Annotated in this window: 59 protein-coding genes (1 of these 59 running past the window's edge); 30 read left to right on the top strand and 29 right to left on the bottom strand. The window is 28.8% G+C overall.

Annotation, left to right across the window (positions count from 1 at the left end; genetic code table 11):
- From V3V28_RS07160 to V3V28_RS07125, 8 genes are all read right to left on the bottom strand, one after another.
- Window positions 1-282: the 5' end (the start) of an alpha-isopropylmalate synthase regulatory domain-containing protein gene (locus tag V3V28_RS07160; protein WP_331364338.1), read on the bottom strand. The gene continues 1239 nt to the left of window position 1, outside the view; the window shows 282 of its 1521 coding nt (coding positions 1-282); it begins with the start codon at window positions 280-282; its stop codon lies beyond the left edge, outside the window.
- A gap of 23 nt (window positions 283-305) precedes the next feature.
- Window positions 306-905, bottom strand: coding sequence for a 3-isopropylmalate dehydratase small subunit (leuD, locus tag V3V28_RS07155; RefSeq protein WP_331364337.1), 600 nt, complete (start codon window positions 903-905; stop codon window positions 306-308).
- Window positions 906-1019: 114 nt separating this feature from the next.
- Window positions 1020-2417 carry a 3-isopropylmalate dehydratase large subunit gene (gene leuC / locus V3V28_RS07150; protein WP_331364336.1) on the bottom strand — a complete coding sequence of 466 codons (1398 nt, stop codon included), beginning with the start codon at window positions 2415-2417 and terminating at the stop codon, window positions 1020-1022.
- Window positions 2418-2829: 412 nt separating this feature from the next.
- Complete coding sequence (guaB, locus tag V3V28_RS07145) at window positions 2830-4305, bottom strand: IMP dehydrogenase (RefSeq protein ID WP_331364335.1); 1476 nt, start codon at window positions 4303-4305, stop codon at window positions 2830-2832.
- 51 nt (window positions 4306-4356) lie between these two features.
- Window positions 4357-4866, bottom strand: a complete 510-nt coding sequence (locus V3V28_RS07140; protein ID WP_331364334.1) for a hypothetical protein — start codon at window positions 4864-4866, stop codon at window positions 4357-4359.
- A complete protein-coding gene (locus V3V28_RS07135) occupies window positions 4866-5336 on the bottom strand; it encodes an FMN-binding protein (protein ID WP_331364333.1) in 471 nt (156 codons plus the stop codon). Before V3V28_RS07135 ends, V3V28_RS07140 begins: the two co-directional genes overlap by 1 nt.
- A gap of 158 nt (window positions 5337-5494) precedes the next feature.
- On the bottom strand, window positions 5495-6682 hold the full coding sequence (locus V3V28_RS07130; protein ID WP_331364332.1) for a porin: 1188 nt from the start codon (window positions 6680-6682) through the stop codon (window positions 5495-5497).
- 144 nt (window positions 6683-6826) lie between these two features.
- Window positions 6827-8356 (bottom strand): bifunctional metallophosphatase/5'-nucleotidase, encoded by a 1530-nt coding sequence (locus V3V28_RS07125; RefSeq protein WP_331364331.1) that lies wholly within the window; start codon window positions 8354-8356, stop codon window positions 6827-6829.
- Window positions 8357-8692: 336 nt separating this feature from the next.
- On the opposite strand from V3V28_RS07125, the gene V3V28_RS07120 reads away from it, so the two are divergent.
- From V3V28_RS07120 to V3V28_RS07105, 4 genes are read left to right on the top strand one after another with little or no spacing between them, the layout of a single operon-like run.
- Window positions 8693-8899, top strand: coding sequence for a hypothetical protein (locus tag V3V28_RS07120; protein WP_331364330.1), 207 nt, complete (start codon window positions 8693-8695; stop codon window positions 8897-8899).
- A gap of 55 nt (window positions 8900-8954) precedes the next feature.
- Entirely contained in the window at window positions 8955-9656 is a 702-nt protein-coding gene (locus V3V28_RS07115; protein WP_331364329.1) for a GLPGLI family protein, read from the top strand.
- A gap of 31 nt (window positions 9657-9687) precedes the next feature.
- Entirely contained in the window at window positions 9688-10392 is a 705-nt protein-coding gene (locus V3V28_RS07110; RefSeq protein ID WP_331364328.1) for a GLPGLI family protein, read from the top strand.
- Between the two features lie 6 nt (window positions 10393-10398).
- On the top strand, window positions 10399-13026 hold the full coding sequence (locus tag V3V28_RS07105) for a TonB-dependent receptor (RefSeq protein WP_331364327.1): 2628 nt from the start codon (window positions 10399-10401) through the stop codon (window positions 13024-13026).
- 1 nt (window position 13027) lies between these two features.
- On the opposite strand, the gene V3V28_RS07100 is transcribed toward V3V28_RS07105, so the two are convergent.
- The 4 genes from V3V28_RS07100 to pheT form a co-directional block, all read right to left on the bottom strand.
- A complete protein-coding gene (locus tag V3V28_RS07100; protein ID WP_331364326.1) occupies window positions 13028-13885 on the bottom strand; it encodes a hydroxymethylglutaryl-CoA lyase in 858 nt (285 codons plus the stop codon).
- Window positions 13886-13971: 86 nt separating this feature from the next.
- Complete coding sequence (locus V3V28_RS07095) at window positions 13972-14586, bottom strand: LysE family translocator (protein WP_331364325.1); 615 nt, start codon at window positions 14584-14586, stop codon at window positions 13972-13974.
- Window positions 14587-14640: 54 nt separating this feature from the next.
- On the bottom strand, window positions 14641-15675 hold the full coding sequence (locus tag V3V28_RS07090) for a quinone-dependent dihydroorotate dehydrogenase (protein ID WP_331364324.1): 1035 nt from the start codon (window positions 15673-15675) through the stop codon (window positions 14641-14643).
- Between the two features lie 77 nt (window positions 15676-15752).
- Window positions 15753-18179 (bottom strand): phenylalanine--tRNA ligase subunit beta, encoded by a 2427-nt coding sequence (gene pheT, locus V3V28_RS07085; protein ID WP_331364323.1) that lies wholly within the window; start codon window positions 18177-18179, stop codon window positions 15753-15755.
- A gap of 121 nt (window positions 18180-18300) precedes the next feature.
- Between pheT and V3V28_RS07080 the strand changes: the two genes are divergently transcribed.
- Window positions 18301-19521, top strand: a complete 1221-nt coding sequence (locus tag V3V28_RS07080) for a TlpA disulfide reductase family protein (RefSeq protein WP_331364322.1) — start codon at window positions 18301-18303, stop codon at window positions 19519-19521.
- Window positions 19522-19582: 61 nt separating this feature from the next.
- Window positions 19583-21583: an LTA synthase family protein gene (locus tag V3V28_RS07075; protein WP_331364321.1), complete on the top strand. Its 2001-nt coding sequence runs from the start codon at window positions 19583-19585 to the stop codon at window positions 21581-21583.
- Here the strand turns inward: V3V28_RS07075 and V3V28_RS07070 are convergent.
- Genes V3V28_RS07070 through V3V28_RS07050 form a run of 5 tightly spaced genes read right to left on the bottom strand, consistent with a single transcriptional unit; the run spans window position 21572 to window position 25438 of the window.
- Window positions 21572-22132, bottom strand: coding sequence for a phosphatase PAP2 family protein (locus tag V3V28_RS07070; RefSeq protein WP_331364320.1), 561 nt, complete (start codon window positions 22130-22132; stop codon window positions 21572-21574). The two genes, V3V28_RS07075 and V3V28_RS07070, sit on opposite strands and share 12 nt — an antisense overlap.
- A gap of 1 nt (window position 22133) precedes the next feature.
- Complete coding sequence (locus V3V28_RS07065) at window positions 22134-23174, bottom strand: peptidylprolyl isomerase (protein WP_331364319.1); 1041 nt, start codon at window positions 23172-23174, stop codon at window positions 22134-22136.
- Window positions 23175-23180: 6 nt separating this feature from the next.
- Window positions 23181-23882 carry an FKBP-type peptidyl-prolyl cis-trans isomerase N-terminal domain-containing protein gene (locus V3V28_RS07060; protein WP_331364318.1) on the bottom strand — a complete coding sequence of 234 codons (702 nt, stop codon included), beginning with the start codon at window positions 23880-23882 and terminating at the stop codon, window positions 23181-23183.
- A 7-nt stretch (window positions 23883-23889) separates the two neighbouring features.
- Window positions 23890-24420 carry a gliding motility-associated peptidyl-prolyl isomerase GldI gene (gene gldI / locus V3V28_RS07055; RefSeq protein WP_331364317.1) on the bottom strand — a complete coding sequence of 177 codons (531 nt, stop codon included), beginning with the start codon at window positions 24418-24420 and terminating at the stop codon, window positions 23890-23892.
- Window positions 24410-25438, bottom strand: coding sequence for a DHH family phosphoesterase (locus tag V3V28_RS07050; protein WP_331364316.1), 1029 nt, complete (start codon window positions 25436-25438; stop codon window positions 24410-24412). The genes gldI and V3V28_RS07050 overlap by 11 nt, the downstream gene beginning before the upstream one ends.
- 111 nt (window positions 25439-25549) lie before the next feature.
- On the opposite strand from V3V28_RS07050, the gene V3V28_RS07045 reads away from it, so the two are divergent.
- On the top strand, window positions 25550-25969 hold the full coding sequence (locus tag V3V28_RS07045; RefSeq protein ID WP_331364315.1) for a nucleoside-diphosphate kinase: 420 nt from the start codon (window positions 25550-25552) through the stop codon (window positions 25967-25969).
- Window positions 25970-26175: 206 nt separating this feature from the next.
- On the opposite strand, the gene V3V28_RS07040 is transcribed toward V3V28_RS07045, so the two are convergent.
- Both V3V28_RS07040 and recF read right to left on the bottom strand, forming a co-directional pair.
- Entirely contained in the window at window positions 26176-26472 is a 297-nt protein-coding gene (locus tag V3V28_RS07040) for a DUF721 domain-containing protein (protein ID WP_331364314.1), read from the bottom strand.
- A gap of 65 nt (window positions 26473-26537) precedes the next feature.
- Entirely contained in the window at window positions 26538-27617 is a 1080-nt protein-coding gene (recF, locus tag V3V28_RS07035; RefSeq protein ID WP_331364313.1) for a DNA replication/repair protein RecF, read from the bottom strand.
- A gap of 88 nt (window positions 27618-27705) precedes the next feature.
- Here recF and V3V28_RS07030 point away from each other — a divergent pair, with 88 nt between their 5' ends.
- From V3V28_RS07030 to V3V28_RS07000, 7 genes are all read left to right on the top strand, one after another.
- Window positions 27706-28497 (top strand): tetratricopeptide repeat protein, encoded by a 792-nt coding sequence (locus V3V28_RS07030; RefSeq protein WP_331364312.1) that lies wholly within the window; start codon window positions 27706-27708, stop codon window positions 28495-28497.
- Between the two features lie 80 nt (window positions 28498-28577).
- Window positions 28578-29084, top strand: a complete 507-nt coding sequence (gene ribH / locus V3V28_RS07025) for a 6,7-dimethyl-8-ribityllumazine synthase (RefSeq protein ID WP_331364311.1) — start codon at window positions 28578-28580, stop codon at window positions 29082-29084.
- Window positions 29085-29221: 137 nt separating this feature from the next.
- Entirely contained in the window at window positions 29222-29497 is a 276-nt protein-coding gene (locus V3V28_RS07020) for a riboflavin synthase subunit beta (RefSeq protein ID WP_331364310.1), read from the top strand.
- Window positions 29497-31311, top strand: coding sequence for a DNA mismatch repair endonuclease MutL (mutL, locus tag V3V28_RS07015; RefSeq protein ID WP_331364309.1), 1815 nt, complete (start codon window positions 29497-29499; stop codon window positions 31309-31311). The genes V3V28_RS07020 and mutL overlap by 1 nt, the downstream gene beginning before the upstream one ends.
- Before the next feature lie 3 nt (window positions 31312-31314).
- Window positions 31315-32022, top strand: a complete 708-nt coding sequence (locus V3V28_RS07010) for a rhomboid family intramembrane serine protease (protein ID WP_331364308.1) — start codon at window positions 31315-31317, stop codon at window positions 32020-32022.
- The gene (locus V3V28_RS07005; protein WP_331364307.1) at window positions 32022-32870 is read left to right on the top strand and encodes a rhomboid family intramembrane serine protease; all 849 of its coding nucleotides are present in this window, start codon (window positions 32022-32024) and stop codon (window positions 32868-32870) included. Before V3V28_RS07010 ends, V3V28_RS07005 begins: the two co-directional genes overlap by 1 nt.
- A 1-nt stretch (window position 32871) precedes the next feature.
- The gene (locus tag V3V28_RS07000) at window positions 32872-33882 is read left to right on the top strand and encodes an endonuclease/exonuclease/phosphatase family protein (RefSeq protein WP_331364306.1); all 1011 of its coding nucleotides are present in this window, start codon (window positions 32872-32874) and stop codon (window positions 33880-33882) included.
- A 5-nt stretch (window positions 33883-33887) separates the two neighbouring features.
- Here V3V28_RS07000 and V3V28_RS06995 read toward each other — a convergent pair whose 3' ends face one another.
- Both V3V28_RS06995 and V3V28_RS06990 read right to left on the bottom strand, forming a co-directional pair.
- Complete coding sequence (locus V3V28_RS06995) at window positions 33888-34205, bottom strand: antibiotic biosynthesis monooxygenase family protein (protein ID WP_331364305.1); 318 nt, start codon at window positions 34203-34205, stop codon at window positions 33888-33890.
- Window positions 34202-34699, bottom strand: a complete 498-nt coding sequence (locus tag V3V28_RS06990) for a GNAT family N-acetyltransferase (RefSeq protein WP_331364304.1) — start codon at window positions 34697-34699, stop codon at window positions 34202-34204. The genes V3V28_RS06995 and V3V28_RS06990 overlap by 4 nt, the downstream gene beginning before the upstream one ends.
- 125 nt (window positions 34700-34824) lie before the next feature.
- Here V3V28_RS06990 and mtaB point away from each other — a divergent pair, with 125 nt between their 5' ends.
- Genes mtaB through V3V28_RS06970 form a run of 4 tightly spaced genes read left to right on the top strand, consistent with a single transcriptional unit; the run spans window position 34825 to window position 38535 of the window.
- On the top strand, window positions 34825-36165 hold the full coding sequence (gene mtaB, locus V3V28_RS06985; RefSeq protein ID WP_331364303.1) for a tRNA (N(6)-L-threonylcarbamoyladenosine(37)-C(2))-methylthiotransferase MtaB: 1341 nt from the start codon (window positions 34825-34827) through the stop codon (window positions 36163-36165).
- Window positions 36166-36170: 5 nt separating this feature from the next.
- Window positions 36171-36929, top strand: a complete 759-nt coding sequence (locus V3V28_RS06980; RefSeq protein WP_331364302.1) for a DUF6438 domain-containing protein — start codon at window positions 36171-36173, stop codon at window positions 36927-36929.
- On the top strand, window positions 36929-37588 hold the full coding sequence (locus tag V3V28_RS06975; protein ID WP_331364301.1) for an alpha/beta hydrolase: 660 nt from the start codon (window positions 36929-36931) through the stop codon (window positions 37586-37588). The genes V3V28_RS06980 and V3V28_RS06975 overlap by 1 nt, the downstream gene beginning before the upstream one ends.
- Window positions 37589-37632: 44 nt before the next feature.
- Window positions 37633-38535, top strand: a complete 903-nt coding sequence (locus V3V28_RS06970) for a lytic transglycosylase domain-containing protein (RefSeq protein ID WP_331364300.1) — start codon at window positions 37633-37635, stop codon at window positions 38533-38535.
- Here V3V28_RS06970 and V3V28_RS06965 read toward each other — a convergent pair.
- The 6 genes from V3V28_RS06965 to V3V28_RS06940 all read right to left on the bottom strand — a co-directional run bounded on the left by V3V28_RS06965 (window position 38516) and on the right by V3V28_RS06940 (window position 44090).
- Window positions 38516-38725 carry a YwbE family protein gene (locus V3V28_RS06965; protein ID WP_331364299.1) on the bottom strand — a complete coding sequence of 70 codons (210 nt, stop codon included), beginning with the start codon at window positions 38723-38725 and terminating at the stop codon, window positions 38516-38518. The two genes, V3V28_RS06970 and V3V28_RS06965, sit on opposite strands and share 20 nt — an antisense overlap.
- 88 nt (window positions 38726-38813) lie before the next feature.
- Window positions 38814-39005: a cold-shock protein gene (locus V3V28_RS06960; protein WP_036821181.1), complete on the bottom strand. Its 192-nt coding sequence runs from the start codon at window positions 39003-39005 to the stop codon at window positions 38814-38816.
- Window positions 39006-39123: 118 nt separating this feature from the next.
- Window positions 39124-40065 (bottom strand): NAD(P)H-dependent flavin oxidoreductase, encoded by a 942-nt coding sequence (locus V3V28_RS06955; RefSeq protein WP_331364298.1) that lies wholly within the window; start codon window positions 40063-40065, stop codon window positions 39124-39126.
- Window positions 40065-41717: a S8 family serine peptidase gene (locus tag V3V28_RS06950; RefSeq protein WP_331364297.1), complete on the bottom strand. Its 1653-nt coding sequence runs from the start codon at window positions 41715-41717 to the stop codon at window positions 40065-40067. The genes V3V28_RS06955 and V3V28_RS06950 overlap by 1 nt, the downstream gene beginning before the upstream one ends.
- A gap of 54 nt (window positions 41718-41771) precedes the next feature.
- Window positions 41772-42959, bottom strand: a complete 1188-nt coding sequence (gene mnmA, locus V3V28_RS06945; protein ID WP_331364296.1) for a tRNA 2-thiouridine(34) synthase MnmA — start codon at window positions 42957-42959, stop codon at window positions 41772-41774.
- A gap of 414 nt (window positions 42960-43373) precedes the next feature.
- Window positions 43374-44090 (bottom strand): toxin-antitoxin system YwqK family antitoxin, encoded by a 717-nt coding sequence (locus V3V28_RS06940; RefSeq protein ID WP_331364295.1) that lies wholly within the window; start codon window positions 44088-44090, stop codon window positions 43374-43376.
- Between the two features lie 79 nt (window positions 44091-44169).
- On the opposite strand from V3V28_RS06940, the gene V3V28_RS06935 reads away from it, so the two are divergent.
- The 5 genes from V3V28_RS06935 (at window position 44170) to V3V28_RS06915 (ending at window position 49269) form a co-directional block, all read left to right on the top strand.
- On the top strand, window positions 44170-44721 hold the full coding sequence (locus V3V28_RS06935) for an adenylosuccinate lyase (protein WP_331364294.1): 552 nt from the start codon (window positions 44170-44172) through the stop codon (window positions 44719-44721).
- Window positions 44722-44766: 45 nt separating this feature from the next.
- Window positions 44767-46110, top strand: coding sequence for an adenylosuccinate lyase (purB, locus tag V3V28_RS06930; protein ID WP_331364293.1), 1344 nt, complete (start codon window positions 44767-44769; stop codon window positions 46108-46110).
- 19 nt (window positions 46111-46129) lie between these two features.
- Window positions 46130-46597, top strand: a complete 468-nt coding sequence (locus V3V28_RS06925; protein ID WP_331364292.1) for a hypothetical protein — start codon at window positions 46130-46132, stop codon at window positions 46595-46597.
- Window positions 46598-46641: 44 nt separating this feature from the next.
- Window positions 46642-46920 (top strand): hypothetical protein, encoded by a 279-nt coding sequence (locus V3V28_RS06920; RefSeq protein ID WP_331364291.1) that lies wholly within the window; start codon window positions 46642-46644, stop codon window positions 46918-46920.
- A 114-nt stretch (window positions 46921-47034) separates the two neighbouring features.
- Window positions 47035-49269: a TonB-dependent receptor gene (locus tag V3V28_RS06915; RefSeq protein ID WP_331364290.1), complete on the top strand. Its 2235-nt coding sequence runs from the start codon at window positions 47035-47037 to the stop codon at window positions 49267-49269.
- A 44-nt stretch (window positions 49270-49313) separates the two neighbouring features.
- Here V3V28_RS06915 and V3V28_RS06910 read toward each other — a convergent pair whose 3' ends face one another.
- Window positions 49314-50690, bottom strand: a complete 1377-nt coding sequence (locus V3V28_RS06910; RefSeq protein ID WP_331364289.1) for an MFS transporter — start codon at window positions 50688-50690, stop codon at window positions 49314-49316.
- Between the two features lie 68 nt (window positions 50691-50758).
- Window positions 50759-51583, bottom strand: coding sequence for a M48 family metallopeptidase (locus V3V28_RS06905; RefSeq protein WP_331364288.1), 825 nt, complete (start codon window positions 51581-51583; stop codon window positions 50759-50761).
- 121 nt (window positions 51584-51704) lie between these two features.
- On the opposite strand from V3V28_RS06905, the gene V3V28_RS06900 reads away from it, so the two are divergent.
- From V3V28_RS06900 to ffh, 7 genes are all read left to right on the top strand, one after another.
- Complete coding sequence (locus tag V3V28_RS06900; RefSeq protein WP_331364287.1) at window positions 51705-52589, top strand: alpha/beta fold hydrolase; 885 nt, start codon at window positions 51705-51707, stop codon at window positions 52587-52589.
- Complete coding sequence (gene msrB, locus V3V28_RS06895; protein ID WP_331364286.1) at window positions 52577-53053, top strand: peptide-methionine (R)-S-oxide reductase MsrB; 477 nt, start codon at window positions 52577-52579, stop codon at window positions 53051-53053. The genes V3V28_RS06900 and msrB overlap by 13 nt, the downstream gene beginning before the upstream one ends.
- Before the next feature lie 51 nt (window positions 53054-53104).
- Window positions 53105-53497, top strand: coding sequence for a hypothetical protein (locus tag V3V28_RS06890; RefSeq protein WP_331364285.1), 393 nt, complete (start codon window positions 53105-53107; stop codon window positions 53495-53497).
- A 58-nt stretch (window positions 53498-53555) separates the two neighbouring features.
- On the top strand, window positions 53556-55052 hold the full coding sequence (locus V3V28_RS06885) for a YfcC family protein (protein WP_331364284.1): 1497 nt from the start codon (window positions 53556-53558) through the stop codon (window positions 55050-55052).
- A gap of 94 nt (window positions 55053-55146) precedes the next feature.
- Window positions 55147-55683: a DinB family protein gene (locus V3V28_RS06880; RefSeq protein ID WP_331364283.1), complete on the top strand. Its 537-nt coding sequence runs from the start codon at window positions 55147-55149 to the stop codon at window positions 55681-55683.
- Between the two features lie 34 nt (window positions 55684-55717).
- A complete protein-coding gene (locus tag V3V28_RS06875; RefSeq protein WP_331364282.1) occupies window positions 55718-55858 on the top strand; it encodes a hypothetical protein in 141 nt (46 codons plus the stop codon).
- Between the two features lie 368 nt (window positions 55859-56226).
- Window positions 56227-57555, top strand: coding sequence for a signal recognition particle protein (gene ffh / locus V3V28_RS06870; protein ID WP_331364281.1), 1329 nt, complete (start codon window positions 56227-56229; stop codon window positions 57553-57555).
- The last annotated feature ends 116 nt before the right edge of the window (window positions 57556-57671 follow it).

Genomic DNA, 57671 nt, shown 5'->3' with positions numbered 1-57671 from the left:
AGCATCAACCATCCAATCAATAGATTTTCCTCCATCAACAAAAGTTAACACTTCTATTTTATCTAAAAAATCATGTTCAGTAGCCCAAGAAGTTATTTTTTTAACTGCTTGTAACTCACCTTCAGAAACTCTTGCAGAAGCAATTTCTAAACGATCTACTTTTAATTCTTCTAAAAGTAATTTAGCGATTGTTAATTTTTCAGAAACTGAAAACGACACTCCTGATGTTTGTTCTCCATCACGTAGTGTCGTATCCATTATCTCAATCTTTCTACTTGCCATATTGCAATCTTAAAAAATAATTTTTAAAATGGTCTTGTTTTTGCAAAAGCAGTAATCTCGTTTTCGATGTTTTTTAAATAATCAATATCATCGAAACCGTTTAACATATTGTCTTTTTTGTAAGTATTAATTACAAAAGATTCAGACTCACCAGTGGCAACCAAAGTTACTTTCTGATTTGGTAAATCTACATTGATTTCTGTTTTTGGATCTGCTATAATTGCTGCAAATAAAGTATCTGCAAATTCAACTGAAACTTGTACAGGTAAAACTCCTACATTTAAACAGTTGTTTTTAAAAATATCTGCAAATGCTGATGAAATTACACAACGCAATCCAAAATCGTACACAGACCAAGCTGCGTGTTCTCTAGAAGAACCAGAACCAAAGTTTCTACCTCCTACTAATATTTTAGAACCTGCATAAATTTCTTTATTTAAAGGAAAATCTGCTTTTGGTGTTCCATCTTGTTCAAATCTCCAATCGCGGAAAAAATTCACATCAAAATCTACACGCTCTGTTGCTTTTAAGAAACGAGCAGGAATTATTTGATCTGTATCTATATTCTCTGTAGGTAAAGGATATGCTGTACTTGTTAGTACGTCAAATTTATCGTAAGCCATGTTTTTTTTGTATTCAGTCTGCCAGTATTCAGTTGGCAGTCATTTTAGTATATTATAATATTATTTAGTTGGCAAAAATTCAATTCTTGACTGAAAACTGCCTACTTTGGACAGTTAAGTTAATAATGTTCTAGGATCCGTTACAACTCCTTCTACTGCAGATGCTGCAGCAACTAAAGGTGATGCTAATAATGTTCTAGATCCTGGTCCTTGTCTTCCTTCGAAGTTTCTGTTTGATGTTGAAACTGATAATTTTCCTGAAGGAATTTTATCATCATTCATTGCCAAACAAGCCGAACAACCTGGTTCTCTTAAAACAAAACCTGCATCTGTAATTATTTTATCTAAACCTTCTGCTTTTATTTGATCTACCACTTTATGTGATCCTGGAACCAACCAAGCAGTAACATTAGCTGCTTTTTGTCTTCCTTTTACAATAGAACAAAATCCTCTAAAGTCTTCTATACGTCCGTTTGTACAAGAACCTAAAAACACAAAGTCAATTTCCTTACCAATCATAGAATCGCCTTCGTTAAAAGACATATATCCTAATGATTTTTTGTAAGTTTCTACTCCTCCTTCAACATTTTCTGCTAAAGGAATTGATTTTGTTACGCCCATTCCCATTCCTGGGTTTGTACCATACGTAATCATTGGTTCAATATCTGATGCTTCATAATTAAATTCTACATCAAACGCTGCTCCTTCTTCTGTATACAAAGTTTCCCAATATTTCATTGCGGTGTCCCAATCTGCTCCTTTAGGAGTTTGAGCACGACCTTTTAAATATTCGTACGTTTTATTATCTGGTGCAATCATACCTCCACGTGCTCCCATCTCAATAGATAAGTTACAAACAGTCATACGACCTTCCATTGTCATTTCTTCAAAAACATCTCCTGCATATTCAACAAAATATCCAGTTGCACCAGAAGTTGTTTGTTTTGCAATAATGTATAAAGCAACATCTTTTGGTGTTACACCTAAACCTAATGTACCGTTTACGTTAATACGCATCGTTTTAGGTTTTGGTTGCATAATACATTGTGTAGATAATACCATTTCTACTTCAGAAGTACCAATACCAAAAGCAATAGCACCAAAGGCACCATGAGTTGATGTATGAGAATCTCCACAAACAATTGTAGCTCCAGGTAACGTAATTCCGTTTTCTGGGCCAACAACGTGTACAATTCCGTTATTTACATCCCCTAAACCCCAGTGAGAAATACCATGCTTTTTTGCATTGTTTTCTAAAGCATCTAACTGATTTGCAGATAAAGGATCTGCTACAGGTAAATGTTGGTTTATTGTTGGTGTGTTGTGATCTGCTGTTGCGAATGTACGCGCAGGATATACAACACTGTTTCCTCTACTTTCTAATCCTAAAAAAGCTACAGGGCTTGTAACTTCGTGGATAAAATGACGGTCTATAAAAAACACATCTGGTCCGTCTTTAACTTGACGAACAACGTGTGAATCCCATACTTTATCAAATAATGTATTTGCCATTTTTCTATTCTTTAATTATTGAAATTAGAATCAATTACCAAAAATAAGGTTTTTATTGAGTTTTACTCAAGTAGTTGAAGCTTTATGTATTATTTTCAACTGTTAAAGAAAGTCTTATAGGTTTGATTTTCAAACTTCTAAATCGTTTTAAAATACGATGTCTATTAATTTTGTAGGATGTTGAATTTGTTTATAAGGTGACAAAAGTGCTTATAATTAAGATCTACAATAATCTAGTTATTTGTATTCTTTTAATTTGAATACTTCCTTATTTTTTTTCAATTTTATATTATCCTTAAAGTTTTGTGATTAAACTTTATTTATTATAAATAATACAGACAAAGGAATAACCAAACAAAAAAACTCAAGAAAAATTTCTTGAGTTTTTTTATATAAAATATTTTAGAAAAGATTATCTCCTACTATAATTTGGTGATTCTTTAGTAATTGCTACATCATGAGGATGACTTTCGTTAATTCCGCTTGCTGTAATTCTAACAAACTGTCCTGTTTCTTTTAACGTCTCAATATCTTTTGCTCCACAATACCCCATTCCTGCACGTAAACCACCTATAAATTGATGAATACTTTCATCTAAATCTCCTTTATAAGGAACTCTACCAACAATTCCTTCTGGAACTAATTTTTTTATATCTGCTTCAACATCTTGAAAATAACGGTCTTTAGAACCTTGTTTCATTGCTTCAACAGAACCCATTCCTCTGTAAGATTTGAATTTTCTTCCTTCGTAAATAATCGTTTCTCCAGGAGATTCTTTAGTTCCTGCTAAAAGAGAACCTAACATTACAGAATCTGCACCAGCAGCAATTGCTTTTGGAATATCACCAGTATAACGAATTCCACCATCTGCAATTACAGGAACTCCACTACCTTTAATAGCGGCAGCAACTTCTAATACTGCAGAAAATTGAGGAAAACCAACTCCGGCAACTACTCTTGTTGTACAAATAGAACCTGGTCCAATACCAACTTTTACAGCATCAGCACCTGCTTCAACTAAATATTTAGCGGCAGCACCAGTTGCAATGTTTCCTACAACAACATCCAAATTTGGAAATTTTGCTTTTACTTGTTTTAAAACAGTAACGACACCTTTTGTATGTCCGTGAGCTGTATCTATAATTACAGCATCTACACCAGAATTTACTAAAGCTTGCGCTCTTTCTACGGCATCACTTGTAACACCTAAAGCTGCTGCAACTCTTAATCTACCAAAAGTATCTTTATTTGCAATTGGTTTTTGCGTCACTTTTGTAATATCTCTAAACGTAATTAATCCTTTTAATTTGTAATTTTCATCAACAATTAAAAGTTTTTCAATTTTATAGTTTTGAAGAATTTTTTCAGCATCATTTAAAGAAGTTCCTACTGCAGCAGTTACCAAGTTTTCACTTGTCATTACATCTACAATTGGTCTTTTTCCATTATGCTCAAAACGTAAATCTCTATTAGTAACAATACCTTTTAAAGTTCCGTTTTCATCAACAATTGGTATTCCACCAATGCTATGTTCTTTCATGCTTGCTTTTGCATCTAAAACTGTAGCTTCTAAAGTAAGTGTTACTGGATCTAAAATCATACCAGACTCTGCACGTTTTACTCTTCTTACTTCTTGTGCTTGTTGTTCTATAGACATGTTTTTATGTAAAACACCAATACCACCTTCTCTAGCAATAGCAATAGCCAAAGCAGATTCTGTAACGGTATCCATTGCTGCGGAAGCAATTGGTACGTTAATAGTAATATTTCTAGTAAATTTTGTTTGAATGCTTACTTCTCTTGGAAGTACTTCTGAATAAGCTGGAATTAAAAGAACATCGTCATATGTTAATCCTTCGCCTAAAATTTTGTTGTTGTGTGCTGTCATGTTGCAATTAAGGTATAATTGCGGGCAAATTTACAACTAATTATTAACTTTTTACACTAAATATGTTTTAGATTTTTTTCTGCTTATAACCTCTTTTAAAATAATAAAAATAGAAGCTGTGTATGTTACAGTCATTAAAAAACCTGAAAACATAATTACATATTTCATCCAAAAAATATCTTTCCAAAGAAAATAAATTCCTCCAAAAGTAAAAACCAAAGAGAAAAAAGGTTCAATCATCAAAAACATTTTTAATTTTTGATTGATATTAGTTGTAGATAAAATTAATGCGACCAAAAAGAAAATGACAGAAAGTGATAATATATGACTGTGAACTGTAGTCATAATTTCACCTTCAGACTTTTTGAACATCATTTTTGTGGCATTCTCATCATTTTCATTTCCAAGATAACGTTGTTCAATTCCATTAGGGTTTGCGTCTGTAGTAGATCTAACGAAAGAAATTCCGCTATAAAAACCAATACTTAATGTACAAATAAAAGCAAGTATTAGTCCTTTTATTTCTTTTGGAAATTGCTGAATTATTCCACTAATCTGCATTACAGAACATTGTTTGTGTGAAGAATATTTAAATTTTGTAAAAAATGATTTATTGCAACTGTCATTGAGTTTGCCGAAATTGTTGCACCAGAAATTGCAATAATATCTTTTTCATATTTTAATTCATCCGAAGATTTTTTTCCAATAAATTGCTTTAACCAGCGTCTGCTTCCTATTTCGCCACCGTAATCTTCTCTATAGATTAAAACTTTAGCTTTTGCAATAATTAAATTTTTATCTAATAAAATTAAATAATCGAACTCATCGGTTTTACTTGGAGCTTTATCTACAAAAGCATAGCCCACTATTTTACTTTCTTTTTCAATTTTAAAAAGATGATTTTTTTCAATTTTATAAGCTAATTTATTTTTGATGGAATCATTAATGATAACCAATTTCAATTGAAAATCTTCAACTTCAAAAGTTTTGGTTATCTCTTTATTTACTTTCTTTTTTAGTTTATCAGGCAAGTTAAAAGACACCAATAAAAGATAAAATATAAAAATTAAAAAAGGAATAAATCGTTTTAAAATCATATTGCAAAAATAATTAGATTTAATCTAAATAAAAAGAAAAAATTGAGACAAAACTAAATTTATCTCAACTTTTAATCATTTAAAAGATAGTTTTAGAACCAAACACCTAAACCAAAGTTTAATTGTTTTACTGAAGAACTACCAATAGCTGCGTTATTTTTTATTTGATAATCTCCTTTTATAACTGCACCAGGAGCAATTTTATAACTTAAACCAAGAGTCCATTCTTGTCTATCATAACTTGCATTTTTTGTTAGTGCTCCTTCAACAGAAGCATGCGTATCAAAATTTTCAAATCTTACAAAACTTACTAGTTGCTGTTTTTTATCTTGAGGTAATAGGTTATAAGCAGCTTCTAAATAATATCCTTGTAAAGCACTTCCTAAAGCAGCACCAGTTGCAGTATTATAGTCTTCTGTGTCTGTTAAACTTCCATGAATAAATTGACCTCTAGCAGTAAAACGTTGGTATGCATAACGTGCGTCTAAACCAATCATAGAAAGACCAACATCTGCACCTGCTATATCTTCAATATCTGCAGGAGATTGCGTTCTACCAAAGTAACCAGACAAGCCTAAACGTAAACCAGGTAAACCGTAATAATCTAATTTCCCAGAGAAATTAAGGTTATTCATAGTAGATTTTGCACCTTTTTGACGTCCGCCACGTAAACCTTTACTTCCACCAATTTTTCCACCAGTAATATTTCCGTTTCCATCTGAAGTTGACGATAAAAAACCATTAAATAAATACGCTTGATAACGTAAAGAAGCTTCATTATATCTACCAGAAACTCCAACCCCTAATTCTCTCCAAGTTGTTGGTACAATTGATCCATCTATACTTGGTCTTTCTACACCGTTAAAAGTTGTTGGCTCATGATATTCGTTTACAATTCCCATAGGAACTAACATTAAACCAGCTCTTAAATTTACATTATCACTCACAGAATATTGTAAAAAAGCTTGTTCTACAAATACTTCTTTTACATGTTCGAACTCTACTTCTGTAATAAATTGAGTTCTATCATCAAACTTATATCCGAATAATAAAACCAAACGTTGTACGTCTAATTCTGCATTGTTATTATCTTTTCTATTGTATGTTAATTCTCCATAACCACCAACAGTAACACCTTTAGTGTTAATATTACCATTTAAAATACGTTGGGCAGTATTTACTTGGTTATTAGGGTTGTTTATAGAGTCTCTTTGTGAATTTTGTGCTGAAATACTTATAGTTAAAGCTACAGCAATTGCGAAAGTTAAAAACTTATTCATTTTTTTATTTAGATTAATTATAAATAGTTGATTTATTTTCGTGCAAATGTAATACTCATTTTTACATTGACAAAGATTATTTAGATTTAATTTAAATAAAAATAAGAACTTTACATTAACTCATTGAAAATCAAAAAAATAAGGCTATAAACTTTTTAGATAAGCAACAACTGCTTTACGGATATCTTCTGCTAATTCATTTTCTTTAGGCTGATAAACAGATAATACTTCTTTGTTTTTTGGAGATAAAAAAGGAATATCAAATCCTTTTAAAAGATAATCTGAAAAGGCTACAGTATATGTTTTATTAATGTCTAATGATTTACTTTTAATCAACCACTTCTCTCCTACTTTTTCAGCATTAAATCGTTGTAAATATGCTCCAGTTCCAGCAGCTAACACACCGTAGTCTAAAACTCTCTTTAATAACCTTCCTTTAATCTCAACTTTTACAACTGCACCACCATAAGGCAAAACTCTAAAAATATCTACTGCAGTAATATTGCCACTTAATTGATCATCAATTCTTATAGAGCCACCATTTACAATGGCACAATCAACTTTATCATCATACGAAAAAGACATTGCTTTTGTAATCATTTGTCCTAAATTGGTTTGTGTACTTCTAATTGGCGTATCTCTTCCGTCTAAAGGAACTTTAGCTTTAAAAATGACTTCTTCTGGTTTTGAAATAATTTCTTTAATTTTAGAAGACAATACTGTTTGCCATTTATTGACTATTTCTCCAACTATTTTATCTTCTATAATTGTAGAGTTAATTTCTTTTAATTCTGATTTTACAACAGTTTTCTTTGTCTTTTTATTATAAGAAATTCGATGAACATAGACCGTTTTTGCATTTGCATCTGCTTTAGAAATCTGAACACTACCCACAAAATCATTACTATTTGTATGTTCATGACCACCCATAATTAAAGGCAGATTTGGTATTAATTTTGCAATTCTTTTATCATTAGTAATTTTAACATGTGTTAAGCCAAAAACAACATCAACAGAATCTTTAATTGCTGTATAAGAAGCTCTTGCTTTTACAAACATATTACCGTATTCTACAAACTCTTTTGGGTTAGAAGGAATACAAACACTTATAAAACCTACTCTTATTTTAGTACCATCTTCATCAGTAAATTCTTTTATAAAAGTCTCTCCTACTGATTCTTTCTGTCCATTTCGTTCTTTATAAAAAGGAATTGCAGCTTCTTTTGTTTTTAGTTTTACATTTGCAGAAATCCAAGGAAAATTACTTTCATTTAAACGCTTTTGAAGATCTTTTTGAGAAACATCAAACTCATGATTACCAAATGCTACTAAATCGAAATTCATAGCATTCATTACTTCTACCATCTGTTTACCACGAAGTCTTTCTCCATTAACTTTTATAGTTCCTAGTAATGAAGGATTCAAAAAATCACCCGCCATAAAAAGCAGTGTATTTTTATTTTCTTCTAACAATTCTTTGTGTACCGTTTCTACTCTTGCCATTCCTCCAAATTCTCCTCCTTGTATTGGTGCAATTTCATAGACATCATTTAATTGTAAAAAGGTAAAGTCTATCTTGTTATCGTCTTTTTGGCAAGAGAAAAATAAGCAAACAAAAAACAAGTATAAATGCCTGTTATTTAAAAACTTATGAAAAATATTTGTGTAACTCATTTTTTTTTTTTTACATTTGGGTATCATCCACTAAAATTGTTTTGGGGGATGAGAAGAAAAAATTGCTTTCTTTTCATTACAATTTAGGATTATTTTTTTTAGCACCAATTTTTATTGGTGTCTAATCTAATACTTGGTTATTAATTTTTAAATATTTATTTAAGAATAAAAACTCGGTTTGTAAATTTAAATAAAACAGTATACCAATAATGTTTAACTAAATACAAATGCCAATGAAATAAAGACAAAAGACAAACCGAGGAAAGTGTTGCAAATGTAATACACCTCATAGTTTAGTACAAAATTAATTTAATTAAAATTTTAAAACTTAATATTATGAAAAAAGTAATTTTAACACTTGCATTTGTTGCAAGTATTGCAACTTTAAATGCGAATATTAATAGTTCTGAAGTGATTATAGCTAGTTGTCATGCAGAAGCGTGTCAATATTTAGCATTTGTAGAGGATATTTTTGGGGGAGAGATGTCTGAAAGTGAAGCAAATATGCATTACAATGTAGGATATGCTTCATGTATGGGATAATAATAAAAATTTAATCATTTGGGAGGTCTAAAAACCTCCCTTTAAAATAACTATTATGAAAAACAAAATTTTATTTTTAAGTTTTATCCTTTCTGCAAGTACATTATTGTATTCACAAACAGGAATCATTACATATAAAACAATAACAACTAGTAATAATAAAACTTCTAATCCTGAAATGGCAAGAAAGATATATGAAGAAATAAATAGATCCTCTTTTAGCTTATATTATAACAGTAAGAAATCCTATTTTAAAAAAGAAAAAAAAATACCAATACATTCTTTTGAATACAAAGCTGCCGCAATTTTCACTAACTATGGTAAAAAATGGCATCAATTTAATAACCCTAAAAAAACAGCTTCCTATAATACTAAAATTTTAAACAAAAATTATATAGTTAATTATAGTAATAGGATGAATAATTGGGAACTTTTAAATGAAATTAAAATTATAGATGGATATACTTGCTACAAAGCAATAAGAACATGGACAAATGATAGAAGCGGTAAAATCATGAATAATATTGCTTGGTATACACTAGATATTCCTGTTCCTTATGGGCCAATTGGAAATGGTGGATTACCTGGTTTAATTTTAAAATTAGAAGTCAAAAACAATTTTTATTATTTAGTTGATAAAATCACTTTAAACCCTAAAAAAATGAAAAAAATACCTAGCTTAAAAGAAGGTGAAAAGATAAGCGATAAAGAATCAGCAAAACTTTTGAGAGAAGCAAGAAAGGTTACGCCAGACTAATACTTTATGATCTTTAAAATAATTATATATTATGAAAATCAAAGCCTTTTTTTTATTTATTACTTTTTTTATCAACTTAAACATATCTTTTTCACAAACGGGTATAGTTACATATAAAACTGGAAGAACTAAAATAAATAAAACCTCAAGGCCTGAAATGGCAAGGAAAATAACAGAAGAAATAAATAGAATCTCACAAGTTTTATATTACAATAATAAAATGTCTTTCTTTAAAAAAGAAAAAAACATACCTATTTATCCTTTTGAAGCCAAAGCTGCTAATATATTAACTAAATCTCACCAAAAATGGTATCAATTTAACAATTCAAATAAAACAGCTGCACATAATATAGAAATTTTAAATAAAAAATATATTGTAGACAAGAGTTATAAAATGAAAGGATGGGAGTTAAATAGTGAAGTACAAATAATAGATGGTTATACTTGCTTTAAAGCTACAAGAAAACAATTTATACCAAGAGCTAATAAAGATAGAATTCTCATTGCATGGTATACCCCAGACATACCTGTACCCTATGGACCAGTTGGGAATGGTGGGTTACCTGGTTTAATTTTAAAATTAGAGATTAGTAATGGCCTTATTTATTTAGTTGACAAAATAATTTTAAACCCTAAAAAAATGAAAAAAATACCTAGTATAAAGAAGGGAAAAAAAATAAACATAAGAGAAATGGTAATACTTATGAGAGATGCTAGAAAAGTTACACCAGATTAACCATAAATGCTTAAAAAATATTTTTTTATTGTTACGTTATTATGTTTTTTCTTAAACAACTTTGCACAAGTTAAAGTTAAAGGGAAAATATTAGATACTAAAAACGCGCCTTTAAGAAGTGCAAATGTTATTGCTTTTCCAAGTGGTAAAGGTAAATTGGTATTTAGTGTTAGTAATAATAAAGGAGAATATTCTATAGAACTTTTAAAAAATATTAGTTATAATATTTCTATAAGTTTTATGGGATATATTACTAGAAAAGTAGTTTTAATTACTCCTCAAGAAGATACTATTATCAATTACACCTTACATGAAGATCCTAATAAACTAGAGGAAATAGTCATAAAATATAAAGTGCCAATAAAAATAAAAAAAGATACAACAACTTATAACGTAGATGCTTTTACAAATGGTAAAGAGCGTAAATTAAAGCAAATTTTAAAAAAATTACCAGGTGTAGAAGTAGATAGAAAAGGGAATATTACTGTAAATGGTAAAAAAGTAACGACACTTTTAGTAGATAATAAAGTGTTTTTTACCGGAGATACAAAATTAGCTGTAAATAATATTCCTGCAGATGTTATAGATAAAATAGATGTTATAGAAGATTATCATGAAAACACTTTTATGAAAGGTTTAGAAAAATCTGACAAAGTTGCAATGAACATCAACTTAAAGAAAGATAAAAAAAAGTTTGTTTTTGGTGATATAGAAACTGGTTTAGGGATTAAAGAAAGATACCTTTTTCATCCTGCAATCTTTAAATACAGTCCAAAAATAAATTATAGTTTTATAGGGGACTTAAATAACACCAATAAAAAATCTTTTTCTATAAGAGATTATATAAACTTTGAAGGAGGTTTAGATTTTAACAACTTAAAAACTGTTATACAATCTCCAATAGTAAAACTTTTAAGAAATCAAAATTTTATAAAAAGTAATCATAAGTTTGGTGGTTTTAATTTGCAATGGAGTAAAAATGAAAAAACAAATTGGAGTTCTTTTTTAATAGCACTTTCCGATAATACAGTTTCTAAAGTAGAAAAATTTAGAAACTACTTGGTAGATGATCTTACTGAAAAATTACACGAAAATGAAAAGAATAAACAAGATTTAGTTTTAGGTAGAATTCAACTTTTATATAAGCCAAATGAAAATACTAGAATTAAATACTTTACAAAATTTGAATCTACTTCTGTAAATCAATCAATAGAAAACAATAGGGATTTAGAAGGAAATCTAATTACCTTTAATGAAAACAATACTATAGAAAGTAATAAAGTAAGTTCTTACTTTAAAGCTGAAAAGAAATTTTCTGGTTATCATACATCTCAAGCAATTGTAAATCTTAATTTTAATAAAATAAATGATAATAATAACTGGGAAGCAAACACAAATATATTTCCAAATAGTATTAATGTAGATGAAACAAAACCAATTAATATATTCCAAAACACTTCTTTTAACACTTTTAGTTACAATGCAGGTCTAAAACATTTTTGGATAATTGATAATGTAAATCATTTGTATTTTAATATTGGTAATGTATATGAACAAAATAATTTTAAAAGCAATTTACTGCAAAATAATATTTTTTTTAATGGCTTTAAAAACAATTTAAATCAAAATAAGTTTACAATTTTTAGTAGTATTATGTATAAAAAATTAATTGGAAATGCTATTTTAACTACAGAATTAAAATATCAAAATTACTATAGAACTACTTCACAATTAAGTGATGGAAATTCTTATAAGTCTAATAAAATATTACCAAAAATAGAGTTAGATTGGGATATTTCTAATAGAAAAAAACTTACTTTTAAATACAATCTCACAAATTCATTTCCAAATACAAAACAATTAATATCAAATAGTATTTTTAATAATTATAATAATATTTTTATTGGAAATACGGATTTAAAAGAAACTTTTTATCATTTTTTCAGTTTAAAATATAGTAAATATAGAACATACGGCTGGAGCTTTTATCCAAGTTTATATTATAGATTAAGAAATAACCAAGTACAAAATATTTTTAATTCGACAAATATTTTTAACTTCATTAATCTAATAAATATAAATACACCAAGTAAGTCATTTTCTTCAAGTTTTAGAATTGTCTATAATTATAAATACTGGAAAGCCACCATGTTAACAGAATATAATAACTCTTCTTATGCAAGAATAATTAACAATAATGAGGTTTTATCAAAAGATAATTCCTTAACTGGAAGATTAACCTTTAGAACGATGTATGAAGAAAAACCAAATATAGATTTTTCATATATTCAAACATATAATGATAATAGTAATGCATTTTTTAATAGCCTTTCAAATATTTCTAAATTAGATTTTGTTATTGATTATGAAAAAGGAGATTGGGTTTTTAAAACCGAATATTTATATAACTTTTACAAGAATAATGTTTCAAATACACGTAATTCTTATAATGAAATTAATGCTTCTATATTTTATCAAAAAGAGAATAGTCCTTGGGGTTTTGAAATTTCTGGAACAAATATTGGGAACAACAGTTCTAAAGTAAATTCTAGTTTATCTTCTATTCTATTTTCAGAAACAAGAAGATTTGTTTTTCCTAGAACTTATGTTCTTAAGGTAATTTATAAATTATAACTTAAATAAAAACCTCTAATGCCTTATTATAAGCACTTTCAAAACTCATTGGTTTTATATTTGTGTATGCTTTTTGTTCTGTAAAATAAGATAACAGTTTTTCTGTTGGCATATTCCCTGTCAACTCATCTTTTGCCATTGGGCAACCGCCATATCCTTTTATTGCACCATCAAAACGATTACAACCCGCTTTAAAAGCAGCATTTACTTTTTCGTGCCATTTGTCTGGCGTTGTGTGTAAATGTGCGCCAAATTCTATTTGTGGATATTTAGTAATTAAATTTGAAAACAAATATTCAATAACATCTGGTGTAGAACTACCAACAGTATCGGAAAGCGATAAAATTTTTACACCCATTTTAGAGAGTTTCTCTGTCCAATTTCCAACAATATCTACATTCCAAGGATCTCCATACGGATTTCCAAATCCCATAGATAAATAAGCAACAACTTCTTTGTTTGATTTATCTGCGATGTTTAAAATGGCATCTAAAGTTTCTAAAGACTCTGCAATAGTTTTGTGTGTATTTCTCATTTGAAAATTCTCTGAAATAGAAAAAGGATAACCCAAATAATCTATTTCTTCAAATTGAGCAGCGTCATTTGCGCCTCTAACATTTGCTATAATTGCTAGTAATTTACTTTCTGTTTTAGATAAATCTAATTTTGCCAAAACGTCTGCAGTATCTCGCATTTGTGGAATTGCTTTTGGAGAAACAAAACTCCCAAAGTCAATGGTATCAAAACCAACCTTTAATAAAGAGTTGATGTACAATGCTTTTTTTTCTGTAGAAATAAAATGAGATTTTATTCCTTGCATTGCATCACGTGGGCATTCTATGATTTTGACTTTTTTCATCAAACCAAAGATACAATTTTTGAGAATTCGTTTTTGTTAATTTTATTGATAATTTTCAATGTTTTTTTGACATAAAACAAAACTTATTAAAGCAATATCAAAACTGCAATTAAAACAAACACAATTATTTGTGCCCATTTTAAAATGATACCTGCTTTTTTATTTTGTTTTATATAAACTGAAATACTTCCTGCCAATAAAGCAATTGAAGAAAATATTAAGAAAGAAGTTAATATAAATAATCCGCCTAAAACATAAAACTGAATTACAGTAGAAATGGTTTCTGAAAACAAAAACTGTGGAAAAAATGCCAAAAAGAAAATAGTAACTTTCGGGTTTAAAACATTCATCCAAAACCCAGTTTTAAATAACTGAAAAGTTGTTTTCTTTTTTACATTTTCTGTTGAAAAGATAATTTCAGCATCACTTTTGTAAACACTGTAAGCTAAATACAGTAAATAACCAGCACCTAATAATTTAATAATAAAGAAAATATTTGGATTTTCATTTATAACTGTAGAAACACCAAATGCAACCAAAGTTGTATGTATAATACAACCCGTCATTAAACCAAAAACTGTTGCTAATCCAAATTTTCTACCGTTTACAATACTTTGGGTTAATACAAAAATATTATCTGGTCCAGGAGATATTGATAATACAGAAGTTGCTAATACAAAAGAAATAAGTGTTTCTAACATTGTTGTAAAAATACTATTTTTTCTTTCTTCTAAAAATCTATTAAGAAGTATAAATTATAAGTCAGCTAAAATTGCCTTATTAATTTTTTTAATCAAACAGGGTCCTTCATAAATAAAGCCTGTATAAACTTGTACTAAATCTGCACCCGCTTTTATTTTTTCTATTGCATCTTCAGCAGAATGAATTCCACCTACTCCAATAATTGGAAAAGATTTATTAGAGTTATCTGCTAAATATTGAATTACTTTTGTACTCTGGTTTTTTACTGGTTTTCCACTAACTCCACCATTTCCAATTTCTTCTAAACGCTCTTTTGAAGCTTTTAAATTTACTCTATTTGTAGATGTATTGGAAGCTATAACGCCATCTATTTTAGTTTCTGCAACCAATTCTATAATTTCATCTAACTGAACATTATTTAAATCTGGTGCAATTTTAAGTAAAATTGGTTTCTTAATTTTGAATAAGTTATTCTGATTTTGACAAGCTGTAATTAACTCCACTAAATACTCTTTATCATTTAATTTTGCATGGCTACCAACGTTTGGGCAACTTACATTTAAAACAAAATAATCTACAAAAGGATGTAATTCTTTAAAAACCTCTAAATAATCATTTGTATAATCTTCTGGTTTTGTGTTGGTATTCTTTCCAATATTTCCACCAATAATAACTTTATGCTTATTCTTCTTTAAGTTTTTTATAGCTTCTTCAACGCCTTCATTATTAAAACCCATTCTATTAATAATTCCCTGATCATCTTTTAATCGGAATAATCTTTTTTTAGGATTACCAACTTGCCCTTTTGGAGTTACGGTTCCTATTTCTATAAAACCGAATCCGAAATTTGCAAGTTCATTATATAAAACTGCATTTTTATCAAACCCAGCAGCCAAACCAACCGGATTATTAAACTTTAAGCCAAATAAATTGCGTTCTAATTTTTTATCGTTTACTAGATACAAACTTCTAAATATAGATGCTATAAAAGGAATTTTACATAAAACTCTAATTAAAGAAAATGTAAAATAATGAACCTTTTCTGGATCGAATAAAAATAAAATAGGACGTATTATTTGTTTGTACATATATAAACTTATGTGTTAGTAATAAAAAACAACTATTAATTTAAAACTATAAAAAAAGCCCAAAAAGGGCTTTTAAATTATCTTAAAACAGCATTTAAATTCTTTTCGAATGTTTGCTGTAATTTTTGCATTATTTTATCTATTTGTTTATCTGCTAATGTTTTAGACTCATCTTGCAACAAGAAACTAACTGCATAAGATTTTTTACCTTCTGGTAAATTATCTCCTTCATATACATCAAATAAATCTACTTCTTTTAAAACTTTCTTTTCAGATTGAAATGCTAAATTGTATACTTCTTTAAATTCTGTTTTTGTATCTAATAATAAAGCTAAATCACGTTTAACCGCAGGGAATTTCTGTAATTCGGTAACTTTAATTTTCTTATTACCGCTTAACTTTAAAATGGTATCCCAATTAAAATCAGCAAATAAAACTTCTTGTTTAACCCCGAATTCTTTTAAAATTGAAGTTTTTACAACTCCGAATTCAACCAATTTAATTTTTCCTAAACCAAAACTAATTCCTTCTGAAAAAATGTCTTGTTTTGTAGGTGATGATTTTACTTTATCAATTCCTAACCTACTTAAAACAGAATTAATTATTCCTTTTGTATAGAAAAAATCTGATGGATTAGATACTGTTTTCCAACTATCTTTACTTCTATTTCCTGTTACAAAAAGCGTTAAATGTTTGTCTTCTTGGTATTTTTCGTTGTATTTATGATATGTTTTACCAAACTCATAAAACTGTAAAGAACTATTTTTTCTATTTATATTATAAGCAACAGATTCTAAACCACTAAATAATAAAGATTGACGTAAAACTTTTAAATCGTTACTTAACGGATTTAATATTTCTACATTTGCTTCTTCATTTATATTTTCTGATAAATTAGTATACGCAGGTTTCGTTAACGAATTTGCCATTGTTTCATTAAAACCTAATGAACTTAATTGGTTGGCTACAATATTTTCAATTTTTGTTTCTTTATTTGAATCAAAAGAAATTGAAGTATTTAATTTATGAGAAAATTCAATATTATTATAACCGTATACACGTAAGATTTCTTCAATAATATCTGCTTCACGCTGAACATCTGTTCTATAAGATGGAATTGTTAAACCTAAACCACCTTCAGTTTCACTATTAATTTTAATTTCTAAAGAAGCTAAAATATTTTTAATCGTTTCTCTTGGAATTTCTTGACCAATTAAACGGTTTGCATTTTCATAGGATAAGAATACTTGAAAGTCTTCAATTTTTTCTGGATAAAAATCAGAAATATCTGAAGATAACTTTCCACCAGCATATTCCTCAATTAACAAAGCAGCACGTTTTAGTGCATATTCTGTCATGTTAATATCTATTCCGCGTTCAAAACGGAAAGAAGCATCCGTATTTAAAGCATGTCTTTTTGCTGTTTTTCTAACAGAAACAGGATTAAAATAAGCGCTTTCTAAAAAGATAGAGGTTGTGTTTTCTGTTACACCAGATTTATATCCACCAAAAACGCCACCAATACAAAGTGGGTTAGAATCTGCATCGCAAATCATAATATCTTCAGCAGAAAGTATTCTTTCTACTTCATCCAACGTTTTAAACTTGGTACCTTCTTCTAAAGTTTTTACAAGAATTTTATTTCCTTTAATCTTTTGAGCATCAAAAGCATGTAAAGGTTGTCCAAGTTCATGCAAAACATAATTTGTAATATCTACAATATTATTTTTTGGTGTTAAACCAATTGATTTTAAACGGTTCTGAATCCATTCTGGAGAGTCTTTTACTTCAATATCTGTAATGGCAATTCCGCAATAGCGAGGACATAATTCTTTATCGTCTACTTCTACATCAAAACGTAAAACTCTTTCGTCTACATGAAAATCACTTACAGAAGGAGAAATTAATTCTAATTTTAAATCCTTTTGAATTAAACCCGCTTTTAAATCTCTTGCTACACCAAAATGGCTCATAGCATCTGATCTGTTTGGTGTTAAACCAATTTCAAATACTTGATCTATTTCAATATTAAAAACTTCTGCAGCCGGCTTACCAACTTCTATAGCTTCATCAAGAACCAAAATTCCATCATGACCTTTACCAAGACCTAACTCGTCTTCTGCACAAATCATTCCATGGCTTTCTTCTCCTCTAATTTTTCCTTTTTTAATTTTGAAACCTTCTCCTTTATCATCGTATAAAGTAGTACCAATAGTTGCAACAGGTACTTTTTGACCAGCAGCTACATTTGGTGCACCGCAAACAATTTGCACAGGTTCTCCATAACCTAAATCTACAGTAGTTATCTTTAACCTATCTGCGTTTGGGTGTTGTATACAAGTTAAAACTTTACCAACAACAATACCTTGCAAACTACCTTTTATAGATTCTTTAGTTTCAATTCCTTCAACTTCTAATCCTAAATCGGTTAACAATTCTCCAGTTTTGGTTGCATCCCAATCTGTTTGTAAAAATTGCTTTAGCCAATTGTATGATATTTTCATATTCTCTTTTTGAGGGTTTCCGAGTGCAAATTTACTAAAATTCTACTTTTTTTAAGCTGATTTTTAATTTAAAAAATGTAAGTTTATTCACAATGAACCAACATAATAGAAAACAAATTAAATGAAGATTTTTTTTACCTTTTTAATTTTTACAATATTACTAATCTCTTGTAAAAAAGAAAGCTATCAAAAACTAGAAAAAGGAAGTTACAGAGCTGTTTTAGAAGTACAAGACAACCAAGAATTACCTTTTATTTTTGAAGTAACTAATGAGAATGAAATTAATATTTTTAATGCTGATGAAACTATAAAAGTTGATGAAATTACTTACAAGAATGATTCTATTATAATTAAAACTCCGGTTTACGAAGGTTATATTATCGCAAAAATCACAAAAGAGGGTTTAAAAGGATCTTTTATAAAAGAAAGCGTTGATAGAATTGTACCTTTTTCTGCAACTAAAAGCAACAATCGTTTTTCTGTAAAAGAAAATGCAACAGAAAATGTTTCTGGAAATTGGGAAACTGTTTTTAGCCAAAATTCTGAAGAAGAAAGATACATTGCAAAAGGAATATTTAATCAGAACAATAATAAAGTAACAGGTACTTTTAGAACAACAACAGGAGATTACAGGTATTTAGAAGGTGTTGTAGATGGAGATTCTTTAAAACTATCTACTTTTGATGGAGCACATGCTTTCTTATTCTCCGCAAAAATAACTAATTCAATAATAAACGGGTTTTTCTATTCTGGTAATCATTGGAAAGAACCTTTTGTTGCAAAATTGAATAATACGTACGAATTACCCAACGAAGAAAATTTAACTTATTTAAAAGAAGATTTTTCTAAATTTGATTTCTCTTTTCCAGATCAAACTGGCAACATTATCTCTTTCAGCGACAAACGTTTTCAAAATAAAGTTGTTTTAGTACAAATTATGGGAACTTGGTGCCCAAACTGTTTAGATGAAAGTAAATATTACGTGAATTATTTGCAAGAAAACCCAAATAAAGACATTGAAATTGTTGCATTGGCATTCGAAATTGCAAAAACTAAAGAAATTGCTTTCAGTAGAATAAAACGTTTAAAGGATAGGATAGAAATTAAGTACTCAGTTTTACTAGCAGATTTTGGAAACATTGCTGATAAAAAAATTGCTCAAAAGAAGTTACCAATGCTAAACCATATTTTATCTTACCCAACAACCATTTTTATTGATAAAAAAGGTACTGTAAGGAAAATTCATACAGGTTTTAATGGACCAGCAACAGGTAAGAAATTTATTGAATTTAAACAGGAATTCGAACGTTTTTTAAATATGTTGTCTAATGAAAAAGAATAATTTTTCTATCTTTTTTATATCCTTATAAATTAAATATCTTTGTGCTTTAGAAATCTAATTCATGTTTAAAAAAATACCAAATTATATTAAATACATTTTTACAAATGTGTTTTTCCTATTTGCTTTTATAGCCCTTTTTAGAATTCTATTTTATGCTTTTTTTTCACAATTAAAAAATGTTTCTTCTGCAGAAATTGCAAAAGCATTTTGGCTAGGTTTTAGATTTGATATAAAGTTAGCGGTAATTACATTTTTTCCACTTGCTTTATTGGTTTTAATAATGAATTATCTTTTTTTTAAAAATACAGTTTATAAAAAAATAGCAAATATTTATTTAGTTCTTGCCTATTTAACTTTAACACTTTTCTATTTATTTGACTTTGGTTATTATGATTACTTAAGCATTCGTTTAGATGCTTCTTCACTTCGTTTTTTAAGTAATTTAAAGATTTCAGGACAAGTTTTAGTTGAAAGTTATCCCATTTACAAAGGTGTTTTCGGGCTTTTAGTACTTTGTTTTATTATTTACAAATTTTCTAAATTTTTATTTCTTCAATTTGAAAATCAAAAAAAAAACATTTCAAAAAAAATAAAAACCCTTTATTTTGCTGGAACTTTCCTGGTATTATCCTTCGGGATTTACAATAGTATTTCTCATTATCCTTTACGTTGGAGTGAAGCTTTTTTCTCAAAGAAAAATGCAGTAAATCAGTTTGCTTTAAATCCGGTTTTATACTTTTTTGATAGTTTTGCCTATAGAAGTGAAGGTGTAAATATGGAAGAATTCAATACATATTATCCTGTAATTGCTTCACATTTAGATTTACCCAAAGACACAATTTCATTTGAAAGAAAAGTAGTTTTTGATTCAACTTTTACAAAAAAACCAAATATTGTAATTGTTATGATGGAATCTGTTGGCATAAAACCAATGAGCTACTATGGAAATGCTATAAAAAGTACTCCAAAAATGGACGTTCTTCTAAAAAGCAGTGTAAATTTTTCTAATTTTTATGTACATAAATCTGGAACTGCAGCTAGTGTTTTTGCAAGTGTTACAGGTTTACCAGATATTGAAGATGTAAGAACTGCTTCTAGAAATCCCTTATTACAAGATCAACGTATTTTATTTGATCAGTTTACAGATTATGAAAAATTATATTTTTTAGGAGGGAGCGCAAATTGGGCAAATATTAGAGGAATTTTTCAAGCCAATATAAATGGGCTAAAGATTTTTGAAGAGGGTAGTTATAAAACTGAAAACCGAGCAGATGTTTGGGGAATTGATGACTATGAACTTTTTAAAGAATCTGATAAAGAATTGAAAAAGTTACACGAAAAGAACAAACCTTTTGTAGCATATATACAGACTGCATCTAACCATATTCCGTTTACTGTACCAGACGAAAAAGAAAGCTACAAACCTTTAAAAGAGAATGAAGTTTCTGCTGATTTATTGAAAAAATCTGGTTTTAAATCTGTTGCACAGTTAAATGCGTTACGTTATTTAGATTTTAATGTAGCTCGGTTTTTAGAAAGAGCAAAGGAAGCTGGTTATTATGAGAATACCATTTTTGCTTTTTTCGGAGATCATAATACTGCAATGAATCCTACAGAAAAATATAGCAAAGAATATGATTTGAATATTCAATTACAGCATGTTCCATTTTTTATTCATGCTCCAAAATATGTTAAACCAAAAACAATATCTAAAAATGGAAAACTGATAGATTTGTTTCCAACTGTTATTAATTTAGCGAAGATAAATCACACAAACTATACACTTGGTAATAATTTATTAGATTCAACAAATACAAAAAACGCTTCTTTTGTGTACTTAAAAATAAATGGAGAACCTGCTGTAGGTTTACTACAAGACAGTTTGTATTATTCTAAAACTATAGTTACTAAAACGACTGGTTTGTATAATTTGAATAAAAAAGAAATGAATGATATTAAAAGTGATAACCTATTGGTTTCAAGAAAAATGGATAGCTTATTAGAAGCTTTTTATCATGCTACAAAGTATTTGTATTTTAATAATAAAAAGTTACCCAAATAGCTTTTTATCTACCTTTAAGTATAATTGGTAATAGATATTTGCAAATAAAGTTCCTACTAAAATTCCTACAGAAATATCTATTGGAAAATGGACTCCTAAATATAATCTACTATATGCAAAAATTGCAGGGAATAATAAAATTAAATAAATTTTATTATACTTCTCTTTTAATAAAAGTGTTGTATAAACTGCAAAAAATGTAGATGTTGTTGCATGACCAGACATAAAGCTATAACTCTGTGGATTTATTAGAGTTCTTAAAAGATGCTTAATTTCTGGATCATTGTTTGGTCTTAATCTTTCAAAAGAATCTTTAATGAAATTTGTAAATTGATCAGAGAATGTAACTAATAAAATCATAGATAGAATCATTAATCCTCCTTGTTTCCAACCAAAAGATTTAATCACTAAATAAAAAACTAAAATAAACAATGGTGCCCAATATAATTGGTTTGTAATAACCAACCATAATGGATCCCATTGCTCACTTCCTAGATTATTTAAATAAACTAGAAGTTCCTTGTCTTTATTTAGAATCGATTCTAACAAATTATTTTCCTACTTTTAATAATTCAATATCAAAAACAATATCAGATTTTGCAGGAAAAGGTCCATATAATTCTTTTCCGTATCCTAAATAATAAGGTATAAAAAGTCTTTTCTTGTCTCCTACTCTCATTTCTAAAAGTGCTTCATTAACACCAGCAATCATTGGTTGCTTGTCTAATGTAAAGACAAAAGGCTTGTCAGAGTTTTCGGTTGTTTGTATCTGTTTACCTGTAGCCAAAGAAATTGTATAATTCATAGTAGCTGGTATTGCTCTATTGAATTTTTTTCCTTCACCTTCTTTTAAAACAAGTATTTTTAAACCAGAATCCGTTTTAATTGCTTTGTCAACTCCTTGATGTTTTAAAAAGGTTTCTTTTAATTTTTCTAACTTTTTAGCATATTCTTTTTCCTTATCAGAAGCTCCTTCTATTTCAGAAATAAAAACATTTGGAGCATCAAAATTCTTTGCAAATTTACCAACTCTAATAATATTTATTTTATTAATAGTATCATTTTGTTGAATGCTATCTACAATTGCCAATCCTTTTGCTACTTTACCAAAAACAGAATGTTTTCTATCTAACCATGGTGTTGGTTTATGCGTAATAAAAAATTGACTAGAATTACTATTTGGACCAGGGTTTGCCATAGATAAAATACCTTTAGCATCATGCTTGTAAATTAATTTCCCTAAAGAATAAGTAGGAAATTCGTCTGCAAACTTATAGCCAATATTTCCTCTACCAGTTGCTGTACGATCGCCAGATTGAATCATAAAATTAGTTAAAACTCTATGAAAACGAACTCCATCATAAAAATTCTTATCACTTAAAGAATCTGTTACTTTAGGATTATTACCTTCAGCTAAAGAAACAAAATTAGCAACAGTTAATGGCACTTTTTCCGCATGTAATTCTAATAAAATATCACCTCTATTTGTTTGAATATCTGCGTATATCCCATCTTCTAAATCTTTATATTTTGCAGCTTTACAAGCTGTAATTAAAAGAACGAAAACAATAATGTATTTAATATTTTTCATTAAAAATTATTTTAAAATCTCTAAAATTTCAACTTCAAAAATTAAAGCCATATAAGGTTTAATTATCCCTGGTCTAGGGTTTGCTCCGTAACCTAATTCTTGAGGAATAAAAAATCTATATTTAGAACCAACTTTCATTAAAGCTAAACCTTCATTAAAACCTGGTATAAAAGCATTTGCAGCAGAATCATAAGGTTTTTTTCTATCAACAGTACTATCAAAAACAACCCCCTCAGTTGTAGTTCCATGATAATGAAGTTTTATTTTATCAGTAGCTTTTACTAAACTACCTTTACCTTCATTTAAAACAATATATTGTAAACCACTCTCTGTAGTTTTAACACCTTCTTTTGTTTTATTAGCTTCTAAAAAAGTAATTCCTGCTGTTTTGTAAACTTCAGATTTTGCTAGTTCTTCTTTCTTTTTTTCTTCTTGTACTTTCTTAAAATAAGTACTTATTACTTTTTGAATGTCTTTAGTTTCAATTAATAAATTAGTAGAATCTAAACCATTTCTAATTGCTTGCGTTAAAACATCTTGATTTACATCTTTAAACCCAGTTTTTAATTGGTTAGACATTGTTAAACCAATTGCATAACTTACAGAATCTATGTCTGTTTCTAAAGTTTTCACTTCTTTTACTTGGTTTCCGCATGAAAACATAGTTGCTGTAATTGCTACCGCTAAAGCTTGTTTTATAATTCTCATTTTTAATTTATTTAATATTTATTAATGTTACTGTACTTTTTATTGATTGATTAACTCCAATTTTATTTCCATCGCCAGAAATGCCAAAGGCATTATAAGACGGAATGACAAATGTAATAGTTTCTCCTATTTTCATCAACTTTATTCCTTGCTGAATTGCAGTAATAAAATCCTCTTTATCTACATTATACTTTTTGATACCTAGCTCTTCTTCACTATAAATTACAGTATCGTTTAAATTTTTAATACTATAACTAATTGTTACTTCTTGTCCGGTTTTTGGAGTTGCTGAAATTTCTTCAACTTTATTTATATATGTATACCAAAATCCATTTGTTGAAGTAATATATGTTGTTGTCGAATCTTTGGCTATTAAAGAAGTTATTCTTTTATCTTCTGCTTTGTTTAAAATTTTAGAGGTAGCAACTGTTTCCTTTAATAAGGTAGTAGAAGGTTTTGGTTCTATAGGTTTTCTTGGTATAACTTTAGAGCAGCCAAAACACAAAACAATTAAAAAAAGTAAAATATTAAACTTCATAAGATGCTTCTAATTCTTTTTTATATTCTGGTAATAAACTTGTGAATCTAGTAACTGCTTTTGCCATTGATAAATTCGATTTTCCACCAGCAGCATTGTCATGTCCGCCACCTTCAAAATGATTTCTAGAAAACTTATTTACAGAAAACTTCCCTTTTGAACGAAAAGAAATTTTTATTAATCCTTGATCTGCATCTTCAATAAAAATGGCTGCAAAAATAATTCCTTTTAAAGAAAGCGCATAATTTACAACGCCTTCTGTATCTCCTTTTTGAAAATCGAAACGCTTTTTCTCTTCCGTAGTTAAAGTAATATAAGCAGTTTTATAGGTTGGTAATATCTGTAAATTACTTAATGCTTTCCCTAATAATAACAATCTATTATAAGAATTTGCGTCATATACATTGTTATGAATTTTATCATTTTCCGCGCCTCTATCAATTAAATCTGCAATAATTCTATGCGTTTTACTTGTAGTAGAACGAAACCTAAACGAACCTGTATCTGTCATAATACCTGTATATAAACAAGTAGCAATATTAGCGTCTATTAAGTCAACATCACCTAACATATCTATAAATTGATATACCATTTGGCAAGTAGAACAAATTTCAACATCAGAATACATATATTTTACATCATCTGGTTGTTGATGATGATCTATCATTGCAAAATCATTTGGGTATTTCTCTAATGTTTTTTGCATATCGTGCCCAACTCTGTGCAATGCATTAAAATCTAATAGAAAAATAATATCAGAATTATTAATGGCTCTTTGAGATTGAGAATTTTGCCAATCGAAACGATATGTGGTTTCTGAACCTGGCAACCAATGTAAAAATTCTGGATATTCATTTGGTACAACAACCGTAGGATTATGCCCTTTTTTATTTAAATAATGATATAAAGCAAGTGAAGAACCCACAGCATCTCCATCAGGATTTCTATGCCCAATAATGACTATATTTCTAGGTTTATCAAGAAACGTTTTTAAATCTTCAAATCCTTTTAAAATCATAAGTGGCGAATATACAATTTTATTAAAAAAAATGTGTAATTTTGCGCCGATTTTAAGAAAGATATAACTTCTAAAAATCAATATTAATAATAAAATTTAAAAGTCAATATAATGGCAACAAATAGAACATTTACAATGCTTAAACCAGATGCTGTAGAAAACGGACATACTGGCGCAATTTTAGAAAAAATGAATGCTGCAGGATTTAGAATTGTAGCATTAAAGAAAACACAAATGACAAAAGCAGATGCTGAAACTTTTTATGCTGTGCATAATGAGCGTCCGTTTTTTGGAGAGTTAGTTGAGTTCATGACACGTGGACCAATAGTTGCTGCAGTTTTAGAAAAAGACAACGCAGTAGATGATTTTAGAACTTTAATTGGTGCTACAAATCCTGCTGATGCTGCTGAAGGAACTATTAGAAAACTATACGCAACTTCTATGGGAGAAAACGCTGTACATGGTTCTGATTCTGATGAAAATGCACAAATTGAAGCTAACTTTCACTTTTCTGGAAGAGAGCAATTTTAAGGATTTTTATTCTCAAGAATATTTATTGAAAACTCGTAACTTAATTGTTATGAGTTTTTTTTTGTGATTTACTTACTTCAGAAAAAAATTATCTTTACGGGATATCAACAATAAAAGTAACTATATAACGAGTTAGGGCACATAAAAACGAGATGAAGATGAAGAGAATTTAGCGAAACAGAATTGAATGATATATTTAGAAAGTATTATACCAACATCAATTTAGTAATTACATCGTCACCTAATTCTTCATTAATCATTTTAATAATCTTGTCTTTTCCGTAGCTTAATTCTTCACGTAAAACAGAAGAATTTAAGTGTATAATTAAAGTTTTGTTTTGCAATTTTACAGAAGTTGTATGCGTTGCAACTCCTGGCCCCATCATTTCAGTCCAAGTTTCTTCAACCTTAATTTTCTGCATTCCTTTGCTTAAGTTGTTTTCCTTGATAAAGTTTTTCATGATATCTTCTATTGAAAAAGAATCGTTTTCTCTTTTGGACATTTTTTTAGATTATTGGATATTTAGGTTGTTAGCTTTTTTAGGCTTTTTAAAAATTTGAAATAATATTACAATTTAAAAATTTGATACGGTTTATTACTCTGTTTTACGATGTTTTCTGTTCTTTCTGAATGTGTGTCTGTGATAAAAATTTGCCCGAATTCATCATTATCAACTAAATTAATAATTTGTAAAACTCTGCTTTCATCCAATTTATCAAAAATATCATCCAATAATAAAATAGGCACCACACTAGATTGTTGTTTTATAAACTCGAATTGTGCGAATTTTAAAGCTATTAAATATGATTTTTGTTGTCCTTGAGAACCAAATTTTTTAATTGGATATTCTCCTATTTCAAAACTTAAATCATCTTTATGAATTCCGGATGTTGTGTATTGTAAAATTTTATCTTTTTCTAACGAATTTTGCAAAGCATCTTTCATATTAAAATCATGCAACTGACTTTTATACAGTAAATTAACACTTTCCTTGTCATTAGAAATTATTTGATATTTCTCATTAAAGATGGGAATAAAATCCTCTAAAAAAGCTTTTCTAACCTCATAAATTCTACTACCATAATCAGAAAGTTGTTCATCATAAACACTTAAGTTTAAAGCATCAAAAGTTCTATTGGCTGCAAAATATTTTAATAATGCATTTCTTTGACTCAACACCTTATTATACGCAATTAAATCTAATAAGTATTTTTTGTTTTGTTGAGAGATAACACCATCTATAAACTTTCTTCTAGTATCACTTCCTTCGGTAACTAAATCTCTATCTGCCGGAGAAATAATAACCAATGGAAGTTGTCCAATATGTTCAGAAAACTTGTCGTAACTTTTTCCATTTCGTTTTAAAACTTTCTTTTGTCCTTTTTTTAAACTACAAACAATTTTTTCACTTCTATCATTTAAAAGATAATCTCCTTCCACCATAAAAAAGCCTTCTCCATGTCTAATATTCTGAACCGCGACAGAGTTAAAGTAACTTTTTGCAAAAGACAAATAATAAATAGCGTCTAAAACATTGGTTTTACCCACGCCATTATTACCAACAAAGCAATTTATTTTCTGCTGAAAATCAAAAGATTGAGATTCTATATTCTTAAAATTGACTAAAGAAAGTTTCTGTAAATACATGAATTATAAATATTCTTAAAAAGGAATTGCAAATTATTGAAAATTTAGCGAATTATCCGCTTTTAAAATCCAATTAAAAAAACTATTTTTGTCGCCACTAATTTTTAAGGAAATAATGGCAACATACAAGAAAAAATATAAAGCAGAAGGTAAAAAAGCAGAAACTCAATTAGATGAATCTGAATTCGAAACGGCTGGAGTATTAAATACTTTAGACGAAACGGTTTCTAGATCTGAACAATGGATTGAGAAAAATAGCAAACCATTATTCTACTCTTTAGTAGGTATTGTTGTTATCTTTTTAGCATACATGGCTTACACAAAGTATATCGTAGAACCAAAAGAAACAAATGCTTCTAACGAGTTAGCTTTTCCAAGAAAATATTTTGATGAAGCTGCAACTGCAGGTTCAGGAATTGATTCTTTACTTACTTTAGGTTTAGAAGGTGCAGACGGAAATTATGGTTTTTTAGACATCGCAAAATCTTATAGTGGAACTGATGCTGGAAATTTAGCAAACTATTATGCAGGTATTTCTTACTTACAAATGAAGGATTACAAAAAAGCAATCGAATATTTAGAAAAGTTTAATTCTGATGACGAAATGTTAGGGCCTGTTTCATTAGGAGCAATTGGTGATGCTTTTGCAGATATTAACCAAGCAGAAGATGCTTTAGATTATTATACAAAAGCAGCAAACAAAAAAGACAATGAATTTACAACTCCTTTATTTTTATACAAAGCTGGTCAAACAGCAATGGAGTTAAAAAAATACGATAAAGCTGAAACTTTTTTCTCAAAAATTAAAAGCAAATATCCAACATCTGATCAAGGTAGAGATATAGAGAAATTTATTGGCGCAGCTAAATATGCAAAATAATTAGTTTTTAATTTTAAGTTATTAATGTTTAGTTAAACTGTATAACTGACAACTAAAGACTAAAAACTAAAAACTAGTTCATGGCTACAACCGATTTATCTTATTACGATAAAGCAACAATCCCAAATGCGAAATCTTTTCGATTTGGGATTGTTGTTTCTGAATGGAATTCAGAAATTACAAAAAACTTACAAAAAGGAGCAATTGAAACCTTAATTGATTGTGGTGCAACAAAAGAAAATATAATTTCTTGGGATGTTCCTGGAAGTTTTGAACTTGTTTACGGTTGTAAAAAAATGATTGAATCTCAAAAAGTAGATGCAATTATTGCCATTGGAAATGTAATTCAAGGAGAAACAAAACATTTCGATTTTGTTTGTGAAGGTGTTACCCAAGGTATTGTAGATTTAAACATTAAATACGATGTACCTGTTATTTTCTGTGTTTTAACAGATAATAACAAACAACAATCTTTAGACAGATCTGGTGGTAAACATGGTAACAAAGGAATTGAATGTGCTATTGCTGCAGTAAAAATGGCAGATCTTAAAAATTTAGGCAGAACTACAGAGCATATTGGCTTTTAAATTCTTTTGAATTTTAAGAATACTTTTAACATCAATCTTTGAAGAATTGCTTTAAATTCTGTAAATTTGAAATGCTTTACAATTGGTACGGAAATTGATTTAAGTTCTAAATCTATTCACCAATTATTTCTAAAACTATGGGTTTTTTAAAACGTACACATAATAAATTCGATTACCAACCTCGTTATTACAAAGGAGAAGGAAATCCTTATAAAATTGAGCATAAGCTAGATCAATATAGAACTACTGCAGGTAAAAACAAAGGTATTAAAGGGAGATTTGGTGACGCAATTAACGATTTAAAAAATTCCGATAAAAGCGTAAACAAAACACTTTTAATAATCATTGCCATTTTAGTGTTTATCTTTTTGTACATCATAGATTTCGATTTATCTATCTTCAAAAGAAATTAATGTCAGATATTATTCAGCTATTACCAGATCATGTAGCAAACCAAATTGCTGCAGGAGAAGTTGTGCAACGTCCTGCTTCCGTAGTAAAGGAACTATTAGAGAATGCAATTGATGCTGGTGCTACCAATATAAAATTATTACTAAAAGATGCCGGTAAAACGCTTATTCAAGTAATTGATGATGGCAAAGGAATGAGCACAACAGACGCTAGAATGTCTTTTGAACGTCATGCTACTTCTAAAATTCAAAAAGCTGAAGATTTATTTAATTTAAACACCAAAGGTTTTCGTGGAGAAGCTTTGGCTTCTATTGCAGCAATTGCACATGTAGAACTAAAAACAAAACAAGAAAACGAAGAATTAGGTACTTGTATAAAAATTGAAGGAAGCAAAATAGTTTCTCAAGATTTTATTTCAACCGGAAAAGGAACCAGTTTGGCGGTTAAAAATTTGTTTTATAACATTCCAGCAAGAAGAAATTTCTTAAAGTCAGATACTGTAGAAACGCGTCATATTATTGATGAATTTCAACGCGTTGCATTAGCGCACCCAAATATTGCTTTTTTATTGCATCATAATAACAATGAAGTTTATCATCTTAAAAATGGTAATCTCCGCCAGAGAATAGTTGCTGTTTTTGGTTCTAAAATGAATGAAAAATTAGTACCAATTGATGAAAAAACTGACATTGTTGCTATTGAAGGTTTTGTTGCGAAGCCTCAATTTTCTAAAAGAAAAAGAGGCGAACAGTTCTTTTTTGTAAATGACCGTTTTATAAAAAGTTCTTATTTAAATCACGCAGTTGTAAATGCTTTTGATGGTTTGTTAGAACACGGTGCACATCCTTCCTATTTTTTATATTTAACGGTTCCGGCAAATTCTATTGACATTAATATTCATCCAACAAAAACAGAAATAAAGTTCGATAATGAAAAGGCTTTGTATGCCATGTTACGAGCAACTGTAAAACATAGTTTAGGGCAATATAATGTTGCACCCGTTTTAGATTTTAACAGAGATTCTAACCTAGATACTCCTTATCATTTTAAATCGAATACAAAAACAGCATCAGTCCCTAAAATTTCTGTAGATCCAGACTTTAACCCTTTTAAAGAGGAACATCATAAAGAAAATAATTTTTCTTCAAGAAGAGAAAAACAAACTGAAAGTTGGGAGTCTTTATATACAGAAGTTGCAGTTTCTGATGGACAAAATCAAGAAAGTTTATTTGAACATCAACAAGAAGAAAAAGCCCAGAAGACATTTCAAATTCAGCGTAAATATGTAATGAGTTTAATAAAATCTGGCGTGGTTTTAATCAGTCAATCTTTAGCACATCAAAGAATTTTATACGAACAATTTTTAGAAAGCATTACCGTTAAAGAAGCCAATAGTCAGCAATTATTATTTCCTGTAAAAATTTCATTTTCTTCCGCAGAAATAGAAATGATTTACACCATAAAAACTGAATTAGAAAATGCTGGTTTTTCTTTTGAAGATTTTACAAAAGACAGTGTTACTATAAAAGGAATTCCGGTTTCTGTTACAGAAAGTAAAATAACTATTATTTTAGAAGAATTATTAAATGATATTAATTTAGAAGTACCAGATGCTAGTTTTAGTCATTTTGATGTAATGGCAAAATCATTTGCAAAAACATTATCAATAAAAACAGGTACTTTATTATCTGAAAGAGAACAAGAAGCTTTAGTAAACGATTTGTTTTCTTGCAAAGAACCAACGGTTTCTCCGTTTGGAAAATCAACTTTTAAAACACTAACATTAAACGAAATAGATCATTTATTTAATAGTTAAAAAATGAATAAACTAACAGACGCTATAAAGCATTTAATAATTATTAATGTAATTGTTTTTATTGCTCCGCAATTATTAAAGTTAGACTTTACAAACATATTAGCGTTGCACTTTCCCGAAAATGAAAACTTCGGAATTTGGCAATATGTTACCCACATGTTTATGCATGGTAGTGTCCCACATATTTTATTTAACATGTATGGTTTATGGGCTTTTGGCACCCCTTTAGAAAAAATGTGGGGTAGAAATAAGTTTTTGTTTTTCTATTTTTCTGCCGGATTTGGAGCAGGTCTAATTTATACTTTGGTAAATTATTATCAGTTTAATATTGCTTTTGAAAAATTAATTGAATTAGGCTCAACAAAAGCTGAAATTATAGAATTAATGAATCCTGGTTTAGTTTATAAGAATGAATATTTACAAACTGTTAATTCATTATACTCAACACCAGCGGTTGGTGCTTCAGGAGCAATTTATGGAGTTCTAGTCGCTTTTGGAATTTTCTTTAAAGATGCAAAAATGGCATTGATATTTTTACCAATTCCAATTGCAGCAAAATACTTTATTCCTATTATGATTTTAGGTGATTTATTCTTCGGAATGACTAAATATTCTATCGGTAATGTTGCACATTTTGCACATATTGGTGGCGCTCTAATCGGTTTTATTATTGCCTGGTATTGGAAAAAAAATCAGTTTAAAACGAATTAATGAGTTTTATAAACGAAATAAAATCACGTTACAAAGGCGGTAATATTGTAGAAAAATTAATCTATATAAATATTGCTGTTTTTATTTTAACAATAGTAGCTAGTCTCTTTAAAAGTTCAATAGAAATTAATTGGCTTGTAGAATGGTTTTCTTTAGATGATAATTTTAATTCGCTTTTAACCAAACCTTGGACAATTATAACCTACGGTTTTTTACATGATGGATTTGTCCACATGCTTTTAAACCTTATTACACTTTACTTTATTGGTAATTTATTTATTGAATATTTTACACAAAAACAGTTACTTACTTTCTACATTTTAGGAACAGTTTTTGGCGGGTTACTGTATTTAATAAGTCATAATTATTTTCCTTTATTTGAAGAAAGCTCAACTTTATTAGTTGGTGCTTCTGCAGGAATATCTGCAATATTTATAGGTATTACAACCTATATACCAAATTATCAATTACAAATAAAACTAATTGGCTATGTGAAATTATGGCATTTGGCAGCAATTTGGGTAGGTTTAGATATTTTAGGTTTATCTGGGGGAAATGCTGGTGGGCATTTTGCACATTTAGGTGGTGCTCTTTTTGGCTTCTTATATGTAAACCAAGCAAGTAATAAAGAAATTAGTCTTTTTGATAAAATTACCTCTTTATTTAAAGTGAAAAAGAAACCTTTAAAAACGGTTTACAAATCACCTAAAAAAACAGTTAAAAAAGAAACAAATACTTCTTTAAATCAAAAACAAATAGACTCTATTTTAGACAAAATTGGTAAGTCTGGTTATGATACTTTAACTAAAGAAGAAAAAGAATTTTTATTTAAACAAGGAAAAAGATAATATGAAAAATTTATCTTTTGTTGACAAAATTCTCTATTTGGTAAATTCACTTTTAGCAACTTTATTGTTATTTTCTTATTTACTTCCTTATGTTTCTCCAAACACCATTCCCGTTCTTGCAGTTTTAAGTCTTTTTGTACCTGTGCTTTTATTTATAAACCTTGGTTTTGTTATTTATTGGCTTATTAAACTAAAAAGACGACTTACTTTATCTTTAACTGTATTAATCATTGGCTGGTTTATAATCACTCCTTTTTATAAAATATCTAGCAATAGTTCTTCTTTAAATAACGATTTAAAAATAATGAGTTATAACGTAAAAACGTTTGATTTATTTACAAAAAAACAAGAAAATGCCAGTTTTGAAAATGGTTTCGAGTTTATTTCTGATAAAAACCCTGATATACTTGCTGTACAAGAATATTATAAATCTTCAAAAATAAATTTAAATTTCCCTTACAAATATGTAAAATTAAAGTCCCGAAACAATAAATTTGGAATGGCTATTTATTCTAAATTTAAGATTATAAATTCGGGTTCATTAGATTTTAAAAACACTGCTAACAATATTATTTTTACTGACATTATTAAGGAAAAAGATACCATTAGAATTTATAACATACATTTAGAATCTTTACGAATAAAACCAAATGAAGAAAATTTTGGTCAAAAAAATTCTGAAAAATTAATTAAAAGAATGTCTGGTACTTTTAAAAAACAAGCAGCACAATTAGAATTATTTTTAGCGCACGAAAAACAATGGAAAGGCAAAAAAATAGTTTGTGGAGATTTTAATAACACTGCATATTCTTGGATATATAATCAGGTTTCTAAAAATAAAAAAGATACATTTTTAGAAGCAGGTAAAGGTTTTGGTAAAACGTATAACTATTGGTTTCCAATGAGGATTGATTTTATACTAACAGATGATGAAGCAATAATTAATCAATTCAATTCCTTTTCAGTTGGTTATTCAGATCACTATCCTGTGATGTCTAAAGTAAATTGGTAGGTTTTTTATTTTTTAAATCCATATTCTCTTTCAACTTTAGAAATTCTCAATTGATATTTTTTATACCACTTTTCTCTTCCTAAGTTTCTAACTTCTGTGTGTTCAATATTATTTTTCCAAAGAAGAATATCCTCTAATGTTTGCCAATAAGAAACCGTTATACCTATTTTTCCTCTTGCAGATTCTATTCCTAAATAACCTTTTTGCTCTTTTGCTAATTCCTCCATACGTTCAGCTGTTTCTAAATAACCAGTAATGTCATCGGTTAAAATGGTTGAAAAAATTACAGCATAATAAGGTGTTTTTAAAGTTTCTACTATCATAAAAATAATTCGTATTTGGTTTCTGGCAGTTTTATATCATCACTAATAAAATGTTTTATTTTCTTAAAATTAAAACGTTCTAAAATTTTTGATGAAGCAATATTTTCATCAACAACATAACCTACTAATTTTTGTATTCCTATTTGTTTGCAATACTTTAGTAATTCTTTACATAATTCAGTAGCATAACCTTTTCCCCAGAATTCTTCTAGAAAACGATACCCAATTTCATCATCAAATCCATCTTTAACTAAAGCTAAAGTTCCAACAAATTTATGGTCAGATTTTCTTTCAATTGCGTAAATCCAAAAATCATTTTTTGATTTTGAATATTTTACAATTAAAGCTATTAATTCTATTTGATTTTCTTTTAAACTCTTAACATTGCCTGTTGCATATTTTAAAACCTTTGGATTACTTTCTAATGCATGAAATGCATCTAAATCTTCTAAAATTAGTTTTCTAATAAGTAATCTTTCGGTTTCAAAAATCATGATTAATGTCGTACTTTTGCAAATGCTAAACTGTTATAAACAGCTTTTGTAAATATACTATATGAACTTCAAAAATGGAACAACTAATTTAAAGTTTGTTCTTTTAGCTGTACAAACGTAATTAAATGAACGCAGAAAAAAAAGTTGCTTTTTATACTTTAGGATGTAAATTAAACTTCTCTGAAACATCTACAATTGCTAGAAATTTTGTGAATGAGGGTTTTGAACGTGTAGATTTTGAACAAGAAGCAGATGTATATGTAATTAATACATGTTCAGTTACAGACAATGCAGATAAACGTTTTAAATCGATTGTAAAAAATGCGTTAAAGAAAAATGATGAAGCTTTTTTAATTGCAATTGGTTGTTATGCACAGTTAAAACCAGAAGAATTAGCTGCAATAGACGGCGTAGATTTGGTTTTAGGAGCTACAGAAAAATTTAATGTAACCTCTTATATTAACGATTTAGCCAAAAATAATGTTGGTGAAGTTCATTCTTGTGAAATTTCTGAAGCCGATTTTTATGTAGGTTCCTACTCTATTGGAGACAGAACTCGTGCTTTCTTAAAAGTACAAGATGGTTGCGATTATAAATGTACATATTGTACAATTCCGCTTGCGAGAGGGATTTCTAGGTCTGATACTTTAGAAAATGTACTTCAAAATGCCAAAGAAATATCATCAAAAGGAATTAAAGAAATTGTTTTAACCGGCGTTAATATTGGTGATTATGGAAAAGGTGAGTTTGGAAATAAAAAACACGAACATACTTTTTTAGAATTGGTAAAAGGATTAGATAAAGTTGATGGAATTCATCGTTTACGAATTTCATCTATTGAACCTAACTTGTTAAAAGATGAAACTATAGACTTTGTCTCAAAATCTGGTTCTTTTGTACCTCATTTTCATATACCGTTGCAATCTGGTAGCGATGAATTATTAAAAAAAATGAAACGTAGATATTTAACAAGTATCTATACAAATAGGGTTACTAGAATAAAAAAAGTAATGCCTAATGCTTGTATTGGCGTAGATGTAATTGTTGGTTTCCCAGGAGAAACTGATGAATTATTTCTAGAAACTTACAATTACTTAAACGAAATGGATATTTCGTATTTACATGTGTTTACGTATTCTGAAAGACCAAATACAGAAGCTGTAAATATGGACGGTGTTATTCCTAAAAAAGTAAGAGCAAAACGCAGTAAAATGTTACGCGGTTTGTCAGCAAAAAAAAGACGTTCTTTTTATGAAAGTCAATTAGGAAATACCTTAACTGTATTATTTGAAAACGAAAACAAAGGAGGTTATATTAACGGTTTTACAGAAAATTATGTAAAAGTTAAATCCCCTTGGAATCCTGAATTGGTAAACACTTTTCACACAATAACTTTAACAGAAATTGATGAAGATGGTTTAGTCCGTTTTAATTTTGAGAAGAATTTTGCCACTTTAAATAAATAAAAACTATGAAATATTCTATAATATTAATATTCGTTTTTGCTTTTGGTTGTAACACAACTAACAAAAAAAAAGAAATAAAAGTGGAAGAAAAATCAGAAATAAAAAAAGAGAAAGAAGTTATTGAAAAAGTAAAAGAAGTTGAAATTATTAAAACTCAAGAAAATCTTTTAATAGTTTTAAAAGACCCAAAAGAAGTTCTAAATGCAAAAGCGTTAATAGAAAACAGTAGCTTGGTTTGGGAGAATTTAATTATTGATGAAAAAAACTTAAAAGTTGCATCTATAAAAGTACCAATAGAAAAAAAAGACTTTTGGATTGAGAGATTAAAAACGGCAAATGTATTTTCTACCGTAGAAATAAATACAGAAACTGTTCTTGAGAACATAAAATACATTGCAGAAAACACTTTTGTAAAAATTAGAAAAACACATTGTTCTGGTGATTGCCCTGTTTTTGATGTTATTTTCTTTAATGATGGAAAAGTTATTTTCAACGGAATTGAAAACGTGCCTTTAAAAGGAATTAATGAATTTACATTAACAGAAAAACAACTTAAAAAAGTTAAAAATATTTTCTCTAAAACTTCTTTTGGCACTTATTTTGATACTAGAACTGACAAGTCTATTGCAGATTTTCCAAGTACATTTATTACACATAAAAACAAGGAGATAGAAATAAAACTTTGGAAAAATGTACCTAATGAATTAGTAATGGCTTATGAATGTTTAGATGAAATTTTATTAGAAAAAAAATTAATTGAATAATGACAAAGATCCCTATATATTTTGTGCCGGGTTTAGCTGCCGGGCCAGAAATTTTTGAACACCTAGAACTATCACCAGATAAATATGAATTCCATTATTTAAAATGGATAAAACCATTAGCTTTAGAAGAATCTATTTCTAATTATGCCATGAGAATGTGTGATGAAATTAAAGAAGTAAACCCTGTAATTGTTGGTGTTTCTTTTGGTGGAATTATGGCACAAGAAATAAGTAAATTTATTAAAACTAGAAAAGTTATTATTATTTCTAGTGTTAAAACAAGTAATGAATTGCCAAAAAGGTATAAAATGGCAAAATTTACCAAAGCTTACAAATTATTTCCTACTACTGTCGTTTCTAATTTTGAAGACTATGCAAAATATTTTTTAGGTAAGTCATTAAAAAAAAGAGCAAAAATTTACAATAAGTATTTATCTGTAAGGGGTAAAACATACTTAAATTGGTCTATTAGTAGCGTATTGAACTGGGTACAAGATAAACCTCAAGATAACTTAGTACATATTCATGGTACTAAAGATCATGTTTTTCCAATAAAACATATTAAAGATGCTATAGAAATTAAAGGAGGAACTCATGTAATGATTCTTACCAAGGCTAAAAAAATATCTCAAATTATTGATGAAAGTTTAACTTGTTAAAAACTAATCAATTTCTTATTTTTAAAGAATAAAATTGAAATTCTATGAAAAACTCATTACGTATTTTATCACTTTTAAGTATTACAGTAATTACTGTAACGTTTATTAACGCAATTGATAAATCTGAATCGGATCCTAAACCGAGTACGCACAAAACCTATAAAATAAAAGCAGTAAAATTACCTGCAAACTTAAATTTAGCAGGAGAACGAGTACCTATTGAGATGCCTGATATTAGAGAAAGAATGGATAGAGAATTGCTAGTTAATACTTATTGGCAATCAAATGGTTTACTGCTTATTAAAAGAGCAAACAAATACTTTCCTATTCTAGAGCCTTTATTAAAAAAATATGGATTACCAGATGATTTTAAATTTTTAGCGCTAGCCGAAAGTGCTTTTATAGATGAAACTTCTTCTGCTGGAGCTGCAGGAATGTGGCATTTTATGACTTCTACAGGTAAAGAATATGGTTTAGAAATTAATAAAAATGTTGACGAGCGTTATAATATTGAAAAATCTACAATGGTTGCTGCGGAATATTTAAAGAAATCTAGAGAACGTTTAGGTTCTTGGACTTTGGCTGCTGCTGCATATAACGCAGGTAATTACGGTGTATCTAAACGCCTAAAAACACAACAAGTCGATAGTTATTATGATGCTATATTACCAAACGAAACAGAAAGATATGTATTTAGAATTATTGCTTTAAAAGAAGTAATATCAAATCCCAAAAAGTACGGTTTTGTTTTTGATGAAACGGATTTATATACTTTGCCAAAAACAAAGACTATTAAAGTAGACACGGCTATTACTAATATTGCGGTATTTGCTAAAAAGTATGGTATTACCTACAAAGAACTTAAAATACACAATGCTTGGCTAAGAGAAAATAAATTAAATAACAAAAGCAGAAAAGTATACGAAATTAAAATTCCTGTTCAGTAATTATATTTTTTATTCGCCCTACTAGTCCAGATTCTAATTGAACCTTTATTCCATAAGGATGATTTGTTGATTTTGTAAGTATTTTTGCAACAATTCCTTCTGTTAATTCTCCTGTTCTTTGATGTGGTTTTTGTATAATTTCTACAAACAAACCAATTTGAACATTCTTCTGTTGTCTTCCGTCAATCATAATTAAAAATCTAAATAACAAACATAAAAAAAGCCTATCATTAATGATAGGCTTTTTGATAAAAAATTAACTAGTAATATATATATAATTATATAACTCTTACGTTTACTGCGTTTAATCCTTTTCTTCCATCTTGTAAGTCAAATTCAACTTCATCGTTTTCACGAATTTCGTCAACTAATCCTGACACATGTACAAAATGTTCTTTGTTGTTTCCTTCTTCAGTAATAAATCCAAATCCTTTAGATTCGTTGAAAAATTTTACGGTACCTTTATTCATAATATAATAATTAATGCGTTATCTACTTAATTGCCTGATAACATTCTATTGAATTGCAAATATAGTGCCATTTTTTTAAATATCTAAAAAAACATTGTTTTTATTCAAAAAAAAACACTTAAAAACTGTTTACCAATGCTTTAACTTCATAAAACTCTTCAATTATTTCATTTAAAATCTCTTTTGCAGGTTTTATTTCATGAATTAACCCTGCAATTTGACCAATTTCCAACTCACCATTGTCTAAATCTCCTTCAAACATTCCTTTTTTTGCTCTCGCTCTTCCTAATAATTCTTTAATATCTTCTATTGAAGGATTTTTTAAATACAACTCTTGTACTTCATTAAAGAATTTATTTTTCACCAATCTTACAGGTGCTAATTCTTTTAAAGTTAATTGAGTATCACCATCTTTTACATCAATAATTGTCTTTTTAAAATTTTTATGAGCAGAAGATTCTTCTGTAGCTGCAAATCTACTTCCAATTTGTACACCATTTGCTCCCAAAACCATAGCCGCTAACATTCCTCTACCAGAACCAATACCTCCAGCTGCAATTACAGGTATTTTAACTTGTTCTTTTACCATTGGTATTAGAGTAAAAGTTGTGGTTTCCTCTCTTCCATTATGTCCGCCAGCCTCAAAACCCTCACAAACAACTGCGTCTACTCCTGCAGCTTCCGCTTTTAAAGCAAACTTTACAGAACTAACTACATGAACAACTGTTATTCCTTTTTCTTTTAAAAAGGAAGTCCAAGTTTTAGGGTTTCCAGCGGAAGTAAAAACAATCTTTACTTCTTCTTCTATAATAATATCCATTATTTTTTGAATATCTGGATATAGCATTGGCACGTTTACGCCAAACGGTTTATCTGTTGCTTTTTTACATTTCTGAATATGTTCTCTTAAAACATTTGGATACATAGAACCTGCACCTATTAAGCCTAAACCACCAGCATTAGAAACTGCGGATGCCAATTTATAACCCGAAACCCAAATCATTCCTCCTTGAATTATTGGGTATTGTATTTTGAAAAGAGACGTTATTTTATTTTTCATTAATTTTTAATCAACTTTAAAGTTTTATTTTGATTTCCATTATGGATTTTTAAAAGGTAAATTCCACTTTCTAAAATAGAAATATTAATATTTTTTGATTTCATTTTTGATTCTTCAAAAACTTTCTTCCCTAGAATATTAAATATTTGAATACTATAATTCTCAAGGTTATTATTGTTTAAATCCAAAGTAAATGAATCATTGACTGGATTAGGGTGAATTAACAAATTTGAAAGAAAAGCTTTTTGAACAGAAGCTGTGCTTTCAATATAACTATTTAATGCAACTTCAAAATTTGGAATTCCATAACCATGTTGATCTAAAGGATTACTGAATTTATCCGCAGATTCATATACAGAGTTCTTTAAAAGTAAATTACGGTTTTGTATGATTTCTGATGTTTTATTTTCATTTAAACAAGCAATTAAACCTGCCATAATTGGTCCAGAAAATGATGTTCCGCTTGAAGTTGTAATTACTTCGCCTGTAGCATGCTGAATAATAGCTGGATTTTTACCTTGTGCCAAAACTTCTGGTTTTATTCTTCCGTCTGAACTTGGTCCAAAAGAACTAAAATCTGCAATAGCACCAGCAGCATCTACTGCACCAACTGTAATTACAGATGAAGCATCTCCTGGTGCAGAAATATATTTCCAAGATTTATTTCCATCATTCCCTGCAGAAACAACTAATAACATTCCTCTTGTAGTACCAATTTCTGCTCCTCTAGAAATAAAGGTTGTTTTTCCATTCATATCTGCATATGAATAATTGTATTTATCTTCATCAAAAGTAGTATATCCTAAAGATGTATTTATAACGTCTACACCTAAACTATCTGCTCTTTCTGCAGCCTCTACCCATAAACTTTCTTCTAATGGAACTTCTCTAGAGCTATCTTCAGAAATAAAAAGGTAAAAAGAAGCATCTGGAGCTGAACCCACAAATTCATTTTCTAAATAACCACCAATTGTAGATAAAACATTAGTACCATGATTATTGCCTGTATAGAAATTATCATTTCTATTTACAAAATCATAACCTCCTAAAATTTGATTATTATCTCTTAATCTTTTAAATGCTTCTAAAGTATTTACATTTGGAAAACCTGCGTCTATCACTGCAATTTGCTGTCCTGTTCCTGTTAAATTTTGTTCATGTAAAAAGTCACCTTTTAACATTTTAATTTGATTTTCTGCGTCTCCGTATGTAAAGGTTGTTTCTGTTTCGTTAAGCTTTTGATGATGATTTGAAACCATACTGTTTAACTTTTTTTTGCCACTTTTACTCAAAGATTTATTTGCAAACTCAATATGGTCTATAAAGGTAAAACTAGTTAGTAAATTATTAATTTGACTTTCTGTTCCTTGAACATGAACTGCGTTTAACCATTTAGATTTTGCAAAAACAATTATATTCCCTTCTCCTTTTAATTGATTAAAGTAACTCTCATCTACAGGAACGTCTAAAACATCTAAAGCAATATTTTGAGCGTTTCTTCTATCTAATGCTCTTTGAGAAAGCATTGTTAGAGGGTTTTCTAAAAAAGTAGTTCTATTTGGCTTATCTATAAGAAACAACCACGCATCTTCTTGTTGAGAAAAAAGTGATGTGCAAATAAGAAACGAAAAAAGGAATAGTATTTTTTTCATAGATATACTTTTAAAGTATAAAAATATGAATTTAAAATACCTAAAAAAAGTTTTTTAAGAAATTACACCAGAACCTAATAGTTCTTCATTTAGATACCATGCCACGAACTGACCTTCTTGTATAGCAGATTGTTTATTATCAAACTCAACAAATAAACCATTTTCAACTTTATGTAAAGTCGCTTTTTCTAATGTTTGTCTGTATCTAATTCTAGACTCAACTTGCATTGTTTCTCCAACTTTTAAAGTTAAATCTTCCCGAATCCAATGAATTTCTTCATTAGAAACAAACAATACATTTCTATATAATCCGGTATGATTTTTTCCTTCACCAGTATAAATTACGTTTTCTACAACATCAGTTTCAATGACATATAAAGCTTCCTTTGTTCCACCAACATTTAAACCTTTTCGCTGTCCTTTTGTAAAATAATGTGCACCTTGATGTTTACCTACAATCTTTCCATCTTCTTGATTATATGAGAATTTTGTTGCAAAATATTTTAGTTCATCTTCTTTATTTTCAAATTTTGGAGCTGGTTCTATATACTGATTAAAATCAGTAGGAATTGTTACTATATTTCCAGCTTTAGGTTGTAATTTTTGTTGTAAAAATTCTGGTAATCTCACTTTACCAATAAAACATAAACCTTGAGAGTCTTTCTTTTCAGCAGTTATTAAATCGGCTTCTTTTGCTATTTTTCTAACTTCTGGTTTTGTTAATTCGCCAATAGGAAATAATGCTTTTACTAATTGTTCTTGAGATAATTGACATAAAAAATAAGATTGATCTTTATTACCATCTTTACCTGCTAATAATTTATAAACCGGTTTTCCATCAATAATTTCTTCTCCTTTTCTACAATAATGACCAGTTGCTACATAATCTGCACCTAACTTTAAAGCAATGTTCATAAAAACATCAAACTTTATTTCCCGGTTACAAAGTACATCTGGGTTTGGCGTTCTTCCTTTAGAATACTCATCGAACATATAGTCTACAATACGTTCTTTGTATTGTTCACTTAAATCTACAACTTGAAAAGGAATCCCTAATTTTTCTGCAACAATCATTGCGTCATTAGAATCTTCTAACCACGGGCATTCATTAGAAATAGTTACAGAATCATCGTGCCAATTTTTCATAAAAAGCCCAATAACTTCGTAACCTTGTTCTTTTAATAAATGTGCAGTAACACTAGAATCTACACCACCAGAAAGACCAACAACTACTCGTTTCATATTCTATTTTTGAGGATGCAAAGATACTAATTAGAAATGGTTATACTAATTGAAAGAATTGATGTAATGATTGTTTAGATTTATTGGATGTTAGTAGTTAGTGGTTAGTGGTTAGTGGTTAGTGGTTAGTGGTTAGTGGTTAGTGGTTAGTGGTTAGTGGTTAGTGGTTAGTGGTTAGTGGAAATATAACCTTTAAAAATTCTCGATACAATTTTCTCATAAATTCTAAAATTAATCGAACTGACAGACTTTTTTAATCAAACTTTGATACTCTGTAACTTAGAGACTTAGAAACTTTGAGACTTTGAGACTTTGAGACTTTGAGACTTTGCTACTTTGAGGCTTTTAGGCTTTTAGGCTTTGATACTCTGTAACTTATAAGCTTTGCTACTTTAAGGCTTTGAGGCTTTGAGGCTAATTACCTTTCTTACGAGTGTAAGTAGATTTTTTCTTCTTTTTATCGATGTTAGAAGCAATTTCTCCATCCATATAAAACTCCCATTTACCTATTCTTTTACCGTTTTTATAATTACCTGTTTCTTTTAAATTCCCATTCAATTCAAAATATTTTGCCAATCCATTTTGGATTCCATTAGCATATGTAACCTCTTCAATTAACGTTCCATTACTAGCATATTTACTACAAACTCCATCTAACAACCCGTTTTTATAAATCGAAAATTCTGTTACTTGTCCATCTGGATAATAAATTAACTGTTCTTCGTGTAATAAACCTTCTTTATAATTTTCTTCAGACATTAAAGTTCCATCTGGGTAAAAATACTTCCAATTCCCAGTTCTTTTTCTTCCATTTAAAACCCCCTCTGTTTGAATTTTACCTTTTAAAGTAAAAAACTGTACAAACAAAGAATCTGAATCTTCAAAAAAAGTTCTAATTGCTATTGGAAATTTAGATTCAGTAATGTCATAAAACTTAAAGACACCAACTTCTTTACCGTTTTTAAATTTTCCAATATATTTAATTCTTTTATTCGGATAATACTTTTTCCAAACACCAGTTCTTTTTTTATTTTTATCAAATTGATTTAGTTTTTGTGCATTTGAAGTTTCACTTGTAAAAAAACAAGCGAAAAATGCCAAAATAAAAACCAGTCTTTTTATATTTATCATTTAAATAGAATTTTAAAACAAAGATACATTAATAGTGCCAAAAACAAATCTTCTCTTCATAACAGAACAACTCAACAACATGGAGAATCCTAAAAGGGAAAACCGACAAAGAGTTGCAAATATTGTGTTAGAAAATCAAAACTTATTTAAAGAATTGATTTCTATCACTTTCGATATTAACAATAAGGTATCTATTAAAGCTGCTTGGATTTTAGAATGGATCTGCACGCATCATCACTTAAATTGGATTATTCCACATTTAGACGAGTTTTCTGAAAAAATATCTACATTAAAATTTGATAGCTCCATTAGACCTTGTGCTAAAATTTGCGAACATTTAGCAAATGCATATTATTCTAAAAGTGAGAATAACATCAAAAAAAATCTTACTATAAAACAAATAGACACTATAATAGAAACAGGTTTCGATTGGCTAATTACACCGCAAAAAATTGCAGTAAGAGCGTATACTATGAATACTTTGTATTTCTTTGGATTAGAACGAGATTGGATTCATCCAGAATTAAAACACTTGATAAGTTCTAAAATTATTCATGAAAGTAAAGGCTGTAAAGCACGTGGGAGATTCATTTTAGAATTGATCGAAAAACATCAAAAATCCGCTTTATAAATCTGTTGAATTGCTTATTTTTGTAATTAACAACAGAACTAAAAAATGAACTTATCTCAATTGAATGCTATCTCACCAATAGATGGACGTTATAGAAGTAAAATATCAAAATTAGCAGATTATTTTTCTGAAGAAGCTTTAATAAAATACAGAGTTCGAGTAGAAATCGAATATTTTATTGCTTTGTGTGAAATTCCTTTACCACAATTGGTAGGTTTTGATACTGATTTGTTTGATGAATTACGAAAAATTTATATAGATTTTACGACTGAAGATGCACAGAAAATAAAAGATATTGAGAAAGTTACGAATCATGATGTAAAAGCAGTTGAATATTTTATTAAAGAAAAGTTTGACGCTTTAGGTTTACAAGCACACAAAGAGTTTATTCATTTCGGATTGACTTCACAAGACATAAATAACACTGCTGTTCCCTTATCTATTAAAGAAGCAATGAATGAAGTTTATGTACCACAATATTTTGAGCTTTTAGAAAGACTACAAGAATTAGTTATTGAATGGAAAGATATTTCTATGTTGGCAAGAACACATGGTCAGCCTGCATCTCCTACTCGTTTAGGAAAAGAAATTGAAGTTTTTGTGGTTCGTTTAAAAGAACAATTCAATTTATTAAATGACATACCAAGTGCTGCAAAATTTGGTGGAGCAACTGGTAACTTTAATGCTCATAAAGTTGCATACCCAACAATAGATTGGAAAGAATTTGGAAGTACATTTGTACAAGAAAAGCTAGGTTTACAACATTCTTTTCCAACAACACAAATAGAACACTACGATCATATGGCCGCTTTGTTTGATACGCTAAAACGTATTAATACAATCGTTTTAGATTTAGACAGAGATTTCTGGACGTATGTTTCTATGGATTATTTTAAACAAAAAATTAAAGCTGGTGAGGTTGGCTCATCTGCAATGCCACACAAAGTAAATCCTATTGATTTTGAAAATTCTGAAGGAAATTTAGGATTGGCAAATGCAATTTTCGAACATCTCTCGGCTAAATTACCTGTTTCTCGTTTACAAAGAGATTTAACAGATAGTACTGTTTTACGTAACGTTGGCGTTCCTTTCGGGCATACAATTATTGCTTTTACATCTACTTTAAAAGGATTAAATAAATTATTGTTGAACAAACAAAAATTTGAAGACGATTTAGAAAATAATTGGGCTGTAGTTGCAGAAGCAATTCAGACAATTTTAAGACGTGAAGCGTATCCAAATCCTTATGAAGCCTTAAAAGGATTAACAAGAACGAATGCCAAAATCAATCAAAAATCAATTGCAGATTTTATTGATACTTTAGAAGTTTCTTCAGAAATTAAAGAAGAATTAAAAGCAATTACACCTGCTAATTATACAGGAATATAAATTTTTAAGAAAATAAATTATGAGCGTAAAGAATATAGAAGTTTCTATTTTAAGTTTAAATAAAGGAAGATTTGTATTCTTTACTCTTTTAACGTTACTGTTTTTTCTTTTTTCCTGTAAATCAGAAATTATAGACAATTCAGATCGTTTTAAAAAAGGGGTTTTTGAAATTCCTGCTGGTGATGGTTATAGCAAAACTATAATTACCAGAAAAGACAGTATTCAAATTGAAGAGTATGAAAAAATTATAAGTATTTCTACTGATAGTTCTTCTGGTGTAAAGAAAGTTAAACATATTGATACATTATATATCAAATGGAAAAATAATTTCTTTTACTCACTTAAAATGAAATCACCAAAAAAAGAATTAGATAAAGACCCTATTTACGTTCAAATTGTAAAAGTTACGGACAGTTCTTATAGTTTTAAAGCTAAAATTGGTTTTAGTAAATTTGCTACAGATGGTACTATCTATAAAACAAAATAATTATTAATTCTTTAAAAAAACATATAAGCTTATTTCTTCTTTTTTTGTTGCTAATACCAACATCAATAAAGGTTCTGCACGAATTTGAAAATCACGAACATACTGTTTGTACATCTATCGGGGAGCAGCATACTCATAAACAGGAGTTAGATTGTGATGAGTTTCACAAACAATTAACTACTTTTACTATGGATTTTACATCTAATTATGATGTAATTCCAAAATATTATTATTCTACTATTTTTATTGATAGACCTCAAGTTGTTATAGAGGTTTATCAAACCAAAAAACTTTCTAGAGGACCACCTTATTTTATTGTTTAGAACCTATATCATTATAAAGAGTTATGACGAAGCAGTCTGGCTAAACTAAAAAGAAGATTGCTTCATTATTATTCGCAATGATGACTTTTAAAAATAATCAATAAAATACAATTAATGAAATCATTTATAAAACTGCTATTAATAATAGCTAGCTTTTCTGTGAATGCACAAAATAGCATTTCAGGTAAAATTACAGACACAAAAAATACTCCTTTAGTTGGTGTAGAAATCCACGCTACGGAAATTCATAAAGGAACTACTTCTAAAGAAAACGGAGCATATGAATTAAAAAATATACCAAGCAGTAAAATAAAATTAACTTTCTCCTATCTAGGATTTAAAACATTTTCAAAAATTATTGAAATAGAATCTAATACCACTTTCAATATTCAATTAAGAGAATCTCCATTTGAAATGGATGAAATTATTATATCTACACAATTCAATAAATTACAATCAGAAAACGTAATGAAAGTTGAAAGGTTATCTGCAAAATCCATTCAAAAGACTGGTGCAACCACTCTATCTGAAGGAATTACAAATATTGCAGGTGTTTCTCAAATATCTACAGGAAGTTCTATTGGTAAACCTGTAATTAGAGGTTTAAGTGGCAATAGAGTTTTGGTGTATACGCAAGGTATTCGTTTAGAAAACCAGCAGTTTGGAGGCGAACATGGTTTGGGGATAAATGATGCCGGAATTAGCAGTATAGAAGTTATAAAAGGTCCCGCTTCTCTACTCTATGGTTCTGATGCTTTGGGTGGAGTTTTGTATTTGAATCCTGAAAAATTTGCATCAGAAAATAGTAATGAATTTAATTTGAATCAACGTTTTTTTGGCAACACATTAGGAACAAATACTTCTATTGGAGGTAAAATATCAAAAGAAAACTGGAAGTTTTTAGTAAGAGGAACGTATGCAAAACATTCAGATTATAAAACCCCTACTAAAGAAAGAGTTACAAATACTCGTTTTAATGAAAAGGATTTTAAAACAGGAATTGCGTATTCTAAAAACAACTTTACATCAGAATTACGTTATAATTACAACAATTCTCAATTAGGTTTAACCGAAGGGATTGCAGCACAGTCAACAAGTACTACTCTTATAGAACCTTATCAATTAATTGATAATCATATTTTAAGTTCTCATAACCATTTCTTTTTTGGCAACTCTAAATTAGACATCGATTTAGGATATACATTTAATGACAGACAAGAATTTGAAGAACATGAAGATGAAGCAGAACATTCTAAAAATGAAGAAGTTGCATTAAGGATGAAACTTAAAACAGCTAGTTACAATGTAAAGTATCACTTTCCAAAACTAGGAAATGTTGAAATTCTTTCTGGTGTGCAAGGCTTACATCAAACAAATACAAACTTTGGTGAAGAGTTATTAATTCCGAATGCAAAAGTAAATGACTTCGGGTTTTTTACAACTTCAAATTTTACCTGGAAAAGAAATACTTTACAAGCAGGAATTCGTTTTGACAATAGAAATATCAAAACTGAAAGGCATGAAATTTCTCATGATGGAGAAATTCATGTTTTTAATGCTATTGATAAATTTTATAACAGTTTTACAACTTCATTAGGTTTTAAAACTGCTATTTCAGATAATTTTACCACAAGAATTAATCTTGCTTCTGGCTTTAGAGCACCAAATTTAGCAGAATTAACTTCTAACGGAGTGCATCATGGAACCAACAGATTCGAAAAAGGAAACAATGATTTACAAAATGAAAAAAACACCCAAGTAGATCTTTCTTTGGAATATAAAACCGAGCATTTAGAATTTTTTGCTAACGGATTTTACAATCATTTAAATGATTATATTTTCTTATCACCAACAGGAAAAGTAGAAGACGGAGCACCTGTTTTTACATATATTCAAGAAAATGCAAATTTACATGGTGGTGAATTTGGTTTTCATTTACATCCACATCCGTTAGATTGGTTGCATTTAGAAAGTACTTTTGAAACCGTAATTGGAAAACAACAAAACGGAAATTACTTACCTTTAATACCATCTAATACTTGGAAAAACACATTTAGAACAGAATTTAATATTGCAGATTGGCTACAACAAGGATATTCCTCTTTGTCATTACAAAGTACTTTTTCTCAAAATAATATAAGCTCTTTTGAAACAGAAACCAATGGTTACAATCTAATTAATTTAGGTTTTGGCGGAGATATTTTATTTAAAAAAATGAAATTTTCTACCTCCGTTTCTATCAATAATTTATTGAATAAAAAATACATTAACCATTTATCTCGTTTAAAACCAGATGGAATTCTAAATCAAGGTAGAAATATAGTTTTGGGTGTAAATTTTAAAATATAAAGAAGTAAAGAGAATAGAAAAGTGCTGTTTAACAGCACTTTTTTTTATTGCACATATTTTGTTTTCTTTAATGTACTTAAAACAATAAAAGAAGCTAAAAAGAAAATAGCTAAACACAATACACTCCATTGCATAGAATCAGTAATTGCATATAATAAACCATATACTGCTGTTCCTAATACAATAGCTATTTTTTCTGTAACATCATAAAAACTAAAATACGTTGCATGATCTTCAGTTTCTGGTAATAATTTAGAATAAGTAGATCTTGTTAAAGATTGAATTGCGCCTTGTACAAAACCTAATAAAACACCTAATCCGTAGAAATAGTATTCGACATTTTCTTGATTTTTATCTAGCATAAAAGCAGCAAAACAAACTACCATCCATGTTACAATTGTCACTTTTAAGGCTTTTATATTTCCCCACTTTTCAGACAGTCTAGAAAAAACAAAAGCACCAACTATAGCTACAATTTGTACTAACAATATGGTAACAATTAAATTCATTGCTGGCAAACCTAGTTCACTAGAACCAAAAATTGCTGCCATTAAAATAATGGTTTGTACACCAATACTTAACAAGAAAAACGATATTAAAAATTTCTTTAAAGTAGGATAATTCATTATTTCTTTAGAGACTATTTTAAGTTCTCTAAAACCTTTCCAGATATAATCGTTATCTGGTTGTTTGTTATAAATATCATTTGGTAAACGCTTAAAAGTAATTTGCGCAAAACCAATCCACCAAAGACCTACTAAAACAAAAGAAATTCTTGATGCCATTGAAGAAGCTGTACTTTCTGCTGCTGCTATTGCTTCTGCAATTTCTAATTCTGTACCGTTTGTTCTTATAGCTTCATCTATACTAACATCAAAACCAAATACTCCTGGATACATAATCATTGCAAGATTGGCTATTAATAAAATAATAGAACCTACATAACCATGAATAAAACCTTTTGCACTTGCCCTATCTTGTTGTTCTGGATGTGCTACTTCTGGCAAATATGCATTGTAAAAGACCAAACTTGCCCAAAAACCGATACTTGCCAAAACGGTAAAAACAATACCAATCCAAACTGTATCTATTCCTTCAAAAAAGTATAAACTCATTACAGACAATCCTCCTAACCAACAGAAGAACTTCATAAATTTTTTCTTACTTCCTGTATAATCTGCTATTCCTGATAAAATCGGAGAAATAAAAGCGACTACTAAAAATGAAAATGATAAAGCATAACTGTATAGACTATCTGGATGATCCCATTCCATACCAAGAAAAGAAACCACTTTTCCTTTTGTTACTGCACTATAATATAATGGAAAAACAGCGGTACTAATTACTAAAGAATAGACAGAGTTTGCCCAATCATAAAAAGCCCAACCATTTATTAATTTTTTATCGCCAATTTTTAACATAGTTTCTATTTAATAAAAAAGCCGTTCAATAATAATTGAACGGCTCACAATATAGTAAAACTATTTGTTTATTTTTTTGTTTGAGAATTTCCTTGTGTATTAAACTTTACTGCATACTTTTTTGCTGTTGGCAAGTAACTTCTTAAATCTTGAATTCTTGATGCATTAGAAGGGTGCGTACTTAAAATTTCTGGTTGCGATTTACCACTAGATTTTTTACTCATTCTTACCCAAACTTCAGCAGCTTCTGTACCTTCATAACCAGCCATTAACATAAAAACCAAGCCTAATCTATCTGCTTCTTGTTCATGTGTTCTACTAAATTTTAACATCCCTAAACCAGAACCAATACCAAAAGCGGTATTCCAAATTTGTTGAGTTTGTGCACTTTTACCAGATGTTCCTAAAGCAACTGCTAATCCTCCAATTTGTTGTAGTTGACCTTGAGACATTCTTTCTTGTCCATGTTTTGCAAAAGCATGTGCAACTTCATGCCCCATAACTGCTGCAACACCATTTACATTATCGCATATTGGCATTATTCCTGTATAAAAAACTACTTTTCCACCTGGCATACACCAAGCATTAACCGTTTTATCTTCAATTAAATTAAATTCCCATTTATAAGAATTTGCTTCTGAAGTCATATTATTAGCACGCATAAAACGATCAACTGCAGCAGAAATATTCTTACCAACACTTTTAATTTGATTGGTCATTTCTCTGTTAGTTGATACTTTATTTTCGGCCAAAAAACCTTTATATTGAGCAAAAGCTGCTGGTAAAACTTGTGCATCACTTACAAAATTTACTCTTTTTCTTCCTGTTATTGGTACAGTACTACATTCTACAAAAAGGAAAACTGTTAAAATTAAGATTATTGTTTTTTTCATTATATAGTTATTAAATTCTATTTATTAAGACACTAAATCCATAATTTAGTCACTTATTTATTATTTTTATGATTTATAAAACTACATAATCTAACCGTATCAAAAAAATATTTTATTATTAATGTTACTATTTAAAAGCAATAATTTATTTCCAACTAGTTTATCTATCCCAAAACCTATAACTTATTTTGTAAAACTACTACAATTAGTTTCTAATAAATTGGCAATTTTATTTGCTGCAAAATTATTTACAACTCCTATTCGTTTTTCAACACCTGAAAGAGAAAAGGGAATGGAAAATAGTTCCCAAATTAAAAAACTATATGTCTCATCCATAAAAAAAGAAATTCATGTTTTATCATATGGTTATTCTGATAAAAAAATATTACTTTCTCATGGTTGGGCTGGTAGAAGTACTCAGCTATTTATGATTGCCAACAAACTTTTAGAAAAAGGTTTTATGATTATTTCTTTTGATGGACCCGCACATGGAAAGTCTACAGGAAAAACAACTAATTTAATAGAATATATGGAGACTATTAAAACCATTCATCAAGAATTTGGGCCGTTTGAAGCCGCCGTTGGTCATTCTTTTGGTGCTATGGCTATTTTGAATTCACAATCTCTAAAAGAAATTTTTAAGTGTTTGGTTACTGTTGGTTCTGGTGATAAAATATCAGACATCTTAATTAACTTTGCTAATAACTTGGGATTGAATAACAGGTTTGGTAAAAAATTAATAACTCATTTTGAAAAAAAATGGAACATAAATTTAAATGAATTTGATGCAAACAAAGTTGCTTTAAAAGTAAAAACTCCTACTCTAGTTATACATGATGTAAATGATGGAGATGTACTTGTAAGTTGTGCTATAAATATTCGTCAGAATTTAGAGAAAGGTTCACTTTATATTACAAGCGGACTTGGACACACCAAAATTCTTCGTGATAAAAAAGTTACGAATAAAATTGTTCAATTTATAATACAAAATACATGCAAAAAATAGCAAGCTTAATTGTTTTAATAATATTTATTAGTTGCAATAGTAAAGCACAAAATACATCCAAAGAAAATAAAAAATATAAAATTGTAAAAACTGAAAGCGAATGGAAAGCGTTACTTTCTCCGTTACAGTTTAATGTTTTAAGAGAAGCAGGTACAGAAAGACCATTTACAAGTTCATTAAATAAAAATGATAAAAAAGGTACTTATGTGTGTGCTGCATGTAAAACAGCCTTGTATAAATCTGAACATAAATTTGATTCTGGTACAGGTTGGCCTTCTTTTTACAGCGCAGTAAAAGAAAATGTAGAATTAGATGTAGATTATAAAATGGGGTATGCAAGAACCGAATTAAAATGCAATACTTGTGGCGGTCATTTAGGGCATTCTTTTGATGATGGACCAAAACCTACAGGAAAACGTCATTGTATAAATGGCGCAGCTTTAGAGTTTATTTCTAAAGAATAAAAAAACAAAAATATTATTTATATTAGAGCTGCTTAATTCAACTCTTTTTTTATGCGTTTTTTAAAGAAATTTCATTTATTTTTTGGTTTTTTAGTATTGATTCTTTTTGTGCTAACAGGTCAATACATGCATCGTAAATACAATCATTTAATTGATATGAAAGATGTTGAAAGAGCATTATTTAGAACAGGACATATTTATATATTATTCCTTTCTTTCATTAATATTTCTTTAGGGAGTTACTTTCGAATAGGGAAATCAAAATTCACGAAAACCTGTCAATTTATTGGTTCTTTTTTTATCGTAATAGCTACATTATTAATTATTTACAGTTTCTTTAAAGAGTTACCAACAAGTCAAATAGAAAGAACAATTAGTAGATTCGGAATTTATTTTGCGTTAGCAGGAACCTTATTTCATAGTATTGTTAATTTTAAGAAATAGAAATTAAAAAATGCTTTTTTAAAAGATTATCTTTAAATTTATGCTTTTAAATCTAAAGATGAAAAAAATAAAATTTCCTAGCGCACAAACAGTTTTACTTCTAATTGCTGCTTTTGTTGCACTTTTAACTTGGTGTATTCCATCTGGACAGTTTGATAGATTAGCTTACAACAAAGAAGACAATACTTTTATAAAAACAAGCAAAGAGAAAACGATTACTCTCGAAGCAACTCAAAAAACTTTAGATGGTTTACAAATAAAAATCCCTCTAGAAAAATTTACTTCTGGTGCAATTTATAAACCAATTAGTATTCCTAAAACATATCAAAAACTAGCATCGAAACCACAAGGTTTTAAAGAATTTATTTTAGCTCCTCTAAAAGGAATTATTGCCGTTGCAGATATTATAATTTTAGTCCTTTTTATTGGTGGTTTAGTGGCTATTGTAAATTATACAGGTGCTTTTGAAGCAGGAATTACTCGGCTCTCCAAACTTTTAGAAGGCAAAGAATATATCTTAATAATTGCTGTAACTTCTTTAATTGCTTTAGGAGGAACTACCTTTGGTTTAGCTGAAGAAACTATTGCCTTTTACCCTATTTTGGTACCTATTTTTATTGCCGCAAAATACGATGCTATTGTTGCTTTAGCATGTATTTATGTTGGTAGTTCTATAGGAACAATGATTTCTACTACAAATCCTTTTAGTACAATAATAGCTTCTAATTCTGCTGGTATAAATTGGACAACTGGAATCTATGGAAGAGTAACAATGCTTGTAATAGGTTTAACAATTTGTATTATATACATTATTAGATATGCTCAAAGAATAAAAAAAGACCCAACAAAATCTATCATTTTTGATCAAAAAGAGAAGATTGAAAAAATATTTTCTTTTCATAAATCATTAGAAACTATCAACTTTACTACTCGTTTAAAATTAGTGTTAATTATTTTTATTACGTGTTTTATTGTGATGGTTTATGGTGTTATCAGTTTAGATTGGTGGTTTTTAGAAATGACAGGAGTTTTCTTTGTAGGTGCACTTCTAATAGGTTTTCTATGCAGAATAAATGAAACTGTTTTTGTAGATACTTTTATAAAAGGTGCAAGTGAATTATTAAGTGTAGCTTTTATAATTGGTTTAGCAAGAGGCGTAACTATTTTAATGGAAGATGGATTAATTAGTGATACTTTATTATTTTATGCAAGCTCATTTACAGACGGAATGAACAAAGGTTTTTTTATAAACTCAATTATGTTTGTTTATAGTGGATTAGCATTTTTTATTCCTTCTTCGTCCGGTATGGCAGTTTTAACAATGCCAATAATGTCTCCTTTAGCAGACACGGTTTCTTTAGGTAGAGAACATGTTGTAAATGCCTATCTTTTAGGTATAGGATTATTCAATTTTATAAACCCAACAGGATTAGTTCTAGCATCACTAGCAATGATAAAAGTTGGTTATGATAAATGGTTGAAATTTGTAATTCCTTTGGTAATTATTTTAGCTGTGGTTTCTATGATCTTCTTAACTATATCTGTCTATATCTAAAAAAGTAAACATTATAAATTTGATGAATTCTAATAAAGAAGTAATGATTTGCCTTTTTATTTCTTACATTTAAAATTCTTAAACAAACCAAATAATGACAAAGGATGATATCACTGATTTATTAGAAGAAAAACATAATGTTTTATTTAAGTGGATAGAAAAACAACCTAAAGAAATTTGGGAGAAAGGCCCTGAAGGTAAATGGACTACAGGTCAGCAAATTCAACATTTAGTAAACAGCATACAGTTATTAAACAATGCTTTGAGTTACCCAAAATTCTTATTAAAATATAAATTTGGAACATGTAATAGAGAAACTAGAAACTACAAATCTGTTGCAGAAAATTACCAAAAAAAACTAATAGAAAACCAAGATAGAGCTAGGGTTTTTAATCAAAAATTAAAGAAACCTACATTAAAAGAAAGAGAATCATTATTAACTAAACTACAAATACAAAGTAAAAAACTACAATATAAAACTAAAAAAATTAGTGATAAAAATTTAGATTCTTTAGTAATTCCACATCCTTTAATGGGTAAAATGACAATCAGAGAAATTATTATGTGGACTGGGCATCATACAGAACATCACACAGAAACTCTAACAATGACTTATGGTGAAGACCTTTAAGAAATTTCTGTATTCGTTTAATTTTTAATTAATTATGAGAAGAATAATAGCTAAACCACATCTTTTTTTCTTTGGATTAATTCCTGTTTTAATTTTCATTGCTCTTTTTTATGGAGAGAAATCAATTGATATAAATATTCATGATACTTATTTTGTGTCTGACATTAAATTTTAGTCTTATCTTTCTACAGTCTTTTTTGCTTTAATTGGTTTAAATTATTTTTCTCTTCATTGGGCACAAAAACCACAAAAAAAATGACTAACAATATCGCATATTTCTTTGCAAATTATAGTTTTTTTGTTATTACTAACTAGAAATAATTGGAACTGGATAGGAAAGCAATCTCCACAAGAGCTTCAAAATTTAAATGATAATTCTACAACTATAATTTTTGTAGCGTTTTTATTTTTTATCCTTTTTATATTCTTTCATATAATTAACTTTTTTACAAGTCTTTTTTTAAAGTCAGAATAACAATATAAATCTTTTATAAGAGAGTAGTAATAATTATATTTGTGTTTCCAAAAAAAAGAACACAAATTATGTTTAATAATTTAAGCGATAAGCTAGATAAAGCCTTACACACCTTAAAAGGTCACGGTAAAATTACAGAAGTAAACGTTGCAGAAACTTTAAAAGAAGTTAGAAGAGCATTATTAGATGCCGATGTTAACTTTAAAATTGCAAAAGAGTTTACTAAAAAAGTTCAAACTCAAGCTTTAGGTCAAGATGTTTTAACAACTTTAAACCCAGGGCAATTAATGGTTAAATTGGTAAAAGACCAATTAACAGAATTAATGGGTGGCGAAACTGTAGGTGTAAATCTTGGTGGTTCGCCAACTGTAATTTTAATGTCTGGTTTACAAGGTTCTGGTAAAACTACTTTTTCTGGAAAATTAGCAAACTATTTAAAAACCAAAAAATCTAAAGAAGTTCTTTTAGTTGGTTGTGATGTTTATAGACCTGCAGCAATTAATCAATTACAAGTTGTTGGAGAACAAATTGGTGTTGAAGTTTATGCAGAAGTTGGTAACAACAATCCTGTAGAAATTTCTCAAAATGCAATAAAACACGCCAAAGCAAATGGTAAAAATGTTGTTATTATAGATACAGCAGGTCGTTTAGCAATTGACGAAGCTTTAATGACAGAAATTTCTAACATTCATAAAGCTGTAAATCCACAAGAAACATTATTTGTTGTAGATTCTATGACTGGGCAAGATGCAGTAAATACAGCAAAAGCTTTTAACGATATTCTAAATTTTGACGGTGTTGTTCTTACCAAATTAGATGGAGATACACGTGGTGGAGCTGCTTTAACTATTAAATCTGTTGTAGATAAACCAATTAAGTTTATTGGTACAGGAGAAAAAATGGATGCTATAGATATCTTTCATCCAGATAGAATGGCAGACAGAATTTTGGGTATGGGTGATGTTATTTCACTTGTAGAAAGAGCTCAAGATCAATATGACGAAGAAGAAGCTAGAAAACTTCAGAAAAAAATTGCTAAAAATCAGTTTGGTTTCGATGACTTTTTAAGTCAGATTCAGCAAATTAAAAAGATGGGAAGCATGAAGGATTTAATGGGAATGATTCCTGGTGCAGGTAAAGCAATGAAAGATGTAGATATAGATGATGATGCTTTTAAAGGAATAGAAGCAATTATACATTCTATGACACCAACAGAAAGAAGCACACCTAATTCTATAAATGCAAGTAGAAAAAAGAGAATTGCAAAAGGTTCCGGAACTTCTGTTAATGAAGTAAATCAGCTAATGAAGCAATTTAACCAGATGAGCAAAATGATGAAGATGATGCAAGGCGGAGGCGGAAAGAAGATGATGCAAATGATGAAAGGAATGAAATAAGCAGTTAGCAAAAATGAAAACTTTGAAACTTTGAAACTTTGAAACTTTGAAACTTTGAAACTTTGAAACTTTGAAACTTTGAAACTTTGAAACTTTGAAACTTTGAAACTTTGAAA

The sequence above is a fragment of the Polaribacter sp. genome (assembly GCF_036480315.1).
Lineage (GTDB): Bacteria > Bacteroidota > Bacteroidia > Flavobacteriales > Flavobacteriaceae > Polaribacter.
This window is presented reverse-complemented; position numbering and strand designations above follow the sequence as displayed.

Bases quoted from the DNA above. Each gene is read 5' to 3' on its own strand.
- leuD (WP_331364337.1), bottom strand. From the start codon at position 905: ATGGCTTACGATAAATTTGACGTACTAACAAGTACAGCATATCCTTTA.
- V3V28_RS06935 (WP_331364294.1), top strand. From the start codon at position 44,170: ATGGAGAATCCTAAAAGGGAAAACCGACAAAGAGTTGCAAATATTGTG.
- V3V28_RS07020 (WP_331364310.1), top strand. From the start codon at position 29,222: ATGGGTTTTTTAAAACGTACACATAATAAATTCGATTACCAACCTCGT.
- V3V28_RS06970 (WP_331364300.1), top strand. From the start codon at position 37,633: ATGAAAAACTCATTACGTATTTTATCACTTTTAAGTATTACAGTAATT.
- V3V28_RS06910 (WP_331364289.1), bottom strand. From the start codon at position 50,690: ATGTTAAAAATTGGCGATAAAAAATTAATAAATGGTTGGGCTTTTTAT.
- V3V28_RS06925 (WP_331364292.1), top strand. From the start codon at position 46,130: ATGAGCGTAAAGAATATAGAAGTTTCTATTTTAAGTTTAAATAAAGGA.
- guaB (WP_331364335.1), bottom strand. From the start codon at position 4,305: ATGACAGCACACAACAACAAAATTTTAGGCGAAGGATTAACATATGAC.
- V3V28_RS06975 (WP_331364301.1), top strand. From the start codon at position 36,929: ATGACAAAGATCCCTATATATTTTGTGCCGGGTTTAGCTGCCGGGCCA.
- V3V28_RS06940 (WP_331364295.1), bottom strand. From the start codon at position 44,090: ATGATAAATATAAAAAGACTGGTTTTTATTTTGGCATTTTTCGCTTGT.
- V3V28_RS07130 (WP_331364332.1), bottom strand. From the start codon at position 6,682: ATGAATAAGTTTTTAACTTTCGCAATTGCTGTAGCTTTAACTATAAGT.
- V3V28_RS06875 (WP_331364282.1), top strand. From the start codon at position 55,718: ATGAGAAGAATAATAGCTAAACCACATCTTTTTTTCTTTGGATTAATT.
- ribH (WP_331364311.1), top strand. From the start codon at position 28,578: ATGGCTACAACCGATTTATCTTATTACGATAAAGCAACAATCCCAAAT.
- V3V28_RS07125 (WP_331364331.1), bottom strand. From the start codon at position 8,356: ATGAGTTACACAAATATTTTTCATAAGTTTTTAAATAACAGGCATTTA.
- pheT (WP_331364323.1), bottom strand. From the start codon at position 18,179: ATGAAAATATCATACAATTGGCTAAAGCAATTTTTACAAACAGATTGG.
- V3V28_RS06980 (WP_331364302.1), top strand. From the start codon at position 36,171: ATGAAATATTCTATAATATTAATATTCGTTTTTGCTTTTGGTTGTAAC.
- V3V28_RS06890 (WP_331364285.1), top strand. From the start codon at position 53,105: ATGCGTTTTTTAAAGAAATTTCATTTATTTTTTGGTTTTTTAGTATTG.
- purB (WP_331364293.1), top strand. From the start codon at position 44,767: ATGAACTTATCTCAATTGAATGCTATCTCACCAATAGATGGACGTTAT.
- msrB (WP_331364286.1), top strand. From the start codon at position 52,577: ATGCAAAAAATAGCAAGCTTAATTGTTTTAATAATATTTATTAGTTGC.
- V3V28_RS06995 (WP_331364305.1), bottom strand. From the start codon at position 34,205: ATGATAGTAGAAACTTTAAAAACACCTTATTATGCTGTAATTTTTTCA.
- V3V28_RS07000 (WP_331364306.1), top strand. From the start codon at position 32,872: ATGAAAAATTTATCTTTTGTTGACAAAATTCTCTATTTGGTAAATTCA.
- V3V28_RS07115 (WP_331364329.1), top strand. From the start codon at position 8,955: ATGAAAAACAAAATTTTATTTTTAAGTTTTATCCTTTCTGCAAGTACA.
- V3V28_RS06990 (WP_331364304.1), bottom strand. From the start codon at position 34,699: ATGATTTTTGAAACCGAAAGATTACTTATTAGAAAACTAATTTTAGAA.
- V3V28_RS07110 (WP_331364328.1), top strand. From the start codon at position 9,688: ATGAAAATCAAAGCCTTTTTTTTATTTATTACTTTTTTTATCAACTTA.
- V3V28_RS06960 (WP_036821181.1), bottom strand. From the start codon at position 39,005: ATGAATAAAGGTACCGTAAAATTTTTCAACGAATCTAAAGGATTTGGA.
- V3V28_RS07075 (WP_331364321.1), top strand. From the start codon at position 19,583: ATGTTTAAAAAAATACCAAATTATATTAAATACATTTTTACAAATGTG.
- leuC (WP_331364336.1), bottom strand. From the start codon at position 2,417: ATGGCAAATACATTATTTGATAAAGTATGGGATTCACACGTTGTTCGT.
- V3V28_RS07100 (WP_331364326.1), bottom strand. From the start codon at position 13,885: ATGAAAAAAGTCAAAATCATAGAATGCCCACGTGATGCAATGCAAGGA.
- V3V28_RS06950 (WP_331364297.1), bottom strand. From the start codon at position 41,717: ATGAAAAAAATACTATTCCTTTTTTCGTTTCTTATTTGCACATCACTT.
- V3V28_RS07105 (WP_331364327.1), top strand. From the start codon at position 10,399: ATGCTTAAAAAATATTTTTTTATTGTTACGTTATTATGTTTTTTCTTA.
- V3V28_RS06905 (WP_331364288.1), bottom strand. From the start codon at position 51,583: ATGAAAAAAACAATAATCTTAATTTTAACAGTTTTCCTTTTTGTAGAA.
- V3V28_RS07050 (WP_331364316.1), bottom strand. From the start codon at position 25,438: ATGATTTTAAAAGGATTTGAAGATTTAAAAACGTTTCTTGATAAACCT.
- gldI (WP_331364317.1), bottom strand. From the start codon at position 24,420: ATGAAGTTTAATATTTTACTTTTTTTAATTGTTTTGTGTTTTGGCTGC.
- V3V28_RS07045 (WP_331364315.1), top strand. From the start codon at position 25,550: ATGGCAACAAATAGAACATTTACAATGCTTAAACCAGATGCTGTAGAA.
- V3V28_RS06885 (WP_331364284.1), top strand. From the start codon at position 53,556: ATGAAAAAAATAAAATTTCCTAGCGCACAAACAGTTTTACTTCTAATT.
- V3V28_RS06915 (WP_331364290.1), top strand. From the start codon at position 47,035: ATGAAATCATTTATAAAACTGCTATTAATAATAGCTAGCTTTTCTGTG.
- V3V28_RS07140 (WP_331364334.1), bottom strand. From the start codon at position 4,866: ATGCAGATTAGTGGAATAATTCAGCAATTTCCAAAAGAAATAAAAGGA.
- V3V28_RS06880 (WP_331364283.1), top strand. From the start codon at position 55,147: ATGACAAAGGATGATATCACTGATTTATTAGAAGAAAAACATAATGTT.
- V3V28_RS06900 (WP_331364287.1), top strand. From the start codon at position 51,705: ATGTTACTATTTAAAAGCAATAATTTATTTCCAACTAGTTTATCTATC.
- V3V28_RS07080 (WP_331364322.1), top strand. From the start codon at position 18,301: ATGAAGATTTTTTTTACCTTTTTAATTTTTACAATATTACTAATCTCT.
- mtaB (WP_331364303.1), top strand. From the start codon at position 34,825: ATGAACGCAGAAAAAAAAGTTGCTTTTTATACTTTAGGATGTAAATTA.
- V3V28_RS07040 (WP_331364314.1), bottom strand. From the start codon at position 26,472: ATGTCCAAAAGAGAAAACGATTCTTTTTCAATAGAAGATATCATGAAA.
- V3V28_RS06965 (WP_331364299.1), bottom strand. From the start codon at position 38,725: ATGATTGACGGAAGACAACAGAAGAATGTTCAAATTGGTTTGTTTGTA.
- mutL (WP_331364309.1), top strand. From the start codon at position 29,497: ATGTCAGATATTATTCAGCTATTACCAGATCATGTAGCAAACCAAATT.
- V3V28_RS07090 (WP_331364324.1), bottom strand. From the start codon at position 15,675: ATGTACAAACAAATAATACGTCCTATTTTATTTTTATTCGATCCAGAA.
- V3V28_RS07010 (WP_331364308.1), top strand. From the start codon at position 31,315: ATGAATAAACTAACAGACGCTATAAAGCATTTAATAATTATTAATGTA.
- V3V28_RS07005 (WP_331364307.1), top strand. From the start codon at position 32,022: ATGAGTTTTATAAACGAAATAAAATCACGTTACAAAGGCGGTAATATT.
- mnmA (WP_331364296.1), bottom strand. From the start codon at position 42,959: ATGAAACGAGTAGTTGTTGGTCTTTCTGGTGGTGTAGATTCTAGTGTT.
- V3V28_RS06955 (WP_331364298.1), bottom strand. From the start codon at position 40,065: ATGAAAAATAAAATAACGTCTCTTTTCAAAATACAATACCCAATAATT.
- V3V28_RS07065 (WP_331364319.1), bottom strand. From the start codon at position 23,174: ATGAAAAATATTAAATACATTATTGTTTTCGTTCTTTTAATTACAGCT.
- V3V28_RS07060 (WP_331364318.1), bottom strand. From the start codon at position 23,882: ATGAGAATTATAAAACAAGCTTTAGCGGTAGCAATTACAGCAACTATG.
- recF (WP_331364313.1), bottom strand. From the start codon at position 27,617: ATGTATTTACAGAAACTTTCTTTAGTCAATTTTAAGAATATAGAATCT.
- ffh (WP_331364281.1), top strand. From the start codon at position 56,227: ATGTTTAATAATTTAAGCGATAAGCTAGATAAAGCCTTACACACCTTA.
- V3V28_RS07120 (WP_331364330.1), top strand. From the start codon at position 8,693: ATGAAAAAAGTAATTTTAACACTTGCATTTGTTGCAAGTATTGCAACT.
- V3V28_RS07095 (WP_331364325.1), bottom strand. From the start codon at position 14,586: ATGTTAGAAACACTTATTTCTTTTGTATTAGCAACTTCTGTATTATCA.